Source organism: Halobacterium salinarum DSM 3754, assembly GCF_008124605.1.
Classification (GTDB): Archaea; Halobacteriota; Halobacteria; order Halobacteriales; family Halobacteriaceae; genus Halobacterium; species Halobacterium salinarum.
On the sequence record NZ_VRYN01000001.1, the window covers coordinates 55,859 to 111,482 of the forward strand.

Genomic DNA, 55,624 nt, shown 5'->3' on the forward strand with positions numbered 1-55,624 from the left:
ACCACCTTCTCGGTGACGCTGCCCAGCAACAGCCGGTCGATCCCACCGCGGCCATGGGTCCCCATCACGATCAGGTCACAGCCGGCGTTGTCGGCGTAGGTCACGATCTCCATGGCGGGGTTGCCGTCCCGGAGTTCGCGCTCGGTGGCGACACCACGGTCGTTTGCGGCCGCGGTCACGGTATCGAGCGCGCTCGTTCCCTCACTGCTCAGCATCGCGGACACGCTCTCCCAGGAGGAGTCCATGGGCAGCCCCGCGTAGCTCGCAGTGTCCACGACGTACAACGCGTGAACCGTCGCGTCGTGCTCGACGGCGAGATCGACGGCGTGCGCGACGGCGTCCTGTGACGCGTTCGACCCGTCCGTCGGTACGAGGATGCGCTCGTAGCGTCCCATCGTGTCGTGCTTCTCACGGTGCTGTGTTAAGTGTACAGGGCGGTCGGGTGGTCACTCCGAGAACCCCGGCGGTGAGTCGTCGGGCGCGTTCACCTCGGTGACGAGCCCGTCGTCGGGGTCCAGCCCGAGCACGCGCTCCGTGGCCCGCCCGACCGCGTCGGTGTGCGCTCGCGGCGTGTAGACGCCGAGTCGCCACTGCTCGCGCTGGGCGGTCTGAAGCGCGGTCACGAGCGTTGATTGCTCGTGGAGCCGCCGCACCTCGCCGTTGACCAGCACACCCGTCGAGGACTCCGGCATCGAGGGCTCGCTGGGCGCATCAACGATGACATCGCGCTCGGGGACGCCGGCGTCGGCGGCGATGGCGCGCTCGAACTCCCGCACGGTGTCGTGGTCCGCGCCGACGAGGTCGTCGTCGACGTCCCCGAGTTCCGCCCACACCGCGCGCTTGTAGAGGTCGCGCTCGAACAGCCGGGCGGCGACCCGGCTGGTGGCGTCGTGGGCGCGGAGCGCGGCCACGAGGTCGTGGTCGTCCATGCGGCGCAGCGCCGGCGCGGTCACGTCCGTGGTGGCGAGCAGCGTTTCGGCCGCGCGCCGCAGCATCGACTTCGAAATGCGGGCGACGTGGTGGCTGTACACGGTCGGGTTCATGAGCGCGCGCGCCAACAGCAGGCTTTCGGCGGATTGCACGTTGCCCGCGCCGAGCACGAGGTCGCCGTCGATGAACGTCAGCCCACGGATGAGTCGTCCGTGGTCGATGGTGCCGTAGGGGACGCCGGTGTGGTGGGCGTCCCGCACCAGGTAGTCCATGCGGTCGACGTCGAGCTCGCCGGCGACCAGTTGGGCCAGTGGCTCGCCGTCGCCGGCCACGAGGGCGGCGATCTCCGCGGGCTGGATGTCGTGGTCGGCCAGCACCGACGCCACCTGGCCGGACGCCACGAGGTCGTGGACGTCGTCGTGGCGGTTGCCGGTGTGGCGCTCGATCACGTCCTCGACGTTGTGGCTGAACGGTCCGTGGCCGATGTCGTGGAGGATGGCGGCGGCGCGAACGCGGGTGGCGCGCTGGCCCGTGATCCCGAGGTGGTCGAGCGCGCGGTCGGCGAGGTGGTAGACGCCCAGGGAGTGCTCGAAGCGGGTGTGGTTGGCTGACGGGTAGACGAGGCTGACGGTGCCCAGCTGTGCGACGTTGCGCAGGCGCTGGAGCGGGGGCGTGTCGAGCAGCGCAGCGACCACGCCGGTGACTTCGATGTGGTCGTGGACGCTGTCCTTGATCGTGGTGGTCATTGGAGGCTGTTGGCGGGGTTTTCGTATAACTCGTGTGACCGAGCGCGCGCCGGACGCGGTGTCGTCCACAGGGGTTTTCACCGTGACACGCGAACCACCGGTATGCGACGGCAACTTGCTGCCCTGTTGGTTGTGGCGCTTGTCGCGGTCGCCGGATGCGCCGGCGGCTCCGCCCCTGCGACAGACGACGGCGCATCGAGCGGCGACCAGATCTATCAGACGCCCCTTGACACGGGGACCGTCGTGGACGCCCACGCCAGCGCGCTCACTGACGCGGGCTCGTACACGATGGAGTCGACGGTCGCACAGTCGCTGGCAAACAGCACGCAGCGCGCCGAGACCACCGGCGTGGTCCGTGGGAACGCCGCCTCGGGTGCGCTGTTCCTGCGGACGCAGTCGCCGCGGGGCCAGACGGTCGCCGTGTACACCGACGGCAACGGCACCGCCTACGAGCGGCGCGCCGCCGGCAACCGGTCACAGGTCCGGGACGCGTCCGGGAGAGCGCCGACCGCCGATCAGTACGCTAGCAGCATCGTGCGGCCGTTCATCGACCTGTTCAACTTCACGTACACGGGCACCACCACTGAGAACGGCGACACGGTCGCGGTCTACGAGGCCGACGGCGTGGCGGACCTGAATACGTCCTCACAGGCGTTCGCGAACCGCGACCCCGAGTCGGTCGAGGCGGCGGCTGCGACGCTGCACATCCGTGACGACGGCGTGGTGACCTCGCTGCAGTCGAACACCACGTTCGCACAGCAGAACCGCTCGCAGACGACGGCTGTCAACTACACCTTCAGCGACATCGGGTCGACGGAAGTCACCCAGCCCGACTGGGCCAGTGACGCCGCCACGACCGCGACCAGCCAGCCGTCGACGACGACACCCACGACCGCGAACGCGACCACCACCGCGAACGCGTCGGCGTAACGCGCGGTCGAACTCCGTTCGTTCTGCTGTCCGGTTAGGCGTCGCCGTAGACTGGGACCGCAGCCCCGTTCGTGGGCGGCGTCGCGTCCGAACACAGCGAGAGCACGACGCGAGCGATGGCATCGGGGTCGACCCAGGAGTCGTGGTCGGCGTCGGGCAGCATCTCGCGGTTCGCGGGCGTGTCGATGACCGACGGCATGACGGCGTTGGCGCGCACCGCGCCGTGGTTCTCGGCGGCGATGGTTTCGGTGAGCAGGCGGACGCCGGCCTTCGCAGCCCGGTAGGGACCGTCGCCCCGGCCGCCCTCTAGGGAGGCCCGCGCGGAGACGGAGACGATGGTGCCATCGCTGTCCTGGAGGTGTGGGATCGCGTGCGCGCTCGCGAGGAACATCGTTTTCAGGTTCACGTCCAGGACCGTCTCGAACGCCGACACCGGCGTTTCGTGGATCTGGTCGCCGCCCTGCCACATCCCGGCGACGTTGCAGAGCGCGTCGAGGCCGCCGTGGTCGGCGACCGTGCTTGAGACGACGTGGGCGGCCTGCGTGTCCTCCGTGAGATCGCCCTGGTAGAACGACGCGAACGTGGGGGTCGGCACGGCGTCGTCGCTCTCCGCGGGGGCCACCACGTCGGTGCCACAGACGGTTGCGCCGGCGTCGGCGAACGCCCGGCAGACGGCGCTCCCGAGCGCGCCGACCGCGCCGGTCACGAGCACAACGTCGCCATCGCACTCGAAGTTGGCATGCATACCCACCACATGGATGGCGCGCGTTGTAAACGTATGCACCCCGTGTCGAAGCGGCAGCACGCGCCGGATTCGGAGACCGATGGGGTTTATGCTGAGCGAGGTTCGCGTTCAGACTGCATGAAGCTTCACGAGTACCAGGCGAAGGAGGTCTTCGCCGATGCGGGCATTCCGACCCCGGAGTCGGCGCTCGCAACGTCCGTCGACGAGGCCGTCGAGGTCGCAGACGCCCTCGACTACCCCGTCGCGGTGAAGGCCCAGGTACACGTCGGTGGCCGCGGAAAGGCCGGCGGCATCAAACTCGCGGAGAACACGGCCGAGGCTCGCGAGGCCGCCGAGTCGATTCTCGGCATGGACCTCAAAGGCTACACGGTTGATCGCGTTCTCGTCGAGGAGGCCGTCGACTTCACCAACGAGTTGTACGTCGGCGTGACCATGGACCGCAGCGAGGGCGCGCCGGTCGTGATGGTCTCCGAGCGCGGCGGCGTCGACATCGAATCCGTCGCCGAGGAGGCCCCCGAGGACATCGTGCGCGAGCACGTCGATCCCTCGTTCGGCCTGCAGGCCTATCAGGCCCGCAACGCCGTCTACGACGCGGGCATCGAGCAGGACGTCGCCGGGGACGTCGCGAAGATCGTGCAGGGCGTCTACGATCTGTGGGCGGACAGCGACGCCACGGAGGTCGAGATCAATCCCGTGATGGTGACCAGCGAGCGCGACGTTGTCGCCGCCGACGCCGTGATGAAACTCGACGAGGACGCGTTGTTCCGCCAGCCGGCGTTCGCCGACATGGAAGAGGACGCCGCCGAGGACGACCTCGAAGCCAAGGCCAACGAGTACGGCTTCGACTACGTCCGCTTGGACGGCAACACGGGCATCATCGGCAACGGGGCCGGGCTCGTGATGACGACGCTTGACCTCGTGGACTACTACGGCGGGCAGCCCGCGAACTTCCTGGACATCGGCGGCGGCGCGAAAGCCGACCGCGTCGCCAACGCCCTGGACATGGTGTTCAGCGACGAGAACGTCGACAGCGTCGTGTTCAACATTTTCGGCGGCATCACTCGCGGCGACGAGGTCGCGAGGGGCATCAACAGCGCGCTCGAACAGTTCGACGAGATCCCGACGCCGGTCGTCGTCCGGCTCGCGGGCACGAACGCCGCTGAAGGCCGCGAGATCCTCAACGACGACCTCGTGACCGTCGAAGAAACGCTCGAGGGCGCTGTCCAGCGCGCCGTCGAGTACGCCGACGAGGAGGACATCCAATGAGCATTCTAGTCGATGACGACACCCGCGTCGTGGTGCAGGGCATCACGGGTGGGGAGGGGAAGTTCCACGCCGAACAGATGATCGAGTACGGCACCAACGTCGTCGCGGGCGCGGTGCCCGGGAAGGGCGGCCAGGAGGTCGCCGGCGTTCCCGTCTACGACACCGTCAATCAGGCCGTCGTGGCCGAGAACGCGGACGCCTCCGTGGTCCTCGTGCCGCCGGCGTTCGCTGCGGACGCGGTCTTCGAGGCGCTCGATACGCCCCTCGATCTCGTGGTCGCGATCACCGAGGGCATTCCGAGCCAGGACATGGCGAAAGTGTACAAGCGCCTCTCGGAAGTCGACACCCGCCTGCTCGGGCCGAACTGTCCGGGCATCATCACGCCGGGCGAGGCGAAACTCGGCATCCTGCCGGGCAACATCTTCGAGGCGGGCAACGTCGGCCTCGTCTCCCGGTCGGGCACGCTCACCTACCAGGTCGTGGATTCGCTGACCGCGCGCGGCGTCGGGCAGACGACCGCCATCGGCATCGGCGGCGACCCGATCATCGGGACGGACTTCATCGACGCCCTCGAACTGTTCGAGGCCGATCCCGACACCGAGGCCGTCGTGATGTGCGGCGAGATCGGCGGCGAGGACGAGGAGGCAGCGGCCGCGTACATCGACGAGCACATGGACACGCCGGTCGCCGGGTTCATCGCCGGCCGCACCGCACCGCCGGGCAAGCGCATGGGCCACGCCGGCGCGATCGTCTCCGGCAGCGGCACCGGCACCGCGGACTCCAAGATCAGCGCGCTCAACGACGCGGGCGTTCCCGTCGGCGACACCCCCGAGGAGGTCGCCGACGATATCGAGGAGCTGCTGTAGCGTCCGCGCGCCCCGTCGAAACTGGTTTGTAGCCGGGTCTAGTCGCGTGACGTGATGGATGAGACCACGCACCGTGTCGCGGTCGGGGATGCGCGCGACCTGCCACTGGCCGCCGACGCCGTGGACCTCGTCGTGACGTCGCCGCCGTACCCGATGATCGAGATGTGGGACACCGTGTTCACCGATCTCGACCCCGAAATCGGCGCGGCCCTGGACGCCGGTGCGGGCGAGCGCGCCCACGACCGCATGCACGCGGTGCTGGCCGACGCGTGGCGGGAAGTCAAGCGCGTGCTTCGCCCCGGTGGGATCGCCGTGGTGAACGTCGGGGACGCCACGCGGTCGGTCGACCGGTTCCGCGTCTACGACAACCACGCCCGCGTCACGAACGCGTTCGCGGATCTGGGGTTCGACCCGCTGCCGGGCGTGCTGTGGCGCAAGCCCACGAACTCCGCGGCGAAGTTCATGGGGTCGGGAATGGTGCCGCCAAACGCCTACGTGACCCTGGAACACGAGCACCTGCTGGTGTTCCGGAACGGCGAGCGCCGCGGGTTCGAGCCGGGCGCGGACCGCCGCTACGAGGCGGCGTACTTCTGGGAGGAGCGCAACGACTGGTTTTCCGACGTGTGGACCGACCTCAACGGGGCCCGCCAAGACCTCGCCGAGCCGGGGCTGCGGGAGCGCTCGGCGGCGTTCCCGTTCGCGTTGCCGTACCGCCTCATCAACATGTACTCGGTGTACGGCGACACCGTCCTGGATCCGTTCTGGGGGACGGGCACGACCAGCGTCGCGGCCGCCGTGGCCGGGCGCAACTCCGTGGGCGTCGACGCCGACCCGGAGGTGGTGGCTGCGTTCGCCGACCGCATCACCGCCACCCCCGAGCTGTCGCGTGCGGTCGCTGCCGACCGCCTGGCTGCCCACCGGGCGTTCGTCGCCGAGACGGACGACGACGCGCTGGGGTACGACGCCGTGAACTACGATGTCCCCGTGCGAACGAACCAGGAGCGGGACCTCCAGTTGTATACGGTTGCGGACGTCGAGGCGACCACGGCCGGCTGGCGGGCAACCCACGAGCCGTTCGTGCCCACCGACGACGAAGCGTAGGCGGTGGCGTCAAGCCCCCGCGTCCGGCAGCGCCCACTGTCGGTCGCCGACGTCGTCGATGGGGATGCGGTCGTAGGCCGCGAGCACGTCGGTTCGGGTGACGATCCCGACCAGCGAGCCGTCGGTGTCGACAATGGGGATGCGGCCGATGTCGACGCGCGCCATGCGGTCGACGAGCGTGAGGAGGTTGGTGTCCGGGGTGGCAGTAACGACGTTCGTGGTGCCGAGTTCCTCGACCGCCGTCGATGGGGATTGCCCGCCGTCGCGTGCACAGACCGCCACCGTCTCGGCGGTGTCTCCGGCGACAGTCACCAGCGGCTCCACGTCGGACCGCACGAGCATGCCCGCGACGGTGTCGTCGGCGTCGACGATGGGGAGGCCGCGGTGGGAGCGCTGCTGGAAGACCCGCAGCGCGTCCATGGCGGAGGTCCCCACGGTGACCGTGTCGACGTCCGTGGACATCACGTCCTTGGCGGCGAGGTCTTCGAGGCTGCCGATGCGGCGCTCCTGGACGGTGATGCCCTTGTCGCGCAGCGCCTCGGTGTAGATGGTGCCGTTGTCAAGCAGTCCTTGTGCGACCTCGCTGCCGATGACGGTCACCGCCAGCAGCGGCAGGATGATCGTGTACTGGCCGGTGAGTTCGAAGATGATGAGCGTCGCGGTGAGCGGCGCGCTGGCCGTGGCGGCGAACACGCCGGCGGTGCCGACGAGCGCGTACGCGCCGGCGCTGGCTGTGCCGGCGAACGCGGCGTTGACGAGCACGCCGAACGCGCCGCCGGCCATCGCGCCGACGTAGAGGGTCGGCGAGAACACGCCCCCGGAGTTCCCGCTGCCGATGGACAGCGAGAACCCCACGACTTTCAGCACCGCCAGCGCCACCAGCACCAGCAGCGTGAGGTCGCCGGCGATGCTGGAATGGATGGTGCCGTATCCGACCCCGAACAGCCAGGTCGCGCTCTGCAGCGGCGAGGCGTCGAGCAGCACAGCCGTGAGCAGGACCGACACCCCGAGAAGGGCACCGCCGATGGCCGGCGTGAGGTAGCCGGGCAGGTCCCAGCGGTCCTGAAAGAGGTGTTCGGAGGCGTACAGCAGCCGCACGACGGCAGCGCCGATGCCGGCGGCGACCACGCCGAGGCCGGCGTAGAGGGGGAACTCCAGGGAGGGCGTGACGATGTGGTAGGTGATCGGCACGAGGAACTCGCGGACGCCGGGCACGGCAGTGAACGCCAGCACCGACCGCGCGACGGCGGTCGCCGTGACCGCGCTCAGCACGACGGTGACGACGTTGGTGAGCGCGTACTCCGAGAGCAGGATTTCGAGCGCGAACATCACACCCGCGAGTGGGGTGTTGAACGTGGCCGCGATGCCGCTGCCCGCGCCGGCGGCGACCAGCGTGCGCGTGTACCGGGAGTGGACGAACGCCCCGAAGTACGATCCCGCGGCGCTCCCGATCTGCACGATCGGGCCTTCCCGGCCGAGGGACGCCCCGCTGGCGATCGCGATGCTCGACGAGACGGTCTTGTACACGGCGATCTTGGGGTCGATCTGGCCGTTGTGGACCATCAGCGATTCGAGCACTTCGGGGACGCCGTGGCCGCGAATCGCGGTGGTGGTGCGGCGGATCACCAGGCCAACGATCAGCCCGCCGACCGCCGGCACGAGCGCGTACCGGAGCGGGCCAAGGGGGGCCAGCGCGCCGAACAGGTTCGGCACGTGGATCGGGGCGAAGCTGACCGCGCCCGGGTTCAGCGTCGCGCCGAAGAACACCGCCTGGGCGGCGAAGATGGTGATGCGGAAGACAACCGCGCCGAGGCCGGCGACGATGCCGACGAGGATCGCGGCGGTGTTGAGCCGGACGCCGTCCCGCGAGAGGAAAAACCGGATGCTGCTGGTGGCCGACCGGTGCCACCGCCGGAGCGTGTCACCGGCGGCGACGGCGGCGGCCGACACGCGTGGTCCGTGCGTGCGCGCCCACCGGCATTTCCCGGGGCGGCCTCGGAACTGCGCGACGAAGTCCAGGGCGCTCACCGCGAACACCAGCACGCCGATGCACAGCGCCGCGTCGGTGAGCACGCCGGGCGTCGCGGCGTCGATGCGCACCGCGGACACGACCAGCCAGAGGCTGAGGATCCCGGCGGCGCGAACGAAATCCGGGTGTTCGAGGGTGTGGTGGGCGATCCGATGGAGGTTGTACGCACTGACGACCGCGAGTCCGCCGCCGACGAGGATCGTGTCAAGTCGTTCGAGTGGTGGGCCGCCGAGCACCACGCCAACGATCGCCACTGCGAGGCCGAGCGCTGCGTTCACACTGTTCGTCCAGGCCCCGAGGCGGTCGATATCATCCGGAACCCAACTCTCCAACGACCGCAGCCGGCGGTGGCTCGTCATCCGACACTCACCATACCAGCTGGTTGTCACGTGACGCGTCTAAACCTGTCCGTTCGACCACGAACCATCGAAAAAGTGACGTTTTGCGCGGTGGCGGCGAACGCGTGGCTCAGCGTCGAGTGTCGCAGCGAAGTAATGGGTCGGGGCGGAGTTGAACCGCCGACCTGCTCCGTGTGAAGGAGCCGTCATAACCGGACTAGACCACCGACCCGGACAGTAGTTCGTACCCGGAGGGCAGCATTAAGGCTTGCGTTCCCCGAGTGGTGGTGGCGGTGACCACCACAGGACTTTAGTATCTTTAGGTATACCTAAAACCTGTGTGGCGGGCGTCGCCGACAGCCCGTCCGCGTCTGTCCCAGCCGCAGAGACCGTCGGCACCTCGCCGTCCCTGGAGAGGGGCGTCGGCATCATCCTGCTGTTGTCCACACGCGATCAGTACGACGGCGATTCTTCGTGAACACCCGCCACGTCGTTGGCCAGCCGCGCGAACACGAACAGCGCGTCCGACAGCCGGTTCAGGTACGCCACCGCGGTGTCGTTGACCGCGTCGTCGGGCTCGTGGTCCTGGAGCGCGACCGCGCGGCGCTCGGCGCGCCGGCACACCGCCCGCGCCTGATGCAGCGCCGCGCCCGCCTCGCTGCCCCCGGGCAGGATGAACGACTCCAGGGGGTCCAGGCGCGCCTCGCAGTCGTCGATCCACTCCTCGACGTGGGTGACGTGTTCGGCGGTGATCTGTGGGTCGTCGGGCTCGGGCTCGGGGTTCGCGAAGTCCGCCTGCACGACGTGGAGGTGGTTCTGTGCCTCCTGGAGCCAGGCGTCGAGGTCGGCGATGTCCGTCGGGCGGATGGCACCGACCGCGGCGTTGAGTTCGTCCACGGTGCCGTAGGCTTCGATGCGCGGGCTGGCTTTCGAGACGCGGTCCATCGTCCGGAGGTCGGTGTCGCCGTCGTCGCCGCGCTTCGTGTAGATCTTCACGCCAGGGTCACCGCCGCGTAGGTCTGGATGCGCTGACTGTCGGCCATCACTACGCCGCGGTCGTCGTCCACGAGGACGGGAACGCTGCGCTGCCCGCTGGCGCGCTTGACCGCGTTGCGCGCCGAGTGGCGCGCGTCCACGTGGACGGTTTCGTGGTCGATGTCGTCCGCGGCCAGCGTGTCGATCACCGATTCGCAGTCCGGGCAGCCGTCCAACGCGTAGAGGGTGAGCGTCATGGCGGTGTTTCGGGCGGCGCGCCCAAATGTGTTCGTCCCGCGGCGGCGCGACTACTGGGGGTCGCTGCGGGCGGGAGCGGGGTCGTGGTCCGGGAGCGTGAGAGTCGGTGGCGTGACGTATCGGAGGCGCGGCGATGCGTCCGCCGGGATCACGTCGTGGGCCGCGAGCAGCGAGCGGATGCCGCTCGCGCCGCCGAAGTCGCCGCGGTACCACAGGCAGACACGGGGCGCGCGTGCGACCTGTGCGTCGGGGTTGTAGTCGGCGGCGTGATCGAGGTAGGTGTCGGTGAGCGCGTCGAGTTGTGCGTCGACGTTGGCGGCGGTGAACGTCACCGCAAGGCCGGGCGCGTGGCGGGCGATGCGTGTCGCGAAGTGGACGCGTTCGTCGAGCTCGTCGAGGCGGTAGCGGCGGGCGAACGGGCTGGGGAACGGATCCGGGAGGTAGCCCAGGCCGTGGCGCCAGCGGTCCGCGCGGAGGATGTCGTGGGTGATGTCGGCGGCGGTGCGGCGGGTGCCGGCGATCCGGCGGGCGTGCTGGCCGGTGGCGCGTGCGCGCTCGACGAGCGCGCCGTGGACGTTCAGCCAGAACGCGGTGGCGGCGGACTCGTCGTCGCCGAGCGTGTCCAGGATGGACTGGTCGAGGGCGGCAAGCGAGTCGAACAGCGCCGACGCCCCGGTGTCGTGGTGGGCGGTGTGGTAGAGGCGCTGAGCGGCGGCGACGAGGTCGTGGGCTGTCGTCGTGTCGGCGGTTGGTGCGAACACGGGAATCACGCCTCACCAGCCGCTATCGTGAGGTATGTTAACATACCTTGTCATAGTGTGCCACGATACAAACGTCTGTCGCCAGTCCGCGGGTCAGTCCAGGCCCGGGCCGACGACCTCGTAGCCGAGATTGCGCTCCCGCAGCGGGTCGGTGTGCTCGGAGAGGCGGTCGGCAGTCACCACCAGCAACACCGACAGTCCCCGGCTCGCTGCGGCGGGAACGGCGCTGGCCGTCCCGAACCGGATGTCCGGCTCGCTGCCGGCGTCCCGCACTGCAACGAGCGCCTCAACGCCGGCGGCCGCGACGATGTCGTGGGCCGCGAGCCGGGCGGTCACGGCGTCGTCCGGGAGCGCACCGCTGCCGCCGTCCTGGACGACCGGCGTCGACAGCACCGTCACCTCACCGGGCTCGTAGTCGAGCATCCCGTCGAACTCGGCGGTCCCCACGTCCTGGCCGGCCGCGGCACCGGTGACCGCGACCGCCGTTGCACTGCCATCAGCACCCGGAGTGGCGTGCATGACGCCGTCGTGCATCGACAGCGAGACGCGCTCGCCGTCGTCGATGTCGGCGTCAGCAACGGCGGTGTCGACGTCGACCTCTTCGAGGACGCTCTCGGAGACGTACTCCACGAACGTCCGCAGGTCGTCGGTCTGGGAGATGAGCCAGTCGACGCCCTCCTTGGTGACTTCGTATCGCCCGCGTCCGTGCTTGCGCGCGTGCCCCTCCTCGACGAGGTCGCCGAGGTAATCGCTGACCGCCTGGGCCGTGACCCCGATCTCGTCCGCGATCTCCTGCTGGCTGACCGCCGGCTGTCGCTCGGCGATCTCCACGAGGATCTGGTACCGCGTGGCGTTGCGCTTGCTCCGGAGCACGCCCAAGTCCCCGTTCGCCCGTGATTCGACCATTACTGCAAGTTCAGACGACCCCAATTCAAGTAGTTTTGTGTAACCGCCGGCGTCGGGGGCGCTCGCGCCCATCTAAGAAAGCTCACTTTCCCTAATACAACCAAAATTGTTTTGGGTGCTTCTGACGTTGTGCCACCGATGGCACAGACACAGCTCCCGCACGACGCCAAAGCGGGACCGACGAAACCGGAAGTCCGAGCGGTCGTTCGGTCGAAGCTCGCACTCACCGACGACGACCACTTCGTCGAGGTGGGCTCCTGTACGGGCGCCGTGACCATCGCCGCCGCTCGCGACGCCGGCCGCGTCACCGCGCTCGAACGCAAGGCCGACCGCCTCGAAACCACACGCAAGAACCTCGCAGCCAACGGGCTCGCGGACGCCGTCGAGTTGCGCAACGCCGAAGCGCCCGCCGAACTGCCCGCCGACGCCGACGCGCTGTTCATCGGCGGCAGCCGGAACTACGACGCCGTCCTGGATCACGCCGCCGAGACCGGCGTCGACCGCATCGTGATGAACGTCTCCCGGCTGGAAGTCGCGGGCGCAGCCACCCAGGCGTTCCGGGACCGCGACATCCTCACCGAGGTCGTGCAGTTCCAGGTGAGCCACGGCTACGAGCTCGCCGGCGCGACCTCCTTCGACTCCGAGAACCCCGTGTACATGCTCGTCGGGAGCGCCAGCGGCGACACGGAGGCCGACCGATGACCGTCTACGGCGTCGGGCTCGGCCCCGGTGAACCCGACCTCCTGACGCTGCGCGGGAAGCGCACCCTGGAAGCCGCCGACGTGGTGTACTCGCCGGGGCGACTCTCCCGCACGGTCGCCACCCACCACGTCCCCGACTCCCGGATCGGCGACCTCGACTTCCCCATGACCAGCGACCCCGAGAAGCTGCGCGCGGCGTGGCGCGACGCCGCCGCCGAGGTCGCGCCCCGTGCCCGCGACGGCGACGTGGCGTTCGCGACCCTCGGCGACCCCAACGTCTACTCCACGTTCGGCCACCTCCGGCGAACCCTCGACGCGTTCCACCCGGACATCGACGTCCAGACGGTGCCCGGCGTCAGCGCGGTGAGCGCGTTCACCACCGCGCTGGGCGTGGAAGTCGACGCCGGCGCGGGCCTGGCGCTGCGGGAGGCCGCACAGGGCGCATCCCCCACCGGCCCCGACCGCATGATCTTGTTCAAGGTGACCGACGCGCCCGCCACCCACGAGGGGCTCGTGGACGCCGGCTACGACGTGACCTACGGCCGCCGGCTGTACATGGAACAGGGCGACACCACGGTCACGCGCGACCCCGCGGAGATCGCCGACCGGGACTACTACACGCTGGCGTACGCCGAACGCGACACCCTCCAGAAGGACCGCGCGACGGCCTTCGACGACACCGAGGTGGCCGGCGATGCCTGAGGACGCGACGCCCCAGGACGCCATCGACGCCGCCAGCCAGCAGCGCCAGCGCGGCCGCGACGCCAGGGTGTACGACCACACTGCCGGCGACACCCAAGCCGGCATCCCGTTCATCGGTGCCGGGCCGGGCGACCCCGGCCTCCTCACGGTCACCGGCAAGGAGCTCGTCGAGGACGCCGACCTCGTCGTGCACGCGGGGTCGCTGGTGAACAGCGAGCTGCTGGACGAGTACTGCGCGGACGCCGAGACGGTCTCCTCGGTGGGCAAGGACCTCGAAGCGCTGATCCCGCTGATGCGGGACGCCCACGAGGACGGCGACACGGTCGTGCGCCTGCACAGCGGCGACCCCGCGATCTACGGCGCGGCGCTGGAGCAGATGGACGCCCTCGAACAGGAGGGCGTCCCGACGTACATCGTGCCCGGGGTCACGTCGGCGTTCGCGTCGGCGGCGACGCTGCGCACGCAACTGACGCTGAACGGCACCGCCAACCACGTCGCGTTCACGCGCCCGCAGGGCAAGACCCTCGACGCCGAGGACGACCACATCGCGGAGTTCGTGGAGATGGGCGACGTGACGACCTGTATCTACCTCGGCACGCACGCCATCCCGGACGTCATGGAGCGCCTGCTGGCGGACGGCCACGACCCGGAGACGCCGGTGACGGTCGTCTACCACGCCTCGTGGCCCGACGAGGACGTGATCGAGGGCACCATCGAGACCATCGGCGACCGCGTCGAGGACGCCGGCTACCGCGCGTCGGCGCTGGCCGTGATCGGCGACGCCGGGGCCGGCGCGGGCTACGAGCGGTCGTATCTCTACGGCGACTGGGCGAACCGCGGCAGCGACACCGACCAATGAGTACTGACAACGACACCGAGACTGACGACTCCGGGGGGCATTGTTCGACGCCGGACTCCGACGGCGAGGTCGCCGAGGACATCGCCATCGTGGCGTTCGAGCGGAAACGAGACACCGCAGCGGAGATCGTGGCTGGCATCGGGGATCGCTACGACTCCATCGACATCCTCGACTACCACGGCGACGTGTTCGCCGAGCATTGGGGGGAGTACGACTGCTTCGTGGGCCTGATGGCGTCGGGGATCGCGATGCGGAAGACCGCGGGGCTGCTCGACGACAAGTGGGAGGACCCCGCAGTGGTCGTCGTCGACGAGGCGCTCACGTGGGCGATCCCGCTGACCGGCGGCCACCACGGCGCGAACCAGGTCGCCGACGACCTCGCGTCGATGGGGGCGGTGCCGGCGATGACGACCGCCTCCGAGGCCGCCGGCAAGCAGGGCGTCGAGGAGCGCGCGAAGGCGCTTGACACCCACGTGGTGAACGGCGACTCAACGGTCGCCACGAACCTCGCGGTCCTCGACGAGAACCTGGGGCCGGTCGCCCGACTCGACGGGCCACAGGCCGTGGTCGTCGGCGACGACGTGACCGTGCTGAAGCGCAACAGCGACGACGGCGTCGTTCTCGGCACCGGCAGCGTCTCCGGTGCCGACGAACAGCAGTTCCGCGACGCCTGGGCGGCGAGCCTGGCGGCCACCGACTACGACCTCGACGACGTGGAGTTCGTCGCCACCGGCACCCGGAAGGCCGACGAGGAGGGGCTGCTGGCAGCCGCCGAAGCGCTCGGGCTCGGCGTCGTGGCCTTCGAGAAGGAGACACTGGAGGCCCACGAGGGGCCGACCCCCTCCCGGTCGAAGGAGCTCATCGGCTGGCCCGGCATCGCGGAAGCGTCCGCGATCGCGGGCGGCCGCGACAACGAGCTGCTCGCGGAGAAAGAACGCTACGACGAAGCCGTGACCGTGGCGGTGGGCAAATGAGCGACGCGAACGAAGCAGCCGACTACGGCACGCTGTACGTCGTCGGGATCGGCCCCGGGCTGCCGGGTGGGATGACCCAGCGCGCGAAAGACGTGGTGCGGACCGCCGACTGCGTGGTCGCGTCGAACCTCTACCAGGAGTTCCTGCGGCGGGACGGCACGCTGCCGCCCGCGGACGCCGGCGAGCGCCCCGACCAGGAGGTCGTGCGCTCGACGATGGGGCGGCAGATCGAGCTGGCGAAGGAGGCCTTCGAGCGCGTGCGCGACGGCGAAGACGTGGCCCACGTCTCCGGGGGCGACCCCAACGTCTACGGGAAATCCGACCTGGTCTACCTGATGGCCGAGGAGGAGGCCGCGTACGACGTGCCCATCGAGATCGTGCCCGGCGTGACGGCGGCGCTCGGCGGCGCGGCGAACCTCGGCGCGCCGCTGTCGAACGACTTCTGCACCATCTCGCTGTCGGACAAGTGGCGGGGCTGGGCGGAGATCGAGGAGAAGCTGCGCGCGGCCGCCATCAGCGGGTTCGTCGTCGTGTTGTACAACTGCTGGCGGGACTACGAGCGCGCCATCGGCGTGCTGCGCGAGGAGCGCGCCGACGACGTGCCCGTGGCCATCATCAACGACGCCGGCCGCGGCGACGCCGGCCGGAACACCGACGGCGAAACGCACACCATCACCACGCTGGGATCGGTCACCGACCACAGCGGGGAAGTCGGCGGGATGGGGGCGTCGATCCTCATCGGCACCGACGAGACGGCAGTCTGGGAGAACGACCACCGGAAGCATCTCGTCACCCCGCGCGGCGGGCGTGACGTGGAGGATTTCTAATGAGCACTGACGACACCACCACGACAGACGACTCGACCAGCAACTGTGGCGCGTCCACGACGGACACCGACGACTCGGCCAGCAGCTGTGGCGGGGCGTCGGGGAGCAGCGACTCGTCGGGCTGCGGCGCGTCGAGCGACACCGACAGCAACGAGCAGACGGTCTCCGCGACCGTCGACGACTTCGACGCCGACCCCGGCAGCCTCGTGGCGGTCGGGCTGGGCCCCGGCCGCCCCGAGGGCATGACCGACCGCGCGACCGCGGCGCTGGCGGACGCCGAGCACATCGTCGGGTACACGACGTACGTGGATCTGCTGCCCGACGAGATCACCGACGACGCCGAGGAGATCTACGACACCCCGATGTGCGGGGAAGTCTCGCGCACCGAGGAGGCCGTCGACCGCGCGCTCGCCGGCAACCACGTCGCCATCATCGGGAGCGGCGACCCCAACGTCTACGCGCTGGCGGGGTTGGCCCTGGAGATCACCGAGTCGAAGGGCGCGACGCCGTCGATGCTGGACTTCGAGGTCGTGCCGGGCGTGCCCGCCGCGCAGTCGTGTGGGGCGCGGCTGGGCGCGCCGCTGGTCAACGACTCCGTGAGCATCTCGCTGTCCGATCACCTGACGCCGATGCCCGAGATCGAGTCCCGGCTGCACGCCGTCGCCAGCGAGGAGTTCACGATCTCCATCTACAACCCGTGGAGCCGCAAGCGCCGCGAGAACTTCCAGAAGGCGTGTGAGATCCTGCTGGCGCACCGCGACGCCGACACGCCCGTGGGCATCGTCCACGGGGCCGGCCGCGAGGACGAGGAAGTGGAGATCACGACGCTCGGCGAGCTCGAATCCTACGGCGAGACCGACCTCATCGACATGACGACGACGGTCGTGATCGGGAACGCCGAGACGTACGTCTTCGACGACCGCATGGTCACGCCGCGTGGCTACGAGACCAAATACGACTACTGATGTATCGCGTGACAATCGACCGCGAGGCCTGCGATGGCGTGTTCGCGTGCCTGACCCGGGACTCGCGGTTCGTCGAGGACGACGCGGGGCTGGCGACCCTGGACGCCGACGACGGCACCGTCGAGCGGACGAAAGAGACCGTCGTCGGGGAGTTCGACGACGACGAGCGCGTCGCCGACGCCGAGGACGCGGCGGCGGCGTGCCCGTTCGACGCCATCAGCGTCGACGCCGTGGAGGCCGACGAATGACCGCCGACGACATCACGCCCCCGGAGTCGATGCTCGAAGCCCACCCGGAGACGGCGTACTTCTGGGGGGCGGTCGCGGGGGCGGGAACGCTCACGGAGTCCTGCGTGACGGTGACGATGAGCGACGAGGCGGCCGCCGAGACGCTGGCCGTCATCGGGGGTGGCGAGCAGCCCAGCCACGAGGTCCGCGAGCGCGCGTACGCTCACGACACCTCGATCACGCGCCGCGAGGACGAGTACACCGTGCAAGTGTTCGGTGATCTCGCCACCCGCGCCGGGGCGGCGTTCGGCCTCCCGATGGATGACAGCGCCGGCGGCTACCGGCTGGACGCGCTGGCCGCCCACGACCGCCAGCTGTTGCGCGGGCTCGTGGAGGCCTGTGGAACGGTCTGTTTCAAGTCCTCGGCGGGCACAGTCGGGCTGTCGTTCGTCCACGAGGACCGGGCGCTGCTGGCGACCGTGCAGTCGCTGCTCGACGGACTGGCGGTGGCCACGCCCTACGAGGAGCCCGCCGAGTCGTCGTCGGGCTATTACTTCAGCGTCGACGACGACGCCGTCCCGGCGCTCGGGGCGTGGCTCTACGAGGGCAGCGCTGACTCCGGGCTGTACGCGCCCAGTCGCCGGCGGAAGCTCCGCCGCAGCCTCGACCAGGCCACTGCCGTGGACGCATCGCTGCCGGAGGTCGACGCGCCGTGAGCCGCACCGACAGCCCGGCCGGGAGTCTGAACGACGAGGCGGTGTTGCTGGTCGGGCACGGCTCCCGCCGCGAAGCGTCCAACGAGCAGGTGCGGTCGCTCGCCGCCGACCTCGAAGGGCGGCTGGGCGTTCCCGTCGACGCCGGCTTCCTGGAGCTTGCGGAGCCGACCATCCCGGACGCTATCGACGCGCTCGCGCCCGCCGTCGCCAACATTTCGGTCGTGCATCTGTCGCTGTTCGCGGCCAGCCACGTCAAAAACGACGTGCCGGCGGCGCTCCAGCGCGCCCGCAGCCAGCACCCCGAGGTGGAGTTCAACAACGGCTCGCACCTCGGCGTCCACCCCGCCATCGTGGACTTGCTGGACGACCGCGCGGCCGGCGTGGAGGCCGACCTGGGCGTCGACCGCGCGGCCGACGACGTGGCGGTCGTGCTGTGCGCCCGCGGGTCCAGCGACCCGGACGCGAACGCCGACGTCCACAAGCTCGCGCGGCTGCTGTACGAGGGCCGCGGGTTCTCTCGGGTGGACGCCACGTTCATCGGTGTGACCGAGCCGACGCTCGACGAGACGCTGCACGACGTCGCCAAACACCGGCCCGACGCCGTCGTGGTGGTGCCGTACATGCTCGGCGACGGCGTGCTCACGGGCCGCATCCGTGAGGGGGCCGCCGAGTTCGACGCCGACTATCCGTACGTCGAGGCGGCCTGTGGCGACCCCCTGGGCACCGACTCGCGGCTGCTGGACGTGCTCGGGGATCGCTGGCAGGAAGCCCGGACGGGCAGCGTCGAGATGTCCTGTGACACCTGCAAGTACAAGGTGGAACTGGACGGCTACGAGGAGGACGTGGGCGGCGCGAAGGCGATGTTGCGCGCGCTCAACCACCAGGAGGCCCACGAGGACCGCGACGACGTCGCCGACGACCCCCACGCCCACGACGCGCCGGACCGCCACGTCGCGGTCTGCACGAACCAGACGTGTGCCGCCGAGGGCGCACCCGCCGTCCTCGAACGCCTCCGCCAGGAGGGCCGCGACGCCGACGAGGGCAGCCTCCGGGTGACGCGCACCTCGTGTCTCGGGCAGTGCGGGGACGGCCCGAACGTCGCCGTCTACCCGGACGGCGTCTGGTATCAGCGCGTCGATCCCGACGACGCCGGCCGCATCGTGTCGTCCCACACCGACCGGGACCGCATCGTCTCCGATCTCGACTCACAGCTACTATGACCTGCCACGAACTCGAAGCACTGCGACTCGGGCTGATGAACGTCCTCGGCACCAGCGACCGGAGCACCCGCGAGCACGCCGAGAAGGAACTCGAGGGCGAACTGCACGGCCCCATCGAGGGGCTGGCGGAGGCGGACTCGCTGGCGGAGCTCCAGCGCCACCTCGACGCGGCGCTGGTGGACCTCGAAGGAGAGGTCGCCGCCACCGACGAGAGCAACGCCGAGTACGACTACCTGCGGGGCCGCCTGGTCGCCGTGCGGGACGCCGAGCGGGCGCTGGCGAGGCTCGCCGACCACGGCGACGCGTACCTCGACGATCTCGGCGCGACCCACCACGCGCTCCACGATGTCTTCCCCGCCGACGAGTAGCGCGCCCCTGGGCGACATCGAGCCCGCCGGCTCCCGGCAGCTCGGCCGTCGCTCAAGCGTCTGTTGGACCGGCGACGGCGTCGTCGCGGGGCTTCCGGACGGCACCGTCGCGGCGTTCGACGGCGCCCTCGATGAGCGCTGGCGGAACGCCGGCGACGACCGCGGCAGCGTCGTCGCGCTGGCGCCGTTCGCCGGCGGCGTTATCGCCGGGGAACGCGGCGCAGCCGGCGAGATCCGGCTGCACGACGGCGAAACCGGCGCGGTCAGGTGGCGCTATCGGGCCGCCGGCGACATCGGCCGTCCACAGGAAGACACCCGGTTCTTCCTGCCGTTCGTCGTGGATGTCGCCACCCAAGCCGGCGGCGACCGGGCGTTCGTGGCCGTGCGGCGCTACGAGCGCGGCGCCGACGGCGATCGGGCGTTCCAGAGCGCGGTCTACGCGTTCGAGGGCGACAACACCCCCGTGTGGCGGTTCCGGAGCGACGCCTCGCCGGTCAGCCTCGCGGCGGACGGCGACCGCGTCGCCGTCGCGTTCAACCGCTGCCCGGGCGACCAGGCGGCCGGCGTGCTCGTATTGGACGCCGCGACTGGCACCCAGCGGCGGCGCTGGGATCCGACGGGGGGCGGCGACCGGCGCGTCGGCGATGTCGCGCTCACGCCCCGCGGTGTCGTCGCGGCGAGTCACGCGGACTACCGCGGGTACTGCCTCGACGGCGACGGCGTGCAGTGGGTCGTTGATCTCGGGCGGCCCGTCGAGCGCGGCGAGCAGACCGTCTACGCGTACCCGAACCACGTGCACGCGACCGGCGACGGTGCCGTCTTCGTCACCGGCAACACGTACCCCGAGGACGGCCGCGAGACGGACGCCCGGCATCCGACCGAGCACACCGCGGTCGGCGTCGGCCGGGACGGCGGGGTCGCGTTCACCGCTGACGTGGGCGGCTTCGCACACGAGATTGCGGCCGACGGTGCCAGGGTCGCGGTGCCGGTCGCCCAGCATTTCCGGGAGCGCGACCCGGCGCGACACGGCGTCCGCGTCTACGACATCGCGGCCGGGCGGGTGGACGCCTGGCGCACGCCGGGCGTCGTCACTGCGGCGGCAGTCGACGGGCGCACCGTCGCGGCCGTCGAGGAACCGGTCGTGTACCACGACGACGGCGAGCGACGTGGTACCCACCGGCTGCACGCCGGGCACGTCTGAGAGCGGTCGGTGCTAGTTCGCGGACAGCTCATTTTCGCGCCTGGCCGACTGCGTGTTCGACGCGGTCGGCGCTGAGCGCGTCGAGGGGCACGCGTTCACCGTCTGCGGCGTCGACGATGTCGCTGGTGAGCCCCCTGGCGTTGTCGCCGGCGTCGACGACGACGACGTGTGCGCCCCGCTCGGCGAGCGCAGATGCGGCCATTCGGGTCGCCGCCGTGGGGGTGTCGGTGGCGTTCGCCTGGCCGTCAGTCACAACGACGACGACGCTCGTGTCGGGGTCAGCGCGCGCGAGCACGTCGTCGGCGGCTCGCAGTCCCGCTGGCAGCGGCGTTCGGTCGCCAGTGGGGAGGTCTTTGAGGTGGCGGGCGGCCAGCGCCACGCTGTCCGTCGGTGGCACCAGTACGTCGGCGTCGTCGCCCGCGAACGCGACCACGGCGATCTCGTCGCGGTGCTGGTAGGCGTCCCGGAGCAGGTCGAGCGCGACGCCTTTCGCGGCGCGCATCGGCCCCCGCATGGACGCGCTGGCGTCCACCGCGAACACGACGAGCGCGGACGCCGACCCCGCGTTGATCGACTGCCTGAGGTCCCGCGATTCGACGGCGTCACTGCCGCGCGCGGCGGCCGCGCGGACCGACGCAGCGGCGTCGACGTCGTCGGCGGGTGTCGCGCGCTCGGTTCGCACGCGCGCCCCCCGGGCGTCCGGGCTCGGAGTGGCGGACGCACGCCCGGAATCGCCGGTGGCGCGCTCGGCGTCCGGCGCGTCGGCGTCCGGGGCCACGCCGGTGCCTGGTTCGACCGTGTCCCCGCGGGGCTGGCCGGGCACCAGCGGCGCGGCGTCTTCGGTGTCCTCGTCGTCGCCGCGCTCGCCGTCCATCGGGTCGTCGCCGGCCTCGGAGTCGGCGGGGGCCTGGCTGCCCTCGGACTGGCTGTCGTCCGGGCCTCCCGTCGGGGCCTCCGCCCCGTCGGTGTCACCGTCCGGTTCGGCGTCGGCTTCGCCGTCGTCGGTGGGTTCCGGGTCGTCGCCGCCCGCCTCGTCCGAGGTCTCGGCGTCGCCTGCCTCGTCGGACTGGTCGCCGTCGTCGTCGAAGTGGTCGTCAACGACGTCCTCGGGGTCGGGTGCGTCCTCGAAGGGGCGGGACTGCAGGCGGTGTGGGAGCGCGAACCCCGCGGCGCGTTCGATGTCGGCCTCGGTGACCGTCGGGCGGCCGTCGAGCGCCGCGAGCGTGCGGGCGGCGCGGGCGGTGGCCACGTCGGCGCGGTGGCCGTCGACGCCGGCGTCCCGGCAGAGTTCGGCGATCTCGCGGGCCAGCGACTCGGGGAGGTCGACGTCGGGCAGCAGGTCGCGGGCGGTCACCAGGCGGTCGCGGACGGCGGCGGTGTCGGCGGCGTAGTCGCCGTCGAAGCCCGCGAGCGCGCGGTCCATGATCTCGACGCGGTCGGCGATCTCCTCGCTGCCCGCGACGGCGACGCGGAGCGCGAACCGGTCGCGGAACTGCGGGCGGAGGTCGCCCTCCTCGGGGTTCATCGTGCCGACGAGCGTGAACTCCGCGGGGTGGGTGACGCTGACGCCGTCGCGTTCGACGCGGTTGACGCCGCTGGCGGCGGCGTCGAGCAACACGTCCACGAGGTGGTCGTCGAGGAGGTTCACTTCGTCGACGTAGAGGATGCCCCGGTTGGCCGCGGCCAACAGCCCCGGGCTGAACTCGGCGTCGCCGGCGAGCGCGTCGGTCACCGACAGCGAGCCGACGACGCGGTCGCGGGACGCGCCCAGGGGGAGTGTAACGAACGGGACCGGACGCGATTCGACCGGCGGGTCGGTGCGGTCCCGGCAGTCCGCGCACTGGCGGGAGGGGTCCTCGGGCGGACAGCCGTAGGGGCAGTCCGCGACGGCGCGCTGGTCGGGCAGCAGGTCGGCGAGCGCGCGGGCGGTGGTGGACTTCGCGGTGCCCTTCTCGCCGGTGACGAGCAGCCCGTCCAGGGACGCGTTCGCGGCGACGGCGAGCAGCCCCGTTTTGAGGTCGTCTTGGCCGACGACGGCGGGGAACGGCGCGCCGGCACGCCGGTCGGGCGACAGCTTTTTGCTGCGTCCCAAATCAACCATAGTTGTAATACTCCAATGGAGGTTTAACAGCGTTGTGACTGTACTTGCACTCTACACCGCGACCGAGAACGAGCTCGGCGCTGTCCAGGCGGCCGCCGGCCGCGTCGACGTGGATCTCGTCGCGCGCTCGGAGAGCGACCTCGACGACGAGACCGCCGTCGAGGCGTTCCTGGACACCGCCGCGGACGCCGACGCAGCCGTGTTCTGGCTGCACGGCGCCGAGGACAGCATGCCGGGGTACGACCGCGCGACCGCCCGGCTGGCCGACGCCGGCGTCCCGCTGGTGGTGAAATCCACCGGCGACGCCTACGCCGTCGAGGACACCACCGTCGCCGCCGAGGACCGCGACACCGTCTACGAATACCTCGACCGTGGGGGGTCGGCGAACGTCGCCAACTGCCTGCGGTTCCTCGGTGACCGCTACTCGGGGACGGAGTTCGCGTACGACGACCCCGTTGCGCTCCCGACGGAGGGCGTCTATCACCCCGACCACCCCGGCATCGACTACGACGGCCTGCGTGCGACCTTCGACCCCGACGCCCCGACGGTGGCGGTGTGGTTCTACGAGTCCCACTGGACCCACGAGAACACCCGCTACGTCGACGGCGTCGTGCACGCCCTGGAGTCCCAGGGTGCGAACGCGCTCCCGGTGTTCTGCAACCCGGCGACCGACACCGACGAGCAGGAAGACGCCGAGTGGGTCACCGATCAGTGGCTGCTTGCCGACGGCGAGCCGGTCGTCGACGCCGTCGTGTCCTCGTTCATGTTCTCGCTGTCGATGGACGAGCGCGGCCGGTCGGCAAGCGACGAGGGCGACGCCGCCGAGGACGTGTTCCTCGACCGCCTCGGGGTGCCAGTCCTCCAGACGGTCACGACGATGCGCTCGCGGTCCCGGTACGAGTCGGCGGACACCGGCGTGATGGGCTTCGAACTCGCGCTCTCGGTCGCACTGCCCGAGTTCGACGGCAACGTCATCACCCACCCCATCTCGGGCAAGGAGCGCACCGACGACGACGCCGGCATCGGCACCGCGCCGAAACAACACTTCCCCATCGCGGACCGCGTCGAGCACGCCGCCAGCCTCGCCGTGAACTGGGCGCGGCTGCGCCACCTCGACAACGACGAGAAACGGGTCGCCGTCGTCCTCCACAACTACCCGCCCAGCGACGACGGCATCGGGACGGCGTTCGGCCTGGACACCCCCGAGAGCACGGTCAACCTGCTGGACGAGCTGGACGCACGCGGGTACAGCCTCGGTGGGAAGACGCCGCCCGAGGGCCAGGCGCTGATCGAGCAGCTGACCAGCCAGCTCACCCTCGACGACCGCTGGGTCGCCCCCGAGGACGTCCGCGAGCGCAGCGTCGACGTGGTGTCGACCGACGAGTACGCGGCGTGGTGGGCCGACACCGACCCCGAGTTCCGGGCGAACGTCGTCGCGGAGTGGGGGGAGCCGCCCGAGCGGCCGTTCGCGATCCCGGGCGTCGAGTACGGCAACGTGCTCGTGACCGTCCAGCCGCCCCGCGGCTTCGGCATGGACCCGGAGAAAGTCTACCACGACAGCGACCTCCAGCCGCCCCACGACTACTACGCGTTCTACGCGTGGCTCCGCGAGGAGTTCGGCGCGGACGCCGTCGTGCATCTCGGCACGCACGGCAGCCTGGAGTGGCTGCCCGGGAAAACCGTCGGCCTCGACGCCGAGAGCGCGCCCGACGCGCTGCTGGGGGATCTGCCGAACGTCTACCCCTACATCGTCAACAACCCCGGGGAGGGCACGCAGGCCAAGCGCCGGTCGTACGCCGCGGTCGTCGACTACCTCACGCCCGTGATGAGCAACGCCGGCACCTACGACGAGCTCGCCGAGTTGGAGGAGCTGGCGTCGCGCTACCGGGAGGCCGGCACCGGAGCCGGCGCGGACGCCGAGTCCCACATCGCGGACCGCATCCGCGAGCAGGTGGCCGACCTCGATCTCGCCGTCGAACTCGGCATCGAGGGCGAGATCTCCGAGAAAGCCGACGTTCGCGGCCCCGACGCGGCCGGCAGCTCGCTCGCGGAGGGCGCCGTGGACGGCGACACCGTGGGCATCGAGGCGCTGGTCGAGCGCGTCCACGAGTACGTCACGGACGTGAAGACGACCCAGATCCGGCTGGGCCTGCACACGATGGGCGAGCCACCCGCGGACGACCGCCTGGTGGAGTATCTCGTGGCGCTCACGCGCCTGGAGAACCCGGGCGCGCCGTCGCTGCGGGAGTCCGTCGCGGGCGTGCTCGGCGTCGACTACGAGACGATGCTCGACTCCCCGGGCGAGTACAGCGAGGCCCTGGGGATGACGTACGCCGAGGCCGCCGACGAGGTGTACGAGACGAGCGTCGACCTCGTGGAGACGCTCGCCGCCGAGGGGTTCGACGTGCCGGCGTCGAACGTCGCGGCCGGCCCCGACGACGAGGTGAACATGAACCTCCTCGTGGTCGACATCGACACCATCGGTGACGCCCGCGCGAAGTCGGGCGCACACGACGACCTGCGTGCGGTGTTGGCGTTCATCTGCGAGGAGGCCGCCCCGCGCGTGTTCGGGGCGGAATCGGAGATCCCGCAGACGGCCGACGCCCTCGACGGCGAGTACGTCGAACCCGGCGGGAGCGGCGCGCCCACCCGGGGCGGCGTCGATCTGCTGCCGACGGGCCGGAACTTCTACACCCTCGACCCGCGGAAGGTCCCCGCCAGAACGGCGTGGGACGTGGGCAAGGAGGTCGCCGACGGCGTCGCCCAGCGCCACCAGGAAGACGAGGGCGAATACCCCGAGGAGGTCGGCGTGGTCGCGTGGGGGACCCCGACGGTCCGCACGCGCGGGGAGACCATCGCGCAAGTACTCGGCCTGATGGGCGTCCGGCCGGTCTGGACGGACGCCGGCCGGGTCGACGACGTGGAGCCGATCCCCCTTGGGGACCTCGGCCGCCCGCGGATCGACGTGACCACCCGGGTGTCGGGGCTGTTCCGGGACGCGTTCCCGCAGGCCGCCGGCGTCGTCCACGACGCCGTGGACGCCGTCGTCGACCTCGACGAGCCACACGACATGAACTACGTCAAAAAGCACGTCGAGGCGGAGGCGGCCGAACTCGAAGCCGAGGGCGTCGAGAACCCCGAACAGGCCGCGAAGCGCCGCGTGTTCACCACGCGGCCGGGCGGCTACGGCGCGGGGACGAACAAGGCCGTCGACGAGGGCGAGTGGGACGACCGCTCGGACCTCGCCGACGTCTACGTCCAGTGGGGCGGCTACGCGATGGGGTCGCGGGGCCGCGTCAGCGAGGCCCACGACGCCTTCGAGCGCCGCCTCGGGAACGTCGACGCGACGGTGAAAATCGAGGACACGATGGAGCAAGACGAGTTCGACTCCTCGGACTGGTACGCGTTCCACGGCGGGTTCATCACCGCCGTCGCCGAGGAGAGCGGCGCGGAGCCGGCCTCGTACGTGGGGGACTCAAGCGACCCGGACAACGTCGACGTCTACACCAACGAGGAGAAAGTGCGCAAGGCGATGCGCGCCCGCGTGCTCAACCCCGAGTGGCTGGACTCCATGGAGGACCACGGCTACAAGGGTGCCGGCGACCTCTCCTCGACGGTCGACGTGACGCTCGGCTGGGACGCGACGACGGGCGTCGTTTCGGACACGCTCTGGGCGGACGTGGCCGAGAAGTACGCCTTCGACGAGGACCGCCAGGAGTGGCTGCGGGACGTGAACCCGTGGGCGCTGTCCTCGATCACGGACACGCTGCTTGAGGCGATCGAGCGCGACCTCTGGGGGGCCGACGACGAGACCGCCGAGCGCCTGCGTGACCTCCACCTGCAGGTATCGGGCGACCTGGAGGCGCGCGCGTCGGGCGAGCACGACACGCCAGCCGACGGCGACGAACGCGAGACACCACTACATGACGACTGACACCACACCGGACGGCGACGACGAACAGGACTTCGAGTCGTACGCGGACCTCGGCGCGACCACGGAGAAGGCCTTAGACATCGCGGAGACGAGCATGGATCGGGTGCGCGAGCTGGTGCCCGACGAGACGCTCGCCGACCGCCTCCGCCAGAAGTCCGTGCACGCGACCGGCGACCCCGAGTTCCAGCACCTGCTGCGGTTCAACGGCGGCGAGCCGGTGCGAGCGGGCGCGCGCGCCGTGCTCGACGAGGCACCCATCGTCACCGACATCACGATGGTGAAAGCGGGCGTGACCGGGCGGGGCCACGACTGCGAGGTGCGCAAAGCCATCGGGAACGGCGCCGAGCTGGCGGCCGAGACCGGGATGACGCGGACGGCGGCGTCGGTGCTCGAACTCGACAAGCAGGGCGTCTACGACGGCGCGATCGCGGTCGTCGGGAACGCGCCGACGGCGGCGCTGGCGCTGGCGGACTGCATCGCGGACGGCACCCGGCCGGCCGTCGCCGTCGCCACGCCCGTCGGGTTCGTGAAGGCCGCCGAGAGCCGAACGCGGCTCCGCGAGGTCGCCGCCGAGTACGGCGTGCCCGCGGTCACGAACGTCGGGCGCCGCGGCGGCAGCGGGCTCGCGGCGGGACTGACGAACGAGCTGGTGCACGTCGCCAGCGACGTTCGGGACGGCGACGTCTCGCTGACGGAGTCATGAGCGAGGAGTACGACCTCGATTCGGGGCCGGATCCGGCGTCGTTCGCCGCCCAGACCCCGGAGCCGGCGGCCGGCGACCACGCCGTGCACGCGGTCGGCATCGGCCCCGGGAACCCCGCGTTCCTGACGGCGCGCGGCGAGCGCGCGATCCGGGACGCCGAGGTGATCGTGGGCTTCGAGACGGTCGTGGAGTTCGTCGCCGATCTGACCGACGCCGACCTGTTGACGTGTGGGTATCGCGACGAGCAGGCCGCGCTGTCGGCGTTCGGCGAGCGCGTGGCCGACGGCGCACGCGGGACGGCGGTGTTGATGGGTGACCCGAACCACTCGGGCTACCAGTTCCTGGGGAAAGTCGAGCGCGCGGTGGGCGAGCCCGTGCGGGTGGTGCCGGGCATCTCCTCGCTGCAGGTGGCGGCCAGCCGGGCGCGCACCCCCATGGAGGACACCACGTTCGTGACCCTGCATAAGAGCGGCGACGTGAGCGACGGGGTGGCGCGGCTGCGGGACGCCGTGGGCGACCGCCACCTGCTGGTGTTGCCGCGGCCGTTCGACCTGATGCCGGGGGACATCGCCGCCGACCTCCTGGAGGCGGCGGACGCGGCCCCGGATCTGGACGCCCTCGTGTTGGAGCGGCTCACCCACGACGACGAGTCGATCACGCGAACCACGCTGGGGGAGCTGGCCGCCCACGCGGGCGAGGAGACGCCGTTCTCGGATCTGTCCGTGCTGGCCGTCCGGCGGTCGGCTTAAGCGCCGTCGCCGTCGGTGGCGAACGCCGGCGCGGTGGCCGTGAGCGTGGTCGCGGCGGTGGTGTCGCGGTCGGCGAGCACGCGCTGCTGGGCCAGCGTGGCTTCGACGGCGTCCGTGAGCCGTGGGTGCGCGCCCAGCGGGTCGGCGTACGCGATGCCGCCGCGGGCCAGGTCCAGCCGGTCGGGGATGTCGCGGTCGGTGGCCGCGCCGGCGGCGACGAACACCGGGACGACGACGGCGTCGTCGGTGCTGAGGTTGTATCGGAGGCATTCGACGGCGGGGTTCTGGACGAGGTGGCTGGTGGCGACATCGTCGTACGTCCCGCGCTCGCGGAGCCTGGCGGCGTGGTATTCGGCGACCTGGCGGTGGTAGGGCAGCGAACTCGCGCCCAGCGTGACGAGGCCGATCGCAGACGGGGCGTCGGCGGCGGCGTCGGTGGCGCGGTCGTGGATCACGTCCGTGACCGCGCCGCTTCGCCCGATGGGCTCGCAGTACTGCACGGTCGCGTCGGTGAGCGCCTGGAGGGCGGCGGGCACGCCGACCGTGGTTTCGCGGGTGTGGGCGGTGGTCATCGGAACGGCGAACACGCGGTCGGCGTCGATGGCCGTGAGCCGGCCGCGCAGATCACGCCGGGGCTCGTGGTCGTAGTGGCGGGCGTGGACGGCGTCCGCGACGGCGCGCCCGCGGAGGCGCTGGGCGTGGGTCGCGAGTGTTTCACGGGCGTGGGGCGTGTCGCGGCCGAGCAAGAGGAGCGCGTCGCGTGTCATGGGTGAAGCAAGCTGGGTTGTCCGAACCCAACTGTGGTTGCATACGGCGTCGTGCCATCGACGCTAATAGCTTGCGCTGGCTCCCCGGCGGCGACCGGGTGATCGACCACCGAATTAAAGAGTGTCTCCACACTGAAACGACGTATGTCCGGAACACCAGACACGCTGTTCGCACTCGCCGCGGGCGCAACCCGAACGGCAGCCATCGAGGGGATCAGTGCCGCCGGCGCGGATCCCGCGCTGATGGCACACACGCCGAGCGCGGACGCCGAACTGCTGACGTACGGCCACACGGTCCGTGCGCCCGTGGTGCCGGTCAGCCCGTCGGGGTGTCCGACGCCCGCGGTCATCACGCGAGCGGTCCGGGAGCTGGTCGGCTTCGAGTCGCTTGTCATCGACGCCGGGCTCGCCGAGCCGACGGGCGCACCCACGGTGACCACGGGCATCAGCCCGGGCGCGGACATCCGCGATGAAACCCCCGTTCCGGACGCCGAAGCGGCGTACAGTGCGGCCTACGAGTTCGGCCACGGCCTCCACACTGACGAGCTCGTGATCGCCGAAACCATTCCGGGCGGCACCACGACGGCGATGGGAGTGTTGGCGGCGCTGGGCGAGCCCCGGATCGTGTCCTCGTCGCTGCCGAACAACCCCGTGGCGCTCAAAGAGCGGGTCGTCGACGACGCGCTCGCGGCAAGCGGCCTCGAACAGGGCGACCTCGCGGGCGAGCCCGTCGCGGCAGTCCGGCAGATGGGTGATCCGGTGTTGGCCGTGGTTGCCGGGCTGGCGGCGGGCGCGCTCGACGCCGGGATCGACGTGACGCTTGCCGGCGGCACCCAGCTCGCGACCGCCGGCGCGCTCGTCCGCCACGACGGCGTGACCGAGCCGATGACGCTCGCCACCACGTCGTTCGTGGCCGGCGACGATTCGGCGGGGATCGACGCCCTGGCGGCCGACCAGGACCTCGCCGTGACCGTCACCGACCCCGCCTTCGAGGCGCGGGAGTCCCACCCCGCGATGGCCGCCTACCTCGACGGCGAAGCCAAGGAGGGCGTCGGGATGGGGGGCGCGCTCGCGCTCGCCGCGGAGGCCGGGATCGGAATGGACTCGGTGCGCAACGCCATCATCTCAGTGTATGACAGAGTCTGAGTCGGCAAGCGGGATGGACGGCGTCGTGCTGGGCGGGACGGCGTCCGGCGTCGGAAAGACGGTGGCGACGCTGGCGGTCGCGCGGGCGCTCGCCGACGCCGGACACGACGTGCAGCCGGCGAAGGCCGGCCCCGACTTCATCGACCCGAGCCACCACGAGCCGGTCGTGGGCACGCCCTCGCGGTCGCTTGACCCGTGGTTGTCCGGGACCGACGGCATGCGCCGGACGTACCACCAGGGGGACGGCGACGTCTGCGTGGTCGAAGGCATGATGGGGCTGTACGACGGCTCCGTGGCCAGCACCGCGCGCGTCGCGAGCGAGCTCGACCTCCCGGTGGTGCTCGTCGTGGACGCCAGCGCGGGCATGCAGAGCGTCGCCGCCACGGCACTGGGGTTCCAGGCGTACGCCGCCGAAGCATCCGTCGACGTGGACGTGGCGGGCGTGCTCGCGCAGCGCGCCCACGGCGGCCGCCACGCCGACGGGATCCGGGACGCCCTCCCGGACAGCCTCACGTACTTCGGGCGCGTCCCGCCGCGGGACGACTTGGACGTCCCGGACCGCCACCTCGGCCTCCACATGGGCTCGGAAGCGGCGATCGACGACGACGCCGTGGACGCCGCCGCCGCCCACGTCGCCGCCAAGCGCATCGCGGACGTGGCGCGAACGCCGCCGCGCCCGCCGGCCCACGATCCGGCCCCGGACACCGGCCAGACGGTCGCGGTCGCGGACGACGCGGCGTTCTGTTTCGCGTATCCGGCGACCCGCGAGCGCCTCCGCGAGCGCGCCGACGTGGTCACGTTCTCGCCGGTTGCGGGCGACGACCTGCCGGCCTGCGATGGGGTCTACCTGCCCGGGGGGTACCCCGAGTTGCACACGGACGCCCTCGCCGACGCGCCCGCCCTGGACACGCTGGGCGCGCGGGCCGCCGACGGCCTGCCGGTGTTGGGTGAGTGTGGCGGCCTCATGGCGCTGGCCGAATCGCTGACGACGACCGACGGCGACACCGCCGAGATGGCGGGCGTGTTGCCCGCTGACGTGCGGATGCAGGACCGCTATCAGGCGCTGGACCACGTCGAGCTCCGGGCGACCGGGGACACCCTCACCGCCGGCTCCGGGGCGACGCTGCGTGGCCACGAGTTCCACTACTCCGCGGCCACCGTGGCCAGCGACGCGCGCTTCGCGTTCGCCGTCGAGCGCGGCGACGGCATCGACGGCGACCACGACGGACTCACCGAGTACCGGACGCTGGGCACGTACGCCCACGTCCACCCCGAGAGCACCGCGTTCGACGCCTTTCTCGATGCATTATGACAGCCACCGACGACGACACCACGACCGCCGACGAACAGGACGCCGACACGATGCGGCCCGCCGAGATCACGCCCACCGCCCCCGCGGAGTTCGGGCTCGTGCAGGTGTGGTGGGGTGACGGCAAGGGCAAAACCACGGCCGCCCTCGGGATGGCGATGCGGGCGGCCGGCCACGGCTTCCGCACGCACGTGGTGCAGCTGATGAAAGGCGGGACCGGCACCGTCGAGGACGTGCGCGGGGAGTACGCCGCCATCGACGCGGTGCCCGGGATCACCTACGAGAACGCCGGCCACTACGGCTGGCACGGGTTCCACGACGGCAGTAGCGACGACGAGCACGCTGCCCGCGCGAACGGCGGGCTCGCGCGCGCCCAGGAGATCGTGGACGCGTCCACCGGGGTGGACGGAGCGGTGCCCCTCGACGCCGACCCCACCGAGGGCGTGCATTTGCTCGTGCTGGACGAGGTGTTGTACGCCGCCAACCGCGGGCTGGTCGACCCCGAGGACGTGGTGGCGCTCATCGACACCAAGCCCGACGACCTGGAGGTGGTGCTCACGGGCGGGCACACGGAGCCGACGTTCGTGACCGAGCGCGCGGACCTCGTCACGGAGGTTCGGAAGCAACGCCACCCCATGGAGAACGGGCAGGGCGCGCGCAAGGGGACGGAGTACTGAGATGACCGCGGGCGAGGACTGCCGGACGATCCTGGTAGCGGGGACCGCCTCCCACGTCGGGAAGAGCACGGTCGCGGCGGGGCTCTGTCGGCTGCTCGCCGACCGCGGGCTGTCGGTCGCGCCGTTCAAGGCCCAGAACATGAGCAACAACGCCCGCGCGGTGCCGGTGGCCGACGGCGCGCCGCCAGCCGCCGACCCGTGGGGTGAAATCGGCGTGTCCCAGTACGTGCAGGCGCGGGCCGCCCGCACGGCGGCGTCGACGGACCACAACCCGGTGTTGTTGAAGCCCCGCGGGGACGCCGAGAGCCAACTCGTCGTGGACGGGCGGGCGGTCGGCCACTACAGCGCGGGGTCGTACTACGAGTCCCACTGGGCGGACGCCCGCGACGCCGCGGCCGCGGCCCACGCCCGCCTGGCCGCCGACAACGACGTGGTGGTCGCGGAGGGCGCCGGCAGCATCGCGGAGCTCAACCTCCACGACCGCGATCTGGCGAACCTCGAAACCGCGCGGTTCGCCGACGCCACCATCCTGCTCGTCGTGGACATCGAGCGCGGCGGCGCGTTCGCCAGCCTCCACGGGACGCTGGCGCTGCTGCCCGACGACATCCGCGACCGGGTGGCGGGCGCGGTGATCACGAAGTTCCGCGGGGATCGGTCGCTGCTCGACCCCGGCATCACCGAGATCGAAGCGCGCACCGGCGTGCCGGTGCTCGGCGTCATCCCGCACGACGACCCGGGGTTGCCCGCGGAGGACAGCGTGTCACTGCCGGACCCCAGCGAGCGCGTGGTGGACGGCGGCCAGGACGGCGTCCCCGACGCGGCGTCGGTGACGGTGGCGGTGCCACACCTCCCCCACATCTCGAACTTCACTGACCTCGCGCCGCTGGCGCGCACGCCCGGCGTCCGCGTTGCCTACCAGCCACTGGACGCGCCGCTGGCGGCGGCCGACGCGGTCGTGCTCCCCGGCACCAAGAACACCGTCGACGACCTGCGGGCGGCCCGGGAGGCCGGCCTCGGGCGGGCGCTGCGCGCGTTCGACGGCCCGATCGTCGGGCTGTGTGGCGGCTACCAGATGCTCGGCGACCGCATCACCGACGCCGCCACGGAGTCCACGGCCGACGACCTCGGGGCCGTCGACGGCGTTGGCGTGCTCCCCGTGGAGACCGCCTTTCAGCCGGACAAGCGCGTCGAGGCGGTCACCCGAGAGCTCGCCGACTGTGGGGCGCTCGGCGGCGCAACGGGCGCCGTCACCGGCTACGAGATCCACATGGGCCGAACCACCGTGCCGGACGGCGTCCCCCAGCCGGTCGGCCCGGCGAGCGCGGCCCGGGGGCGCGTGCTCGGCACCTACCTCCACGGGCTGTTCGGGAACGACGCCGCACGCAGGGGGTTCCGGGACGCCGTCTTCGCGGCCGCCGGCGTCGAACAGCCCGCGCCCGCCGACACCCCTGACCAGTCGCCGTCCGATGCGGCAGCCGCGCTCGTCGACGCGCACGTCGACCTCGACCCGCTCGGGGTGCCCCCCGCCCCGGACGCGTGACCGACCGATTCAAGTCCGCGTGCGGCCAGCGTTCTACCGTGTCAACGTCGTTTGATCTGTTCGGGACGCTCGTGGACGCGCCGCGGCCCGAAGCCCCGGCGACCGCGGTCGCGGACGCGCTCGCCGCCGCCGGCGTCCGGGTGCCCGACGACTGGACGGCGGCGTACCGGCAGCCACACGCCGACCACGCGCCGGGCATGGAGCGGTCGCTGTCCGCGCACGTCGCCGACGCCCTCGAAAGCCGGGGGGTTGAGGCGCCCTCGGACACGGTCCGGGCGGCCACGCTTGCCGCCTTCGAGACGCCCGTCCAGCGTCGCCCCGGCGCGGCCGCCGCGGTCGAGGCGGCCGCCGAGCGCGGCCCGGTGGCGGTGCTCTCGAACTGCAGTGTCCCCGGCCTCGCCGAGCGCGCGCTCTCCCAGGCCGGCCTCGCCGACCGCTTCGACGCCGTCGTGACGAGCGTGGGCTGTGGCTGGCGGAAACCCCACGCCAACGCCTTCCAGGCGGTCGCCGACGCGCTGGATGCGCCGCCGGAAACGCTGGTGCACATCGGCGACGACCCAGAGGCTGACGGCGGCATCACCGCAGTGGGCGGGCGGGCGGTGTTGCTCACCGAAACCCCACTCCAGGCCGTGCCCGCTGCCCTCGACGACGCATGACCGCGGCGGCCGTGGGAGCGGTCGCCGTGGGGGTCGCCCTCGACGCCGCGATCGCGGAGCCGCCGGCCGGCTGCCACCCCGTGGCGTGGTTCGGGCGCGCTGTCGGTGTCGTCGACCGACCGTGGACGCGGCCGCTGGCCGTGGGCGCGCTCGCCGCGATCGCGTTGCCGCTTGCCGCCGCCGCCACTGTCTGGGCGGCAGTCACGGTGGCGACCTGGGGAAGCGCACTGGCGGGCGCGGTCGTGGCCGGGCTCGTGGTGTTCGTGACGACCAGCCGGCGCATGCTGCTGGCGGAGGCAAGCGGCGTCATCGCCGCCACGAGAACCGAGAACAGCCTCGACGCCGCCAGACGCCGGCTGCGCGCGCTCGCGGGCCGCGATCCCGACGCGCTGTCGGCCGGCGAGCTGCGCAGCGCGGCCGTCGAGAGCACCGCCGAAAACCTGGCTGACGGCCTGGTCGCGCCGCTGGCGGCGTTCGCCGTGGGCGCGGCGGTCGTGTCGCTGCCCGTGGGCGCGGCCGCCGCGGCGTGGGTGAAAGCCGTGAACACGCTCGACTCCATGCTCGGCTACCGGTCGAAGCGCGTGGGCACCGCGAGCGCGCGCCTCGACGACGCCGTGATGTGGGTGCCGGCGCGGCTGGCCGCGGTTCTGATCGCGGCCACCGCCCGCGCCCCCGCTGCGGTGTCCCGGGCCGCCGCCGACGCCGGCGCTCCCCCGTCGCCCAACTCCGGGTGGCCGATGGCGACGCTGGCGGCGGTCCTGGACTGCCGGCTGGTGAAACCCGGGGTGTACGAGCTCCGCGAGGCCGCCGCGCTCCCCGGACTGGCAGAGAGCCGGCGCGGCGTCCGCGTGGTGAGCACTGCGGGCGGCCTCGCGTACGCGCTCACTGCGGCGGTCGTCTACGCCGGAGGTGGCGGGCTGTGAGAGACGCCCTCCTGGGTGCGGTGAGCTTCCTCACGCGGCTGCCCGTGGCGTACAGCGAACCCCGCTGGGAGGCGTTCATCACCGCCCCGTGGGCGTTCCCGCTGGCGGGCTACGTCGTCGGCGCGCTCCTCGCCGTGCCGATGCTGGCGGGCGGCGTCCCCCACGGAACGGTCGCGTTCGCGTACCTCGCCGTGGTGTTCGCGGTCACCGGCATCAACCACCTCGACGGCGTCGCGGACGCCGGTGACGCGGCGGTGGTGCACGGCGACCCCGCCGACCGTCGCACGGTGCTGAAGGACACGACGACCGGCGTGGGCGCCATCGCCGCGGTGGTCGTGGTCGTCGCCGGCCTGGTGACCGGCAGCCTGGGTGTGGCTGCCCTCCCAACGTGGACCGCCGTGGGGGTCGTCGTCGCGACCGAGGTGGGCGCGAAAACCAGCATGGCGGCGGTGGCGTGTCTCGCGCACGCCCCACACGACGGGCTGGGCTCGCAGTTCACCGGGAACGCGACGCCCGGCGCGCTGCCAGCGGTCGCGGGTGTCGCGCTCCCGGTGGCCCTGGCGTCCGTGCCGTCGCCGGCCGCGGCCGGCGCGCTGGCGGGCGCGGTCGGCGCGGGCGCGCTGACGCGGCGCTGGCTCACGGGACTGCTGGGCGGAGCGAACGGCGACGTGTTCGGCGCGGTCAACGAGGTCAGTCGCGTGGTCGGACTCCACGCGGGGGTGGTCGTGTGGACGCTGTGATGATGTGTGGCGGGCGCGGCACCAGGCTGGACGCCGCCGCCGAGAAGCCGCTGTTCGAGGTCGGCGGGCGCGCGATGGTCGATCACGTCCGGGCGGCGCTCGAAGCCGCCGGCCGGATCGACACCACCCACGCCGCCGTGTCGCCGCACGCGCCCGACACCGCAGCCCACCTCGCGGCCACGCCGCTGTCGCTCATCGAGACGCCGGGCGACGGCTACGTGGCGGACCTCACGGCGGCACTGGATGCGGTCGGGACGCCCGTGCTGACGGTCGCCGCCGACCTCCCACTGCTGGCCCCCGCCGTCGTGGATACCGTGGTCGCCGCCGCCGACGGCGCGACGACGAGCGCGTGCGTCCCGCGAGCGCTGAAACACGAACTCGGCGTGAGTACTGACGCCGACGCCGACGCGTGGGTGCCCACCGGCGTCAACGTCGTCGGCGGGGGCGACACCGAGGCCACCCACCGGAGCTTCGACGCGCGCCTCGCGGTGAACGTGAACCACCGATCCGACGCCGCGGTGGCGGCGCGGCTGCTCGCGGCCACCGACCGCAGGAATCACCCCCGGTGAGCCCGTGACACACGACAATGCACCCTGACGCCGTCCGCGACGCCGGCCGGGTTGCCCACGGCGGCAGCGACGACCCCGACGTGCTCGACTTCAGCGCGAACACCACCCCGCGGACGCCCCCCGGCACCCGAGCGGCGTACGCCGCCGCGCTCGACGACGCCGCCCGCTACCCCGACGACGACTACCCCGCGTTCCGGGCGGCCGCCGCCGACCACGTTGACTGCGCCCGGGACACCGTCGTGCAGACGCCGGGCGGTCTCGCCGGCATCCGGCTGGCCATCGAAACCCGTGTCACGCCCGGCGACACCGTGCTCGTGCCGGCCCCGAGCTTCAGCGAGTACGCCCGCGAGGTCGAACTGCAGGGCGCAACGCCCGTCTTCGTGCCACACGACGCCCTCCTCGACGCCGACCCCAGCGAGCACACGCTGGCGATCGCGTGCACCCCCAACAACCCCACCGGCGACCGCTACGACGACGACGCATTGCGCGCGTTCGCCGCGCGCTGCCGGGCCGCAAACACCGAACTGCTGGTCGACGAGGCGTTCCTGGGGTTCACCGACGCCCCCTCGATCGCCGGGACCCCGGGGGTCGTGGTCGCGCGCTCGCTCACCAAGCTGTTCGGGCTGCCCGGGCTGCGCGCGGGGTTCCTGGTGGCCGTCGGCGACCGCCTGACGACCCTCCGCACGGCGCGCCGGACGTGGAACCTCGGCGCGCCCGCCGCGGCCGTGGGTGCCCACGCGATGCGCCAGTCCGAGTTCGTCGCCGAAACCCGGCGGCACGTCGCCAGCGAACGGGCGCGCATGCGGGCCGCTCTGTCCGACGCCTTCGACGTGCATCCGTCGAGTGCGCCGTTCCTCCTGCTCGATGTCGGTCCGCGGCCCGTCGACGCCGTCATGGCCGCCGCCAGCGCCGAGGGCATCAGGCTCCGGGACGCCACCACGTTCCGAGGGCTCGACAGCCACGTGCGGGTCGCCGTCCGCACCCCCGACGAGAACGACCGCCTCTTGGCGGCGCTGGCGGATGTTTGAGACGACGCTGCACGACGGCGTGCTCGAACTCGCCGCCCCGGGCGCGCGGTGGCTCTCGACCGGCTGGAACGGCGGCGACACGCGCGCGGACCGCGCGTACAGCATCACCGTGCCCGACGACTGGGCCCCCGACAGCACCCATGAGTACGTCACCGACCGCCTCGCAGCCGCGGGCTTCGCGCCCCGCGACGACGCCCCCGTGTTGCTCACCGGCGTCGCACAGGAGCACGCGCGCATCGCGCGCTGCGGCCCGGTCGCGGTCGCGGCGACCGCCGGCCTCTCGAACCCCGCCGCGCTCCCGATGGACCCCGACGGCGGCACCCTCCCGGACGCCAAGCGCGCACCGCCGGGCACGGTGAACCTCGTCGCCGCGACGACCCGGGCGCTCGACGACGCCGCGCTCTCGAACCTCGTCGCGGTCGCGGCAGAAGCAAAAGCCGCGACGCTGCTCGCCACCGCCGGGTTCCCCGGCACGACCAGCGACGCCGTGGTTGTGGCCTGCGACCCTGGCGGCGAAACCGCGCCGTACTCCGGGAGTGCAACGCCCGTGGGGGCTGCCACCCGAGCCTGCGTCCGGGAGGCCGTGCGCGCCAGCCTCGACAGCCGCGACGCTGCCAGCCCCGACTCGGTGGAATCGGCCGCGCACGGCACGACGACGGACGTGCAGGCGGCCGTGTTTCGGCCGTAATAATACGCCGAGCGTAGTCAACAAACGTACAAATATATAATTAATACAATTGTATATGAGTCAGGATTATATTAAGTCTTCCTGGTCGTTCATCGAGATGTTATTTCGGTCTGGAGACTGGTTCAGCAGGTCAGAGATGATCATATCTTTTCGCGCTTCCAGGAACTCGCCAACGTTTTCGATCTCATAAAGCTCGTTGGACTCTGGGATCCGATGGCGTTGCATATAGTCATCGGAGCGCGTCGGCAGCCATTCAGCAGGAGGTTTATCAGATTTTTTCCGGTTAGGCCTTTCCCTAATCAGTTGTAGGTTTGCAGGGTTATCTCGGAGCTTTTCAATTTTACTAGCCTCTTCTCGCGACATCCCGACCTCATCGACGAGATAATCACTCTTTAATTTTGACTTCGGGAATATATGATCTACCTCAAAGCTATAATTCTCGTTAGCCACGTTGGGGAAGTAAAGGAGAGAAAGTACGACACGGAGGACACGGTTACTCTTAGAGCTGTCATTGAACCACCTCTCTATATTTTCACGGTCGAAACCCATCGACTTATTATAATTATTCAAAGTACTCTCGATCTCATTGAGCGGGAATTCATTTGCAGGTGATTCCCTCAACGCTTTCCTCACACCTCGAATCGTCTGGATTGTTCCACCAGTTGTGAGTTCACCGTTGGTTACGATTGAGCACATCCAGTAGAGGATTTTCTGCCTATTCTCCTTACCATGTTTTGACTCGTACGAGATAGTAGGGTTACCATTGGAATAAAAATAGTATATAACCGGTAATAGAGAGATTTTACTGCGGATGTGGCTAGTCGTAAACCCATAACTTTTCATCAAGTCCAAAGTACGGAAAAGAGATTTTTCAAACTCCGGACTCATCCAAGCATCTTTCATTTTAGACAGAGTACTCTTAGTGAAATTAGACAGAGAGAATGAGAGACTGGAGACCTCTCCAGTCAACATCAAAGCTCGAAGAACAAAATTAGAGTCAAATTCTACGGTCCCTCTTGATTCGTGCTTGTTTAGTTTATCAACAAGAGCCTGAATTTCTTCTCTTGCCACAATACTGTTAGTTTGATCCTCGCGACTCCAATGGGCTGTAGCAATTGAAAGTAGTATATCAGATTTCTTTAACTGCGTGCCGCCTTCATTAGCCCTCAAAAATATATCAAGCACTTTTTCTTGACTTTCTTCTTCTCCCTCAAAGTACGAAATTACCTCTTTATCATGTATTGAATTATATAAATTGTTAATGTTTTTGCTCACTGGCCCCCGTGCCGTTTCTTCATTTATTTCATCCATTTCTTCTATTTCGCTTATTAGTTTCTCACTTTCTTCAGTGAAATCAGTCACGTCCAAAATGTTTTGCACTTTATACCAGTACTCTCCTTTAGAATGTTGTGGATTTGGAGTCTTAAACTCAAACTGGTATCTTCTCTCGTTCACTTCCTCGTTAGTGGGCGACAAAACGTTCAAGTACAGCTGCTTCTTTTCCCAGGATTCTGTGCGACTTCGCCGTTTGTTGTGCTTTTTTGTGGTTAATGTCCCTTTGAGTCCTATAAAAAACGAGGTGAGGCGTTGCTGCCCATCTAAAACCAGGTTGATACGGTTAGGAGATCCATTGATGTCGTCTCTATACCTCTTATTATGATATCTGACATCTTCTAGCTCGTCCGGATGTATTGGATCTACGATGTAGTTTTTGACAAACTCATACTTTATTCTATCCTTAGCATAATCTCCTTTTACTCTCCAAAAGAGGAACGATCCAATGGGATATCCGCGTAGTACAGAATCAAATAGATCTAGAATTTGGTTTTTGTCCCACACAAACTCCCTCTGTATCGCAGGCATTAAGTAATTATAATTTACGTCGTTAACAATGCTAGCGATTGTTGTCGACTGGTACCCCATCAGCTAGGACTCCCTCCGATCTCTCTGTTGCACTGAGTGCAAGGCTTGGACGTAGCAACTATGTAGTTAATTCCGGTTCTACTGCTGGAAACCTTCATTGAGTAGGCTAGGTTGCAACGCAGGATAATAAATAGTTCTATGTGATGCAGGTGTTATATCGTGCTCAGTGAATCTATTCACGCTTATTCAGCGTTTACCGAGGTATAAGTACCACTTGTAATTACAAGATAGCCCACGGCGTCAGCGACGTCTGAATCGCGCCACGCTAGTGCGGTCCACAGCGTGGTTCTCCGTTCGGAACGGCGAGCAGGCGCTCGAAGCGTCCTATCCGAACAGTATTCCCGATCAGCCGGACGGGTGCCCACTGGTAGGGAGACTCGTCGGTGTTCTCTTTGGTCCCAATAATCTCGTCTTCATCGCCCGCTCGATCGCCAGTGAACGGGTCGGACTCGGGAACGTCGATAGCAACGATGCCAGCCCGGTAGAACTCCTCAGTCTCCGAAACCTGACCTAAGAGTCGACGTGCGGCCTGTCGGTACATCTCGCGTATCTGCTGGATGGGGAGGTCGCGGAGATGTTCGTGATGCGCGTGGCCGAGTAGTATTTGATCTGACCCAGTTTGCCCCAATCATCAAAAATAGAGGGTGAATAACTCCCTATATATTTATTTTAACTACTATTCGGTTTTTTACTTTATTAGTGGTATTAATATTGGTGTGTGGGCCGGAAAATCTGTGCCGCCTGATATAGATATGTAACGAAGAGCTGGACAATAGGATGCAGGTGGTCTGAGGTCCTATATGGGGGCATTCAGGCATTGTCCAGTGTCCTCCCCAGTCTGACGTGCTGATTCGGCAGTCCGTCCTGAACTACCTCGAAGGCATTACTTCAGTGAATCCATCCCAGAAGAGTGCGGTGGGCGGTATATCACAAGCAGGCCACCAGCCATGGCCTGCTCAAGTGTCCCCGTCAATGAATTACGGATGATTCCCCCATCATCCGAAAGTATTTATCATATTGTAGATTATTTCAGCATATGCGTCCGCGAATCGTTCTTATAGCCGCTCTGGTCGTTAGTAGCATAGCCCTTGCCGGCTGTTCTGGGACGCAGAGTGGAACACCAACAGCGAGTACGGCACCCACTACATCTCCAACGGTCACCTCAACTACAACAACAGCGGAAGACACGACATCCACGAGTAAAGAACCCCAACAAGGTGACAATCTGTTGTCGACCAGTAAGGTGGGTGAATCGACTGCAAAACGAGTCAATGAGAGTAACAGGGAGATCTTCTCCGAGCTAAACGAGAGCCAACAGCGCGTCTTTCTGAAGTCGTACAACTGCTCTTGTAACGCGGAACAGGATGTATTCGAGTTCCAGGACAAAGACCGGACGAAGTACGTGAAGTACAACGAGGAATGGTACTATCTCCGTGTCGCGATTGTCTAACTGATATGGGCTAGATGAGTGAAGTCGGGAAGCGAGGAGGCCGTGGCGAGAATTGCTTTCAGAGATCTACACCGAAGATGACTTTCGCTTGTCTTCTAAGACGCGTCGGCCTCTCCAGGAGTTACTTCATGTGGCCTTAGTGATAATTATACTGACATTACGTCGCCAGACGCAACTATTTCTTCAGGTAGAGGTATGCCTTCACCCACAGAAAGTAAATTATCCAATCAGCTTATGTTATCATCACTAGACATCGATATCTTCCGCAACTCAGGCAGGCATCCCTGGGTCAGTGTCGATTGACCTCTCAGGTTGTGCAAGTGATCCCCGGTGTGGATTCGTCCGCTCGATCACGCTGGGAGTTGAGACTACAGTGGGTATAGCGGGCCTGTGATGCGTAGTATCGGCCGTATCGTCGAGCAGTATCTGCTTCAGATTGCGCGCTAAACCGGCGTTCTTGTTTGGTGCGTAACTAATTCAGGAGAGTTTTGAGACTCCGGATAGTGCTGCCAGATAGGTCCCGGGCGACTACGACCAGAGAGTTCCGATAGGATCCGATCTCTGTCTCCTTCTCCACCAGCGTCAGCGTGTTCTCAGCCGTCACGATCGACGAGTGTTCATACGCACCGGTCGACTCCACCTGTACGAGCAAATCAGCGGCCCGCCAGATCGAGTACGAGAGACACGCGAACCCGAAGTAGAAGAACCGCAGGCCGAAGTGTTTCGGCGTTGTGGCGGCCATGAACCGTTTGATGGGCTTGTAGCCGCTATCTGCTTCCCACCGGGAGCCGTACCCAGTGAGGTGTCGTCTTCGTCTGTCCGTCGCTGATCTCTTTGGGATTCCCCGAACCTACGCACGCCATACACACTGAGATGACCGGCCTCAACTACGGAGCCCACTCTATCTGTATCGTGATTTGTGGTTTATGCTGTTGGCTACCGCGTGCGTGCGGGCCGGCCAACAGCGAGGTACACGGCCGCTGAATCAGTACGTTCAATTGCGTGGGTTCGCCACCCAACAGTATGGCCACTGAACTCGACCACCACTGCCCGAACTGCGAGGCCGAACGCGCGTTCTACCGGACCGCAGCGATGAACGTCCACCTCGGCCTGAAGACGAAATGGTCGTGTCCGGACTGCGAATACGGGTTCATCCGGATCGCCGCCGACGACGACATCTCGACGGCGACAGCGTAGCTCGCCGCCGACACTGCTTACTCGGGGGGCACTGCGGCCGCCTGTTCGCCGAGGCGGTGAACGGCCCCAACGACGAACAGCGTGATCACCAGCAACGCGACCGCCAGCGGAACGACGGCGTCGATGCCGTCGCTGCGGAACGCGATCCAGATGCGGATCGGCACGGTCCGGGGGGTGGTCGCGACCATCATCGTCGCGCCGAACTCGCCGAGTGCGCGCGCGAACGTCAGCACGATCCCGGCGAGGATGGCGGGCCGGGCCAGCGGGATCGACACCGTCCAGAACGTCGCAAGCGGGCCGCGGCCAAGCGACCGGGCGGCGTCCTCGAAGCGCGGGTCGACGCCGTCGAACCCCGAGCGCGCGGCGACCACGAGGAACGGCGCGGCGACGAACGTCTGCGCGAGCACGACACCGATGGCGCTGTTCGTGAGCGGGACGCCGGCCGCGGCGGCCCACGCGCCCAGCGGGGTGAACCGCCCGACGACCGTGAGCAGCATCGTGCCGCCGACCAGCGGCGGCACCACGAGCGGGAGCACGACCAGGCCGTTCACGAGGCGCTTCCCGGGGAAGGTTGCGCGGGCGAGGGTGTACGCCAGCGGCACGCCGAACACGGTCGCCAAGACCGTGGCGGCCGTGGCGGTGGCCAGCGAGGTGCGGATGGCGGCGCGTGCATCGGGGGCCGTGAGCTGGCTGCCGATGTCGGCAGCGCCGGTGTGCGCGAGGAACGCGACGAACGGCACGACCAGGTACGCCACCAGCACCGCGCCGAGGGCGACGGGCAGCCAGTGGCGTCTGGTGGCTTCGCCGATGGGGGTGCCCGCGGTCATCGCTCAAGCGCGTCGGGGAGCGCGCCCTGATGGGTGGGGAGTGACTCGGGGACCGCCAGCCCGGCGTCGCGAACCATGTCGGGATTGGCTGCGAGGAATCGCACGAATGCGCGGCCGCCCGCGGTGTTCGATGCGTCGTTCAGCACGGTCGTCGCGTAGGTGATCGGGCGGCCGTGGATGCGGGTGCCATCGTCGGTCGTGTAGGTCGCGGACGCGTAATGGTCGGCGCGCTCCGGGGCGGCGAAGTTGTACGCGTCCGGGAAACCGAGAAACGGGAGGTCGTGGTCGAGGGCCATGTTCTCGTAGACGACCGCGGCGGCGTGGTTGCCGGTTTCGACGTCCGCCAGCAGCTGGGACTCGCTCGGTTTGGTGACCGTTGCGGGGTCGAGGTCCGCGCGCAGGTCCGGCGCGTCGTGGGCGGTGGCGGCGAGCGTGAACGCCATCAGCGTGCGGTACCCCAGCGGGTCGAGTGCGGGGTCGCTGACCGCGATGGTGTCGGGCGCGGCGTCCACGGCGGCCCGCCACCACGGCGTTCCCGCCGCGAGACGGCGGCCAAGCGGCGTCGAGGGCACGTAACAGATGCCCAGGCGGTTGGACGCGAACTCCAGGGCCCAGTCGGCGTGGGCGTCGAACAGCCGCGTTCGCAACAGCGTGGCGTCCGCGCTGATGGCGACATCGGGGTGTTTGGTGCCGTCGCTGATCAACTGCAGCAGGGTCGTCGAGCCGTGGTATTCGGGCCGGAGGGTGTGGTCGGTGGCGTCCTCGAAGGCCGGCCGGATGTGGTCCTCGATGGTGGATGTGAGGCTGCCCGCCGCCAACACGTGGATCGACGCGTCAGCGCCGGTGAGACAGCCCGCAGTGGTTCCGATGATCGCGCCGGCGGTCCCCAGGTACTGCCGCCGCGATACTGGTGCGGTGCCCGTCATGAACACAACTCGTTCTCATTGACCGATAAGGCTAACTCAACTGGTTTTGTTTGACCGCGTGTGCTCACAGCCGACGACACGGTGTTGACCGAGCGGCAGGTGGAGGTGCTCACGCTCCGCGAGCAGGGGGACACCCAACAGGAGATCGCGGACCGACTCGGCACCACGGACGCGAACATCAGCGCCATCGAGCGCGCCGCCCGCACGAACATCGAGCAGGCGCGCCGGACCCTCCGGCTTGCGGACACACTGCAGGCACCGATCCAGTTCACGGTGCCGGCCGGCGAGCGCTTCGACGCGCTGGTGGAGGCCGTCTACGCGCACGGTGACGAGGCCGACCTGAAGATCGCGCACTGTCGGCCCGAGCTGTATCTCTCGTTGTACGAGACGCTGGGCGACCACACGACGAAAAACCAGCTCGAAGCCCCGATCACAGTGGGGCTGACGGCCGACGGCGATGTGTCGGTGCACGTCGGGGACACACCGCAGTGAGCGCCGCCGGTTAGTCCAGGTCGTGCCAGGACAACCGCGGGTTGCGGGCGGCGGCCGTCTGGTCGATGCGGCGCGCAGTCGTGCGACTGGGCGCGTCCGCAAGCGCCGCGTCGTCGTCGCCGGCGACAGCGTTGAACGCGTCCGCGAGGTCATCGAGCGTGCGTTTGCTCTCGGTCTCGGTTGGCTCGGTCATCAGCGCCTCCGCGACGAGCTCGGGCCACTTCGTCGTCGGCGGATGGACCCCGTAGTCGAGCATGCGCTTGGCGACGTCGGCGGCGTCCTGGTCGCCCGCGCTCGCGACGAACTCGTGGTGGAACGGCCCCAGCGGGATCTCGTAGTCGAGTTGGTCGGCGAGGTAGTTCGCGTTCAGCACGGCCTTCGCGGAGGCGTCGGCGAGCCCGCTGTCCCCCAGGCGGTCGATGTACGCGAACGCCTTCACGAGCACCGGCCAGTTGCCCTGGAACCCGTGGACCTTCCCGATTGATCGCGGGGGCGTGTACAGCTCGTAGTCGCCGCCCGCGGACTGCCTGACGTGTGGGTCCGGGAGGAACCCCGCGAGCTCGTCGGTAACGCCCACAGGCCCCGCCCCCGGCCCGCCGCCGCCGTGGGGGGTGGCGAACGTCTTGTGGACGTTGAAATGCATGATGTCGAAGCCCATGTCGCCGGGGCGTGCGCGCCCCAGCAGGGCGTTCAGGTTCGCGCCGTCGTAGTACAGCAGCCCGCCGGCGTCGTGGACCATCTCCGCGATGGGTTCGATGTCGCGCTCGAACAGTCCCAGCGTGTTCGGGTTCGTCAACATCAACGCGGCGGTGTTCTCCCCGAGCGCGGCTTCGAGCGCGTCGAGGTCGACGCGGCCGTCGTCGCCGGACGGCAATTCGATGACGTCGTAGCCGCCGAGCGCGGCCGACGCGAAGTTCGTGCCGTGTGCGGCGTCCGGGACGATGACCTCGTTGCGGTGGCCGCCGTCGGTGGCCTCGTGGTAGGCCTCCGCGATCAGGATGCCGGTGAACTCGCCGGCAGCCCCGGCCGGCGGCTGGAGGGTGACCGCATCCATGCCGCCGATGCGCCCGAGGTAGTCCTGGAGGTCGTGCATGACGGCCAGCGTGCCCTGGAGGGCGGTCTCCGAGCGATCCGGATGAACCGCGGCCGCGGGGAGCGCGGCGGCGTCCTCGGTGAACCGGGGGTTGTACTTCATCGTGCAGGAGCCGAGCGGATAGGGGCCGGAGTCGACGCCGTAGTTCTGCTGGCTCAGCCGGACGTAGTGGCGGGCCAGCTCGGGCTCCTCAAGCGACGGCAACTCGACGGTGTCCCGGGTCAGGTCGTCGGGCAGCGAGGGGTCGACCGAGACGGTGGTCTGGTCGTTCTCGCTGAGCAGCGGCTCGTTCGTCTCCCCCTCGGCGGGCGCGTAGCGGGCCTGTTCGTAGTGCTCCATCACTCACTCACCTCCCGGACCGCAGCAACGAACGCGTCGGTCGCGTGCTCGTTGGCGTCCGTAACACACACCTGGATGGTGTGGTCGTCGACGGCGTGGACCCCGAACCCCTCGGCCTCAAGCGCGCTGGCGACGGCGGGCGCGGGTTGTTCGGTGCGGGCCTGGAACTCCCGGATGTGGTGGCGGTCGTCGTGGACCGGCGCCGTCACCCCCGAAACGTCGTCGAGGCGCGCGGCGAGATCACGGGGCAACTCGACCATGCGCTCGGCGAGGTCGACGAGCCCGTCGGCACCCAGCCACGCCGCGTGGATCGCGGCCCGGAGCGCGACCCACGCCTGGTTCGTGCAGATGTTCGACGTGGCGCGCTCCTTGCGGATGTGTTGCTCGCGGGTCTGGAGCGTGAGGGTGAACGCCCGCGTGCCGGCGTCGTCCTCGCTGGCACCGACGAGCCGGCCGGGGACCTGCCGGAGGAACTCCTTGCGGGTGGCGAACACACCCAACCCGGTGCCGTAGCTCGTGGGCATCCCGAGCACGCTGGCGTCGCCGACGACGACGTCCGCGCCCACGTCGACCGGCCGCTGCAGGATCGACATCGCGACCGGGTCCGAGCCCAGACAGAACAGCGCGTCGTGGCTGTCCGCGAGGTCGCCGACGGCGCACAGCTGCTCCTCGACGGTGCCACACGTCGTCGGGTTCTCGGCGTACACCATCACGACGTCGGCGTCCATCGCCGCCTCGAGTGCGTCGAGATCAACGTTGCCGGCGTCGGTGGCGTACCGTTCGACCACCACGTCCGACCCGCTCGTGTAGTTCCGGAGCACGTCGACGTGGCTGTCCCGGACGAAGCCGGGAACGAGGACGCGGTTGCCGTCGGCGGCGCGCACGCGCTTGGCGAGCAGCGCGGCCTCGGCGAGCGCGGTCGCCGCGTCGTACATCGAGCAGTTCGCAACCCCCAGTCCGGTGAGCTCAACCAGGAGGCTCTGGTACTCGAACAACACCTGGAGGAACCCCTGTGTGATCTCGGGCTGGTACTGGGTGTAGGAGGTGATGAACTCCGAGCGCTGGGAGACGCTGTCCACCAGCGACGGCACGTAGTGTTCGTAGTGGCCGCGCCCGAGGAACTCCGTGAGGTCGTCGTTGTCCGACAGCCGCCGCCTGACACCGCGAAGCGCTGCCTGCTCGGATTTCGCGTCGATGCCGAACTCGCCGTCGAAGCTCACTTCCGGGGGGATGTCGAACAGCTCGTCGACCCTGTCGACGCCGACCGCGTCGAGCATCGCGTCGGTGTCCGCCTCGCTTGGGGACGCGTACGGGCTGCCGCTCATCGTTGGGTCCGTTGCCTCCCGGCCGCGACGCCGACGGTTCCGATGGCTCTCATGAGCCGACGTTACGACCCTGTGGTAAAGATTCCCCCGGTTCCGGAACGTCGCACCCCGCGAAAATATGCAAGTACATGCATACTTGGCTGCGGTGAGGGGCGGCTGTACACAAACACGCGGTGTAGTGGACTGTTCCGTGGGCGCGCGACGCCCAGTCTCGTGGCGGCCGGCAGCGATGCCGACGCGATCACCGCCGGCGCCGAAGCCGGCTGGACTGTGTGCCCGCCGTCACGCGATCTGTGCGCGGTAGTCGTCGGAGTCAAGCGTCGCTTCGAGGTCGTCGCTGTCGAAGTCGATCTCGACCAGCCAGCCGTCGCCGAAGGGGGCCTCGTTGACCAACTCCGGCTCGTTCGTCAGGGCGTCGTTGACCGCCGTCACCTCGCCCGAAACGGGCGCGTACAGGTCCGAAACCGCCTTGATAGACTCGACGACGCCGAGCTCGTCGTGCTGGTCGAGCGCGTCGCCGACGCTCGGCAGCTCCACGAACACGACATCGCCGAGTTCGTCTTGGGCGAACTCGCTGATGCCGACGCGGCCGGTCGCAGGGTCGATCCATTCGTGTGATTCGAGATACTGCAGGTCGTCAGGAACGTCGAAGCTCATTGGTCGAGGAAGGGTGGTGTCGTGATGGTTGCTTGCTTGTCGGTGCCACGGATCCGCACCGCAACAGTCGTGCCGTCGGCGGCGTGCGCGCTGTCGACGTATCCGAGCCCGATGGGCTCGCCCAGGGTGGGACTCATCGTCCCGCTGGTGACGGTTCCGATCTCGTCCCCAGCAGGGGTCGTGACGGCGTAGCCGTGCCGCGGGACGCCACGCTCGTCCAGTGTCAGCCCCACGAACTGCTGTTCGGGGCTGTCCGTGTCGGCGAGCGCGTCCCGCCCGACGAACCCCGACTCCGGCGCGACGGCGAAGCCGATGCCCGCCTCGAACGGCGTCCGCGGGTTCTCCTCGGGGTCGAAGTCCTGCCCGGACAGCAGGAAGCCATGCTCCATGCGGAGGGTGTCCCGCGCGCCGAGCCCGCAGGGCTGGCAGTCGTTCGCGATGGCGTCCCAGACCGCGCCCGCGCCGTCGGCCGGGAACACGATCTCGACGCCCGCTTCGCCCGTGTAGCCGGTGTTCGCCACGAGGCACTCGACGCCCGCGACGCCGACGGTCGCGGCCTCGAAGCGTCCGAGGTCGTGGACGCCATCGCCGGCGCGCGCCGCGACCAGGTCGGGCGCGTCCGGCCCCTGGACGGCCACCATTCCGTAGTCCGTGGTGACGTTGTCGACGGACGCGTCGAGGTCGTGGGCGTCCCGGTGGTCGGTCCACCGGTCGAACGCCGCCGCGTCGTGGCCGGCGTTGGGTACGAACAGGAACGCGCCGGGCCAGTCGGCGGGGGTGCGATAGACCACGGTGTCGTCGATCATGATGCCGTCATCGTCGGTGATGGCGGCGTACTGTGCGTCCCCGGGGTCGAGACGCGACACGTCGTTCGTGGTCAGTCGCTGCATCAGTCGTTCGGCGTCCGGCCCGGACACCTCGATCTCGCCCATGTGCGAGACGTCGAAGATGCCCGCGGCCTCCCGAACCGCGGCGTGCTCCGCCTGGATCCCGTCGAAGTCGACGGGCATGTTCCAGCCGCCGAACTCCGTGAAGGAGGCGCCGCGGTCCTCGTGTCGGCCGTGCAGCGGCGACGTTCGAAGACCCATACGTGGCCCGTCGCGTCCCGGGAAGTAAGGCTTTCGTAAACAGGTGTGCTGGTGCGTCCCCCGCGATGGCATAAACCACTGGACGCGATACGAAACGGCGGCGTGTCGGCGTTCACGATGTCGAGCGCCGCCCGCTGTGGCGGTGGCTACGAGAGGTCGTTGAGCAGCGACGCGAACTCGTCGGCGGACGGGATCAGGTAGAACGTCACTGGAGTCTCGGTGAGCGCCGGGAGCTCCACCCCGAGGTTGACCATGATCAAAAGCGGCTGCTCGGTGCCGGACGGGCGGAGGGTGTCGGCGATCACCGGCCCGGAGTCGTGGTATACAGTCGGGGGTCCGTGGATGATCTCGATCCCCAGGGAGTTCGCGATCCCGTCGAGGAACCCCGACGCCAGGATGTTCATCAGCTCTTTGAGCGCGCTCTCCTGCATGTTCGAGAGGGTCCCGGCGATCTCCGTGCCGGTCATCTGTTCGGCGAGTGCCGCACCGCCCGTGTCACCGAGGTTCAGGCAGAACACGCCGTGCGGGCGGGATTCGAGGGGAACCGAGGCGGCGTACGTTTGGGCTGTGCCGAGGTGTTGCCCGAGGTCTTCGGGTGCGAGAAAGGTCAGCCCAGTGACCGAGACGGCGGCCTCAACACCGGCCAGTTGTTCGATGTGTCCGCGAACGGTCGCCGCGCTTGCGTCCGCCAGCTCGTTGATGTCACGGAACGCACGCAGCTCGATCGTGGCACTCATACGCACGCAAGTTGGCGATGCCGAAACTTATATTGCCGGTTGCCGCCAGCCGGAGTCCGACACCGAACGGGAGAGCGGGGTCGTTCCGGCACGCTCTTGGCCGGGGACCGCCCAGCGGGCGTATGGACCGACTGCGGGAGCTGCGTGCGGATCGTGAAACGCCCGGCGGGGTGGCGCTGTTCGTCGACGGCCCGAACGTGTTGCGCGACGAGTTCGACGTGGACTTAGACGACGTCCGGGAGATCGCCGGCGAAGTCGGCCCGCTGGCCGTGACGCGGCTCTACCTCGACGAGCACGCGACGCCGCCGCTCATCCAGGCCGGGGAAGCCCGAGGGTACGACGTGCGCGTGACCAGCGGCGACGTGGACGTGAAACTCGCGGTGGACGCGACGGAGCTGGTGCTCGACGACGGCGTGGACGTGCTGGCCGTTGCCTCCCGGGACACCGACTTCAAACCGGTCTTCGAGCAGGCCGAGCGCCGCGGGGTGCGCACGCTCGCCATCGCCCCGGGCGAGCACGGCCGGTCGGACGCCCTCCGAAACGCGGCGACGGACGCAGTCGTGCTCGGCGGCGACGAGTAGGCGGGCGCACAGGCGTCGCCGGCTCAGATGTCGATGTCGATGCCGCCGTCGGAGTCGTGCTCGGTCATGGGGAGCGCGCCGGCGATGATGCTCGTGAACGCGTCGAGGCCGCGGGTCTGGTACCAGACGGAGCCGCCGCCGGTGAACTCCATTACGAGCCCTTCGCCGCTGAGCAGCGTCGACTTCAGGCCGCCGACGCGGCGGGCGTCGAAGTCCACGGACTCCTCCCAGGCGACGACGTGTTCGTTGTCTACGACGTAGGACTCGCCGGGGTCGAGGTCGACCCGCTCGATGCCGCCGAACGCCTCAAGGAACACCGTGCCGGTGCCCGAGAGCGCCAGCGGTGTGATGCTTGCGCCCGCGAGCAGCGACTTCAGGCCGCCGAACTCGGAGGCCACGTCGAGGCTGGGGTCGGACGCGAGGAACGCACCGTCGACGGCGTACAGCGTCTCACCGTCGAGGTCGTGCTGCGCGATGTCGCCGGGTTTCGGCGGTGCGAGTGTGACCCGGCCGGCCTCGTGGTCGGCGGCGAACTCGTTGGCGAACGCCGACTCGCCGCCGAGCATGGACTTCGCGGAACTGAGGAGGCCGTCACGGGTGGTCGACGTGTCGATGCTGACGCCCGCGGAATGGCTCACCATCGCCCCGGGTTCGGCGAGGATGGATTCGCCGGGATCGAGGTCGACGACGAGGTGCGCGTACGACGGACGGTGGGTGATGTCGACGTGCATACTGGGAGTCCACCTCGACGTTCCGGGGCATCGGGGTTAAGCGTTGGCCGCGGCCTTACAGCGTGCAGCGGCCCGGCGACGACCCGGGACGGACAGCCTTTCGGGGGGCAGGCGCGAACCGCCGTGCATGAGCGAGTTCGACCAGCCGGTGCTCGACGACCACCTCCACCTCGACGCCGAGAACCAGGGGCTCGACGCGGTCCGTGACTTCGCGCGGGCCGGCGGCACGCACCTGCTCGTCGTGAACAAACCCTCCTGGCACCTCGGCGTCGAGCCCGACACCGGCGCGGACTTCCGGCCGGTATTCGAGGAGACAGCGCGCCTCGTCGAGGCGGCCCGCGAGATCCTGGACGGGGAGGCGTGGCCGGTGCTCGGCGTGCATCCCGGGCTGGTCTCCCGGCTGGTCGAGGAGCGCGGGTTCTCTCCCGGGGAGGCCCGGGACCTCATGTGTGCGGGCATCGACGCGGCCGCCGCGGTCGCCAGCGAGGGGCGGGCGGTCGCGCTGAAGTCGGGGCGCCCACACTACGACGTCAGCAGCGCCGTCTGGGAGGCGTCGAACGCGGTGATCCGACACGCCTGCGAGCGCGCGGCGGACGTGGGCGTCTCGCTGCAGTTGCACACCGAGTCCACCGACGACCTGACCGCGGTCGGCGAGTGGGCTTCGGCGGCCGGGCTCGCACCCGAGGCGGTCGTGAAACACTACGCGAGTGGCCGGCTGTCGGGCTGCACGCCCAGCGTGATGTGCGACAAGGAGTACCTCCAGGACGCCGTTGGGTCGGGCGAGCGGTTCTTGATGGAGACGGATTTCATCGACGACGCCGACCGGCCGGGCGCGGTGATGGGGCCGAAGACGGTGCCGCGGCGCGTGCGGTGGCTCCTCGAATCCGGCCACGAGGACGCCGTTCGGCGCGCGCACGTCGAAACACCGGCGGCGGTCTACGGCATCGACACCGAGGCCACCCTAGATGGGTGACTGGGGCGTGTGAGCACACGCTGGCTGCGCGGTGAAGGAAAGGCCTTTGTCTCGCGCGGCCACCCGTTCGGGTATGAGTGCCCCCGAAGAGGAGTTCTACTCCGAAGAACGCTGGCAGAACTGGCTGGATCGGCTCCGCGAGGAGGAGCTGGATCCCGAAGACGAGGATTCCGCGCGGCTGTTGTTGAACCTCCAGGACGACGTGGCGATCGCCGCCGCGAAGATCCTGAACGCGTACGACAGCGAGGCCGTCAGCGAGTCCGAAGCGGTGGACGAGCTCGCGGACATTCGGGACGTCGTGCTCGCGGAGCCCGCGTTCGACGACGAGGACAAGCTGATGTTGGTCGATGGCGTCCAGACGAGTCTGGTCGCGGTGTTCTACAGCGCCGAGCAGTACGTCGCGGACGGTGTCGCCGACGACGCACCGGTCATGGAGTACGTGCGGGCGGCCGTCGAGGCGGAAGCCGAGGAGGACCTCGACCGCGCGCTCGGACTGGTGGCCGCCGGCGGGACGCGCGTCATCGACGGTGACGAACTCGACATGGCGGTGCTGGAGGAGGTCGAGTACGGGCTGGTCACCGAGTGGGTGAACGGCCTCGACAGCCTGCAGAGCGCGCTCTCGGACCCCGAAGTCATCGAGGACGAGGAGAGCGGGGAGTGAGCGAGTAGCCGCCGCGTTTATATCCGTCGCTGTCCGATGTCGTCGAACAGTGCGATTCAGGGACGACACGCGTGGGGTGACGGTGCAAGTGGGGGCTGTGTTGCTGTTTGCCACCATCATTATCGCGCTTGCGGTCTATCAGGCGACGGTCGTCCCAGCGCAGAACGCGGACGTGGAGTACAAACACAGCCAGCAGGTCCAGGACGACCTCGTGCAGTTGCGGAACTCCGTGTTGGGGACCGCGTCCGCTGGCGACGCGCGCCCGGTGTCGGTCACGCTGGGGACGACGTATCCGTCTCGCGTGTTCAGCATCAACCCGCCGTCGCCGGCGGGGCGGCTGGCGACCGAGACGTACGCCGACGGCACCATCCGCGTGTCGAACGTCGCGGCGACGAACGCCGAAACCCGGGATTACCTGAACGGAACGTGGACCGCGACGACCAAGTACATCTCGTACACGCCGGGGTACAACGAGTTCCAGACGGCACCGACGACGCGGTACACGGCGACGCTGCTTGCTGATTACTACGCCGACGAGGGGTCGTCGGTGTTGCAGACCGATCAGGTGTTGGTTCGCGGGGACACGATCACGCTGGTGTCGGTGGCTGGGTCGTTGGACACCGCGCAGGCCGGGGCGGTGGCTGTCAGCCCGGCGGCCGTGAGCGCGCCCCACAAGCGCGTGCAGGTGGAGCCGAAAGACGCTGCCCAGCCGGTGACGGTGTCGGTGCCGACGACGGTGTCAGCGGCGACGCTGCGGTCCCAGACCGGGCTCGGCGGCCGGAGCGGGGTTTCGGTTGTGGACGCCGGGCCGAACCGGGTGAACATCACGCTCGAAACCGGCGGGCCGTACACGCTGCAGACCGCGCGCGTCGGGGTTGGCGAGACGCCGCCCAGTCCGGGGCCGCGGTATTTGACGCTGGTGGGCAACGACAGCGACCAAGTCACCGTGGCGGCGCGGGACGCGTTCAACAACCCGGTCGCGGGGGCGTCGGTGGTGAGTCGGTCCGGGCGGGTGACCAAGGCCGTGCAGACGACCGGCGAGGACGGGCGCGCGACGTTTGCGTTGCGGGACGACGGCCGACCGGTGACGGGAGGCGGCGAGCGGGTCAGCTTCGAGCTGGTGAACGCCTCGGGGACGACCGCCGAGCGGTTCGTGAACGTGACCGTCGACCAGGAGACGATCGTCTCCGGCGACGGCGGGGGGGATCTGGTTCGCGTCGGCGGGTCGACCGTCTTTGATATGAACGACGACGGGGTGACTGGGGGGTTCAATTTCACGGTGCGAAACGAGTTCAGCGACGCGGTGACGATCACCGACGTGTCCGTGCTGCCCGAGGACGGGTCGATCGACTTGCTCTCCGACGATGTCGGATCGGAGGGCCGGCGGGCGAGTGAGCTGTACGTCGAGGCCGAGGACGGGAATCAGACGTTTGTCGACGTGCAGACAACGGGCAGCGAGTACGCGTACCTGGGACCGCGAGGCATGACACTGTCGACGGAGCGAAGCCGCGAGGAGCAAGGGCGGGAGGAGAGTGGAGTTGGGTTAGACCCAGTGCCGTTGACCACGGCCGTTGGCGGCTCGGTCGACGTGTCACCAGGGGAGGAGGCGACCGTCGAGATCGGGGAGTTCTACAGGCCCGTCAGCGGCCCTATAATTAGCGATCCCGTCGACATCACTGATGAAGACGTTCGCGTGCTGGTGAGCTACCGGCGCGGCTCGACGAGCGGGAGCCGGGAGTTCGCCGTGACAGGGGATTACAAGCCGTCCGGAGAGAACTTCCCCGAGGTGACGATTACCGACGTGTCCAGGGGTTTCGGACAGGTCAATGTGGAGGGGACTGCGAACGCGAACGGCGATAGTGACTTGTCGACGATATCGGGGGAGATTGTTTATGCCAGTGGCCTGGTCCGTGGGGAGACGAAGTCTGCGGCTGGCGAGTCAGTCGCAGAGCAGTTCACGATCCCGGGGTTCGGGCCACGGGTTGTGGCGGTGCGGATGACTGTGACGGATGCGGACGGGAACACCGCCCGCGACGTGTATTTCCCCTGACACTAGCGTTCGACTATCGTCGAACAAGCCATCGACAAACCCATAAGGTATTCTCGAGTACGCCCGCTCATGACAAGCGTCGGCATCGACGCCATCGAGATCCACACGGGGAAGCTGAAACTCGACCTCGCGGAGACGTTCGCCCCCGAGATGGGCGACGATCCCGAGAAATACACGAAGGGCCTGGGGCTGCACGCGTCGTCGTTCCCGGACGCCTACGAGGACATCGTGACCATGGGCGCGAACGCCGCGCACCGACTGCTGGAGCGCAAGGGCCTCGAACCCGCCGACGTCGGCCGCATCGACGTGGCCACGGAGTCCGCGTTCGACAACTCCAAGCCGGTGTCGACGTACATCGCGGGCTGCCTCGAACAGGTGTACGACGGCGACTTCCATCACGCCAACAAGGGCGAGCGCAAGTTCGCGTGCATCG

55 protein-coding genes, 1 tRNA gene and 2 pseudogenes (2 of these 58 cut by a window edge) are annotated in these 55,624 nt (G+C 69.2%); 36 read left to right on the plus strand and 22 right to left on the minus strand.

Going from position 1 to position 55,624, the window contains the following annotated elements; genetic code table 11:
- Positions 1–395 carry the 5' portion of a universal stress protein gene (locus APQ99_RS00265; protein ID WP_010903120.1) on the minus strand. It extends 49 nt beyond the left edge of the window, so 395 of the gene's 444 nt are visible here — the first part of the coding sequence; the start codon lies at positions 393–395; its stop codon lies off the left edge, out of view.
- Between the two features lie 51 nt (positions 396–446).
- Entirely contained in the window at positions 447–1,676 is a 1,230-nt protein-coding gene (locus APQ99_RS00270) for an HD domain-containing protein (protein WP_136361482.1), read from the minus strand.
- A gap of 102 nt (positions 1,677–1,778) precedes the next feature.
- On the opposite strand from APQ99_RS00270, the gene APQ99_RS00275 reads away from it, so the two are divergent.
- A complete protein-coding gene (locus tag APQ99_RS00275) occupies positions 1,779–2,606 on the plus strand; it encodes a DUF7537 family lipoprotein (protein WP_136361483.1) in 828 nt (275 codons plus the stop codon).
- A gap of 34 nt (positions 2,607–2,640) precedes the next feature.
- On the opposite strand, the gene APQ99_RS00280 is transcribed toward APQ99_RS00275, so the two are convergent.
- A complete protein-coding gene (locus tag APQ99_RS00280) occupies positions 2,641–3,351 on the minus strand; it encodes an SDR family oxidoreductase (RefSeq protein WP_136361484.1) in 711 nt (236 codons plus the stop codon).
- Between the two features lie 117 nt (positions 3,352–3,468).
- On the opposite strand from APQ99_RS00280, the gene sucC reads away from it, so the two are divergent.
- The 3 genes from sucC to APQ99_RS00295 are packed head-to-tail and all read left to right on the plus strand — an operon-like array spanning position 3,469 to position 6,584.
- Positions 3,469–4,617, plus strand: coding sequence for an ADP-forming succinate--CoA ligase subunit beta (sucC, locus tag APQ99_RS00285; protein WP_136361485.1), 1,149 nt, complete (start codon positions 3,469–3,471; stop codon positions 4,615–4,617).
- A complete protein-coding gene (gene sucD / locus APQ99_RS00290; RefSeq protein ID WP_136361486.1) occupies positions 4,614–5,483 on the plus strand; it encodes a succinate--CoA ligase subunit alpha in 870 nt (289 codons plus the stop codon). The genes sucC and sucD overlap by 4 nt, the downstream gene beginning before the upstream one ends.
- Before the next feature lie 54 nt (positions 5,484–5,537).
- Complete coding sequence (locus APQ99_RS00295) at positions 5,538–6,584, plus strand: DNA-methyltransferase (RefSeq protein ID WP_136361487.1); 1,047 nt, start codon at positions 5,538–5,540, stop codon at positions 6,582–6,584.
- A 9-nt stretch (positions 6,585–6,593) separates the two neighbouring features.
- On the opposite strand, the gene APQ99_RS00300 is transcribed toward APQ99_RS00295, so the two are convergent.
- The 6 genes from APQ99_RS00300 to APQ99_RS00325 form a co-directional block, all read right to left on the minus strand.
- Complete coding sequence (locus tag APQ99_RS00300) at positions 6,594–8,972, minus strand: chloride channel protein (RefSeq protein WP_136361488.1); 2,379 nt, start codon at positions 8,970–8,972, stop codon at positions 6,594–6,596.
- A 136-nt stretch (positions 8,973–9,108) separates the two neighbouring features.
- Positions 9,109–9,183 (minus strand) — tRNA-Val (locus tag APQ99_RS00305).
- Positions 9,184–9,404: 221 nt separating this feature from the next.
- Positions 9,405–9,947, minus strand: a complete 543-nt coding sequence (locus APQ99_RS00310; RefSeq protein WP_136361489.1) for a cob(I)yrinic acid a,c-diamide adenosyltransferase — start codon at positions 9,945–9,947, stop codon at positions 9,405–9,407.
- Positions 9,944–10,183: a glutaredoxin family protein gene (locus APQ99_RS00315; protein WP_010903129.1), complete on the minus strand. Its 240-nt coding sequence runs from the start codon at positions 10,181–10,183 to the stop codon at positions 9,944–9,946. The genes APQ99_RS00310 and APQ99_RS00315 overlap by 4 nt, the downstream gene beginning before the upstream one ends.
- Positions 10,184–10,234: 51 nt before the next feature.
- Positions 10,235–10,945, minus strand: a complete 711-nt coding sequence (locus APQ99_RS00320) for a DUF547 domain-containing protein (RefSeq protein ID WP_229373349.1) — start codon at positions 10,943–10,945, stop codon at positions 10,235–10,237.
- A gap of 93 nt (positions 10,946–11,038) precedes the next feature.
- Positions 11,039–11,851, minus strand: a complete 813-nt coding sequence (locus APQ99_RS00325; RefSeq protein WP_010903130.1) for a DUF7839 domain-containing protein — start codon at positions 11,849–11,851, stop codon at positions 11,039–11,041.
- A gap of 138 nt (positions 11,852–11,989) precedes the next feature.
- Here APQ99_RS00325 and cbiT point away from each other — a divergent pair, with 138 nt between their 5' ends.
- The 11 genes from cbiT to APQ99_RS00380 are packed head-to-tail and all read left to right on the plus strand — an operon-like array spanning position 11,990 to position 20,611.
- On the plus strand, positions 11,990–12,553 hold the full coding sequence (gene cbiT / locus APQ99_RS00330) for a precorrin-6Y C5,15-methyltransferase (decarboxylating) subunit CbiT (protein ID WP_010903131.1): 564 nt from the start codon (positions 11,990–11,992) through the stop codon (positions 12,551–12,553).
- Positions 12,550–13,254: a cobalt-factor II C(20)-methyltransferase gene (locus APQ99_RS00335; protein WP_010903132.1), complete on the plus strand. Its 705-nt coding sequence runs from the start codon at positions 12,550–12,552 to the stop codon at positions 13,252–13,254. Before cbiT ends, APQ99_RS00335 begins: the two co-directional genes overlap by 4 nt.
- Positions 13,247–14,113, plus strand: coding sequence for a cobalt-precorrin-4/precorrin-4 C(11)-methyltransferase (locus APQ99_RS00340; RefSeq protein ID WP_010903133.1), 867 nt, complete (start codon positions 13,247–13,249; stop codon positions 14,111–14,113). The genes APQ99_RS00335 and APQ99_RS00340 overlap by 8 nt, the downstream gene beginning before the upstream one ends.
- On the plus strand, positions 14,110–15,087 hold the full coding sequence (gene cbiG, locus APQ99_RS00345) for a cobalt-precorrin 5A hydrolase (RefSeq protein WP_136361491.1): 978 nt from the start codon (positions 14,110–14,112) through the stop codon (positions 15,085–15,087). The genes APQ99_RS00340 and cbiG overlap by 4 nt, the downstream gene beginning before the upstream one ends.
- Complete coding sequence (locus tag APQ99_RS00350) at positions 15,084–15,914, plus strand: precorrin-3B C(17)-methyltransferase (protein ID WP_136361492.1); 831 nt, start codon at positions 15,084–15,086, stop codon at positions 15,912–15,914. Before cbiG ends, APQ99_RS00350 begins: the two co-directional genes overlap by 4 nt.
- Positions 15,914–16,879 (plus strand): precorrin-3B C(17)-methyltransferase, encoded by a 966-nt coding sequence (cobJ, locus tag APQ99_RS00355; protein ID WP_136361493.1) that lies wholly within the window; start codon positions 15,914–15,916, stop codon positions 16,877–16,879. Before APQ99_RS00350 ends, cobJ begins: the two co-directional genes overlap by 1 nt.
- The gene (locus APQ99_RS00360) at positions 16,879–17,127 is read left to right on the plus strand and encodes a ferredoxin (protein ID WP_010903137.1); all 249 of its coding nucleotides are present in this window, start codon (positions 16,879–16,881) and stop codon (positions 17,125–17,127) included. The genes cobJ and APQ99_RS00360 overlap by 1 nt, the downstream gene beginning before the upstream one ends.
- Positions 17,124–17,822, plus strand: coding sequence for a cobalamin biosynthesis protein (locus tag APQ99_RS00365; RefSeq protein WP_136361494.1), 699 nt, complete (start codon positions 17,124–17,126; stop codon positions 17,820–17,822). Before APQ99_RS00360 ends, APQ99_RS00365 begins: the two co-directional genes overlap by 4 nt.
- Positions 17,819–19,042 carry a CbiX/SirB N-terminal domain-containing protein gene (locus APQ99_RS00370; protein WP_136361495.1) on the plus strand — a complete coding sequence of 408 codons (1,224 nt, stop codon included), beginning with the start codon at positions 17,819–17,821 and terminating at the stop codon, positions 19,040–19,042. The genes APQ99_RS00365 and APQ99_RS00370 overlap by 4 nt, the downstream gene beginning before the upstream one ends.
- Positions 19,039–19,410, plus strand: a complete 372-nt coding sequence (locus APQ99_RS00375) for a DUF3209 family protein (RefSeq protein ID WP_136361496.1) — start codon at positions 19,039–19,041, stop codon at positions 19,408–19,410. Before APQ99_RS00370 ends, APQ99_RS00375 begins: the two co-directional genes overlap by 4 nt.
- Positions 19,388–20,611: a PQQ-binding-like beta-propeller repeat protein gene (locus APQ99_RS00380; RefSeq protein ID WP_136361497.1), complete on the plus strand. Its 1,224-nt coding sequence runs from the start codon at positions 19,388–19,390 to the stop codon at positions 20,609–20,611. Before APQ99_RS00375 ends, APQ99_RS00380 begins: the two co-directional genes overlap by 23 nt.
- Before the next feature lie 28 nt (positions 20,612–20,639).
- On the opposite strand, the gene APQ99_RS00385 is transcribed toward APQ99_RS00380, so the two are convergent.
- Positions 20,640–22,712, minus strand: a complete 2,073-nt coding sequence (locus tag APQ99_RS00385) for a magnesium chelatase subunit D family protein (protein WP_136361498.1) — start codon at positions 22,710–22,712, stop codon at positions 20,640–20,642.
- A gap of 34 nt (positions 22,713–22,746) precedes the next feature.
- Here APQ99_RS00385 and cobN point away from each other — a divergent pair, with 34 nt between their 5' ends.
- From cobN to APQ99_RS00400, 3 genes are read left to right on the plus strand one after another with little or no spacing between them, the layout of a single operon-like run.
- Positions 22,747–26,646, plus strand: coding sequence for a cobaltochelatase subunit CobN (gene cobN, locus APQ99_RS00390; protein WP_136361499.1), 3,900 nt, complete (start codon positions 22,747–22,749; stop codon positions 26,644–26,646).
- Positions 26,636–27,349, plus strand: coding sequence for a precorrin-8X methylmutase (locus APQ99_RS00395; RefSeq protein ID WP_010903144.1), 714 nt, complete (start codon positions 26,636–26,638; stop codon positions 27,347–27,349). The genes cobN and APQ99_RS00395 overlap by 11 nt, the downstream gene beginning before the upstream one ends.
- Positions 27,346–28,098: a cobalt-precorrin-7 (C(5))-methyltransferase gene (locus APQ99_RS00400; protein ID WP_010903145.1), complete on the plus strand. Its 753-nt coding sequence runs from the start codon at positions 27,346–27,348 to the stop codon at positions 28,096–28,098. Before APQ99_RS00395 ends, APQ99_RS00400 begins: the two co-directional genes overlap by 4 nt.
- Here APQ99_RS00400 and APQ99_RS00405 read toward each other — a convergent pair.
- A complete protein-coding gene (locus tag APQ99_RS00405; RefSeq protein ID WP_010903146.1) occupies positions 28,095–28,865 on the minus strand; it encodes a sirohydrochlorin chelatase in 771 nt (256 codons plus the stop codon). The two genes, APQ99_RS00400 and APQ99_RS00405, sit on opposite strands and share 4 nt — an antisense overlap.
- Before the next feature lie 144 nt (positions 28,866–29,009).
- Between APQ99_RS00405 and APQ99_RS00410 the strand changes: the two genes are divergently transcribed.
- Genes APQ99_RS00410 through cbiZ form a run of 10 tightly spaced genes read left to right on the plus strand, consistent with a single transcriptional unit; the run spans position 29,010 to position 38,141 of the window.
- A complete protein-coding gene (locus tag APQ99_RS00410) occupies positions 29,010–30,011 on the plus strand; it encodes a nicotinate-nucleotide--dimethylbenzimidazole phosphoribosyltransferase (RefSeq protein ID WP_012289355.1) in 1,002 nt (333 codons plus the stop codon).
- A gap of 13 nt (positions 30,012–30,024) precedes the next feature.
- Positions 30,025–31,323 carry a cobyrinic acid a,c-diamide synthase gene (locus APQ99_RS00415; protein ID WP_012289356.1) on the plus strand — a complete coding sequence of 433 codons (1,299 nt, stop codon included), beginning with the start codon at positions 30,025–30,027 and terminating at the stop codon, positions 31,321–31,323.
- A 50-nt stretch (positions 31,324–31,373) separates the two neighbouring features.
- Positions 31,374–31,997, plus strand: coding sequence for a cob(I)yrinic acid a,c-diamide adenosyltransferase (locus APQ99_RS00420; protein ID WP_049892603.1), 624 nt, complete (start codon positions 31,374–31,376; stop codon positions 31,995–31,997).
- 1 nt (position 31,998) lies between these two features.
- The gene (locus tag APQ99_RS00425; protein ID WP_010903150.1) at positions 31,999–33,537 is read left to right on the plus strand and encodes a cobyric acid synthase; all 1,539 of its coding nucleotides are present in this window, start codon (positions 31,999–32,001) and stop codon (positions 33,535–33,537) included.
- Between the two features lie 38 nt (positions 33,538–33,575).
- On the plus strand, positions 33,576–34,193 hold the full coding sequence (locus APQ99_RS00430) for an HAD family hydrolase (RefSeq protein ID WP_049892512.1): 618 nt from the start codon (positions 33,576–33,578) through the stop codon (positions 34,191–34,193).
- Complete coding sequence (locus APQ99_RS00435; RefSeq protein ID WP_010903152.1) at positions 34,190–35,116, plus strand: CobD/CbiB family cobalamin biosynthesis protein; 927 nt, start codon at positions 34,190–34,192, stop codon at positions 35,114–35,116. Before APQ99_RS00430 ends, APQ99_RS00435 begins: the two co-directional genes overlap by 4 nt.
- On the plus strand, positions 35,113–35,856 hold the full coding sequence (gene cobS / locus APQ99_RS00440; RefSeq protein ID WP_012289358.1) for an adenosylcobinamide-GDP ribazoletransferase: 744 nt from the start codon (positions 35,113–35,115) through the stop codon (positions 35,854–35,856). The genes APQ99_RS00435 and cobS overlap by 4 nt, the downstream gene beginning before the upstream one ends.
- Entirely contained in the window at positions 35,856–36,425 is a 570-nt protein-coding gene (locus tag APQ99_RS00445) for an NTP transferase domain-containing protein (RefSeq protein WP_010903154.1), read from the plus strand. The genes cobS and APQ99_RS00445 overlap by 1 nt, the downstream gene beginning before the upstream one ends.
- Positions 36,426–36,442: 17 nt before the next feature.
- The gene (gene cobD / locus APQ99_RS00450) at positions 36,443–37,453 is read left to right on the plus strand and encodes a threonine-phosphate decarboxylase CobD (protein WP_010903155.1); all 1,011 of its coding nucleotides are present in this window, start codon (positions 36,443–36,445) and stop codon (positions 37,451–37,453) included.
- On the plus strand, positions 37,446–38,141 hold the full coding sequence (gene cbiZ / locus APQ99_RS00455) for an adenosylcobinamide amidohydrolase CbiZ (protein WP_010903156.1): 696 nt from the start codon (positions 37,446–37,448) through the stop codon (positions 38,139–38,141). Before cobD ends, cbiZ begins: the two co-directional genes overlap by 8 nt.
- A gap of 66 nt (positions 38,142–38,207) precedes the next feature.
- Here cbiZ and APQ99_RS00460 read toward each other — a convergent pair whose 3' ends face one another.
- Positions 38,208–40,064 carry a DUF262 domain-containing protein gene (locus APQ99_RS00460; RefSeq protein ID WP_136361500.1) on the minus strand — a complete coding sequence of 619 codons (1,857 nt, stop codon included), beginning with the start codon at positions 40,062–40,064 and terminating at the stop codon, positions 38,208–38,210.
- 325 nt (positions 40,065–40,389) lie between these two features.
- Positions 40,390–40,662: pseudogene (locus tag APQ99_RS12720) on the minus strand (transposase); the annotation flags it as partial.
- A gap of 438 nt (positions 40,663–41,100) precedes the next feature.
- Between APQ99_RS12720 and APQ99_RS00470 the strand changes: the two are divergent.
- Positions 41,101–41,514: a hypothetical protein gene (locus APQ99_RS00470; RefSeq protein WP_010903159.1), complete on the plus strand. Its 414-nt coding sequence runs from the start codon at positions 41,101–41,103 to the stop codon at positions 41,512–41,514.
- Between the two features lie 553 nt (positions 41,515–42,067).
- Here the strand turns inward: APQ99_RS00470 and APQ99_RS00475 are convergent.
- Positions 42,068–42,319 (minus strand): annotated as a pseudogene (locus APQ99_RS00475) (transposase); the annotation flags it as partial.
- Positions 42,320–42,537: 218 nt separating this feature from the next.
- On the opposite strand from APQ99_RS00475, the gene APQ99_RS12470 reads away from it, so the two are divergent.
- Complete coding sequence (locus APQ99_RS12470; protein ID WP_010903161.1) at positions 42,538–42,711, plus strand: DUF7838 family putative zinc beta-ribbon protein; 174 nt, start codon at positions 42,538–42,540, stop codon at positions 42,709–42,711.
- A gap of 17 nt (positions 42,712–42,728) precedes the next feature.
- Here the strand turns inward: APQ99_RS12470 and APQ99_RS00480 are convergent, their stop codons facing one another.
- Positions 42,729–43,538: an ABC transporter permease gene (locus APQ99_RS00480; RefSeq protein WP_010903162.1), complete on the minus strand. Its 810-nt coding sequence runs from the start codon at positions 43,536–43,538 to the stop codon at positions 42,729–42,731.
- Positions 43,535–44,464: an extracellular solute-binding protein gene (locus APQ99_RS00485; protein ID WP_010903163.1), complete on the minus strand. Its 930-nt coding sequence runs from the start codon at positions 44,462–44,464 to the stop codon at positions 43,535–43,537. Before APQ99_RS00485 ends, APQ99_RS00480 begins: the two co-directional genes overlap by 4 nt.
- 60 nt (positions 44,465–44,524) lie before the next feature.
- Here APQ99_RS00485 and APQ99_RS00490 point away from each other — a divergent pair, with 60 nt between their 5' ends.
- A complete protein-coding gene (locus APQ99_RS00490; RefSeq protein WP_010903164.1) occupies positions 44,525–44,956 on the plus strand; it encodes a Tfx family DNA-binding protein in 432 nt (143 codons plus the stop codon).
- 10 nt (positions 44,957–44,966) lie between these two features.
- Here the strand turns inward: APQ99_RS00490 and gcvPB are convergent, their stop codons facing one another.
- From gcvPB to APQ99_RS00515, 5 genes are all read right to left on the minus strand, one after another.
- The gene (gene gcvPB, locus APQ99_RS00495) at positions 44,967–46,388 is read right to left on the minus strand and encodes an aminomethyl-transferring glycine dehydrogenase subunit GcvPB (RefSeq protein ID WP_010903165.1); all 1,422 of its coding nucleotides are present in this window, start codon (positions 46,386–46,388) and stop codon (positions 44,967–44,969) included.
- The gene (gene gcvPA, locus APQ99_RS00500; protein ID WP_010903166.1) at positions 46,388–47,713 is read right to left on the minus strand and encodes an aminomethyl-transferring glycine dehydrogenase subunit GcvPA; all 1,326 of its coding nucleotides are present in this window, start codon (positions 47,711–47,713) and stop codon (positions 46,388–46,390) included. Before gcvPA ends, gcvPB begins: the two co-directional genes overlap by 1 nt.
- 282 nt (positions 47,714–47,995) lie before the next feature.
- Positions 47,996–48,370, minus strand: a complete 375-nt coding sequence (gene gcvH, locus APQ99_RS00505) for a glycine cleavage system protein GcvH (RefSeq protein WP_010903167.1) — start codon at positions 48,368–48,370, stop codon at positions 47,996–47,998.
- Positions 48,367–49,458: a glycine cleavage system aminomethyltransferase GcvT gene (gene gcvT / locus APQ99_RS00510; RefSeq protein WP_010903168.1), complete on the minus strand. Its 1,092-nt coding sequence runs from the start codon at positions 49,456–49,458 to the stop codon at positions 48,367–48,369. The genes gcvH and gcvT overlap by 4 nt, the downstream gene beginning before the upstream one ends.
- A gap of 146 nt (positions 49,459–49,604) precedes the next feature.
- The gene (locus APQ99_RS00515) at positions 49,605–50,195 is read right to left on the minus strand and encodes a chemotaxis protein CheC (RefSeq protein WP_010903169.1); all 591 of its coding nucleotides are present in this window, start codon (positions 50,193–50,195) and stop codon (positions 49,605–49,607) included.
- 122 nt (positions 50,196–50,317) lie between these two features.
- On the opposite strand from APQ99_RS00515, the gene APQ99_RS00520 reads away from it, so the two are divergent.
- The gene (locus APQ99_RS00520; RefSeq protein ID WP_012289360.1) at positions 50,318–50,776 is read left to right on the plus strand and encodes an NYN domain-containing protein; all 459 of its coding nucleotides are present in this window, start codon (positions 50,318–50,320) and stop codon (positions 50,774–50,776) included.
- A 23-nt stretch (positions 50,777–50,799) separates the two neighbouring features.
- Here APQ99_RS00520 and APQ99_RS00525 read toward each other — a convergent pair whose 3' ends face one another.
- The gene (locus APQ99_RS00525) at positions 50,800–51,507 is read right to left on the minus strand and encodes a TIGR00266 family protein (protein WP_010903171.1); all 708 of its coding nucleotides are present in this window, start codon (positions 51,505–51,507) and stop codon (positions 50,800–50,802) included.
- Between the two features lie 127 nt (positions 51,508–51,634).
- Here APQ99_RS00525 and APQ99_RS00530 point away from each other — a divergent pair, with 127 nt between their 5' ends.
- The 4 genes from APQ99_RS00530 to hmgB all read left to right on the plus strand — a co-directional run.
- A complete protein-coding gene (locus APQ99_RS00530) occupies positions 51,635–52,480 on the plus strand; it encodes a TatD family hydrolase (RefSeq protein ID WP_010903172.1) in 846 nt (281 codons plus the stop codon).
- Between the two features lie 73 nt (positions 52,481–52,553).
- The gene (locus tag APQ99_RS00535) at positions 52,554–53,141 is read left to right on the plus strand and encodes a DUF2150 family protein (RefSeq protein ID WP_010903173.1); all 588 of its coding nucleotides are present in this window, start codon (positions 52,554–52,556) and stop codon (positions 53,139–53,141) included.
- Positions 53,142–53,190: 49 nt separating this feature from the next.
- Positions 53,191–55,191, plus strand: a complete 2,001-nt coding sequence (locus APQ99_RS00540) for an Ig-like domain-containing protein (RefSeq protein ID WP_012289361.1) — start codon at positions 53,191–53,193, stop codon at positions 55,189–55,191.
- Between the two features lie 69 nt (positions 55,192–55,260).
- On the plus strand, positions 55,261–55,624 hold the 5' portion of the coding sequence (hmgB, locus tag APQ99_RS00545) for a hydroxymethylglutaryl-CoA synthase (protein WP_010903175.1). Its footprint extends 974 nt past the window's final position; 364 of the gene's 1,338 nt are visible here — the first part of the coding sequence; the start codon lies at positions 55,261–55,263; its stop codon lies off the right edge, out of view.

Bases quoted from the DNA above. Each gene is read 5' to 3' on its own strand.
- APQ99_RS00270 (WP_136361482.1), bottom strand. From the start codon at position 1,676: ATGACCACCACGATCAAGGACAGCGTCCACGACCACATCGAAGTCACC.
- APQ99_RS00275 (WP_136361483.1), top strand. From the start codon at position 1,779: ATGCGACGGCAACTTGCTGCCCTGTTGGTTGTGGCGCTTGTCGCGGTC.
- APQ99_RS00280 (WP_136361484.1), bottom strand. From the start codon at position 3,351: ATGCATGCCAACTTCGAGTGCGATGGCGACGTTGTGCTCGTGACCGGC.
- sucC (WP_136361485.1), top strand. From the start codon at position 3,469: ATGAAGCTTCACGAGTACCAGGCGAAGGAGGTCTTCGCCGATGCGGGC.
- sucD (WP_136361486.1), top strand. From the start codon at position 4,614: ATGAGCATTCTAGTCGATGACGACACCCGCGTCGTGGTGCAGGGCATC.
- APQ99_RS00295 (WP_136361487.1), top strand. From the start codon at position 5,538: ATGGATGAGACCACGCACCGTGTCGCGGTCGGGGATGCGCGCGACCTG.
- APQ99_RS00300 (WP_136361488.1), bottom strand. From the start codon at position 8,972: ATGACGAGCCACCGCCGGCTGCGGTCGTTGGAGAGTTGGGTTCCGGAT.
- APQ99_RS00315 (WP_010903129.1), bottom strand. From the start codon at position 10,183: ATGACGCTCACCCTCTACGCGTTGGACGGCTGCCCGGACTGCGAATCG.
- APQ99_RS00325 (WP_010903130.1), bottom strand. From the start codon at position 11,851: ATGGTCGAATCACGGGCGAACGGGGACTTGGGCGTGCTCCGGAGCAAG.
- cbiT (WP_010903131.1), top strand. From the start codon at position 11,990: ATGGCACAGACACAGCTCCCGCACGACGCCAAAGCGGGACCGACGAAA.
- APQ99_RS00335 (WP_010903132.1), top strand. From the start codon at position 12,550: ATGACCGTCTACGGCGTCGGGCTCGGCCCCGGTGAACCCGACCTCCTG.
- APQ99_RS00340 (WP_010903133.1), top strand. From the start codon at position 13,247: ATGCCTGAGGACGCGACGCCCCAGGACGCCATCGACGCCGCCAGCCAG.
- cbiG (WP_136361491.1), top strand. From the start codon at position 14,110: ATGAGTACTGACAACGACACCGAGACTGACGACTCCGGGGGGCATTGT.
- APQ99_RS00350 (WP_136361492.1), top strand. From the start codon at position 15,084: ATGAGCGACGCGAACGAAGCAGCCGACTACGGCACGCTGTACGTCGTC.
- cobJ (WP_136361493.1), top strand. From the start codon at position 15,914: ATGAGCACTGACGACACCACCACGACAGACGACTCGACCAGCAACTGT.
- APQ99_RS00360 (WP_010903137.1), top strand. From the start codon at position 16,879: ATGTATCGCGTGACAATCGACCGCGAGGCCTGCGATGGCGTGTTCGCG.
- APQ99_RS00365 (WP_136361494.1), top strand. From the start codon at position 17,124: ATGACCGCCGACGACATCACGCCCCCGGAGTCGATGCTCGAAGCCCAC.
- APQ99_RS00375 (WP_136361496.1), top strand. From the start codon at position 19,039: ATGACCTGCCACGAACTCGAAGCACTGCGACTCGGGCTGATGAACGTC.
- APQ99_RS00380 (WP_136361497.1), top strand. From the start codon at position 19,388: ATGTCTTCCCCGCCGACGAGTAGCGCGCCCCTGGGCGACATCGAGCCC.
- APQ99_RS00385 (WP_136361498.1), bottom strand. From the start codon at position 22,712: ATGGTTGATTTGGGACGCAGCAAAAAGCTGTCGCCCGACCGGCGTGCC.
- APQ99_RS00395 (WP_010903144.1), top strand. From the start codon at position 26,636: ATGACGACTGACACCACACCGGACGGCGACGACGAACAGGACTTCGAG.
- APQ99_RS00400 (WP_010903145.1), top strand. From the start codon at position 27,346: ATGAGCGAGGAGTACGACCTCGATTCGGGGCCGGATCCGGCGTCGTTC.
- APQ99_RS00405 (WP_010903146.1), bottom strand. From the start codon at position 28,865: ATGACACGCGACGCGCTCCTCTTGCTCGGCCGCGACACGCCCCACGCC.
- APQ99_RS00410 (WP_012289355.1), top strand. From the start codon at position 29,010: ATGTCCGGAACACCAGACACGCTGTTCGCACTCGCCGCGGGCGCAACC.
- APQ99_RS00415 (WP_012289356.1), top strand. From the start codon at position 30,025: ATGGACGGCGTCGTGCTGGGCGGGACGGCGTCCGGCGTCGGAAAGACG.
- APQ99_RS00420 (WP_049892603.1), top strand. From the start codon at position 31,374: ATGCGGCCCGCCGAGATCACGCCCACCGCCCCCGCGGAGTTCGGGCTC.
- APQ99_RS00425 (WP_010903150.1), top strand. From the start codon at position 31,999: ATGACCGCGGGCGAGGACTGCCGGACGATCCTGGTAGCGGGGACCGCC.
- APQ99_RS00435 (WP_010903152.1), top strand. From the start codon at position 34,190: ATGACCGCGGCGGCCGTGGGAGCGGTCGCCGTGGGGGTCGCCCTCGAC.
- APQ99_RS00445 (WP_010903154.1), top strand. From the start codon at position 35,856: ATGATGTGTGGCGGGCGCGGCACCAGGCTGGACGCCGCCGCCGAGAAG.
- cobD (WP_010903155.1), top strand. From the start codon at position 36,443: ATGCACCCTGACGCCGTCCGCGACGCCGGCCGGGTTGCCCACGGCGGC.
- cbiZ (WP_010903156.1), top strand. From the start codon at position 37,446: ATGTTTGAGACGACGCTGCACGACGGCGTGCTCGAACTCGCCGCCCCG.
- APQ99_RS00460 (WP_136361500.1), bottom strand. From the start codon at position 40,064: ATGGGGTACCAGTCGACAACAATCGCTAGCATTGTTAACGACGTAAAT.
- APQ99_RS00470 (WP_010903159.1), top strand. From the start codon at position 41,101: ATGCGTCCGCGAATCGTTCTTATAGCCGCTCTGGTCGTTAGTAGCATA.
- APQ99_RS12470 (WP_010903161.1), top strand. From the start codon at position 42,538: ATGGCCACTGAACTCGACCACCACTGCCCGAACTGCGAGGCCGAACGC.
- APQ99_RS00480 (WP_010903162.1), bottom strand. From the start codon at position 43,538: ATGACCGCGGGCACCCCCATCGGCGAAGCCACCAGACGCCACTGGCTG.
- APQ99_RS00485 (WP_010903163.1), bottom strand. From the start codon at position 44,464: ATGACGGGCACCGCACCAGTATCGCGGCGGCAGTACCTGGGGACCGCC.
- gcvPB (WP_010903165.1), bottom strand. From the start codon at position 46,388: ATGGAGCACTACGAACAGGCCCGCTACGCGCCCGCCGAGGGGGAGACG.
- gcvPA (WP_010903166.1), bottom strand. From the start codon at position 47,713: ATGAGCGGCAGCCCGTACGCGTCCCCAAGCGAGGCGGACACCGACGCG.
- gcvH (WP_010903167.1), bottom strand. From the start codon at position 48,370: ATGAGCTTCGACGTTCCTGACGACCTGCAGTATCTCGAATCACACGAA.
- gcvT (WP_010903168.1), bottom strand. From the start codon at position 49,458: ATGGGTCTTCGAACGTCGCCGCTGCACGGCCGACACGAGGACCGCGGC.
- APQ99_RS00515 (WP_010903169.1), bottom strand. From the start codon at position 50,195: ATGAGTGCCACGATCGAGCTGCGTGCGTTCCGTGACATCAACGAGCTG.
- APQ99_RS00520 (WP_012289360.1), top strand. From the start codon at position 50,318: ATGGACCGACTGCGGGAGCTGCGTGCGGATCGTGAAACGCCCGGCGGG.
- APQ99_RS00525 (WP_010903171.1), bottom strand. From the start codon at position 51,507: ATGCACGTCGACATCACCCACCGTCCGTCGTACGCGCACCTCGTCGTC.
- APQ99_RS00530 (WP_010903172.1), top strand. From the start codon at position 51,635: ATGAGCGAGTTCGACCAGCCGGTGCTCGACGACCACCTCCACCTCGAC.
- APQ99_RS00535 (WP_010903173.1), top strand. From the start codon at position 52,554: ATGAGTGCCCCCGAAGAGGAGTTCTACTCCGAAGAACGCTGGCAGAAC.